This window comes from Kribbella deserti, assembly GCF_042434725.1.
GTDB lineage: Bacteria > Actinomycetota > Actinomycetes > Propionibacteriales > Kribbellaceae > Kribbella > Kribbella deserti.
In genome coordinates, this window is record NZ_JBHLTC010000040.1 from 220,948 (window position 1) to 277,499 (window position 56,552).

At 68.7% G+C, this 56,552-nt stretch carries 52 protein-coding genes (2 of these 52 only partly in view); 36 read left to right on the plus strand and 16 right to left on the minus strand.

Annotated features, from left to right (window positions below):
* Positions 1–261: the 5' portion of a hypothetical protein gene (locus ACFFGN_RS32345; RefSeq protein ID WP_380055731.1), read on the minus strand. The gene continues 135 nt to the left of window position 1, outside the view; 261 of the gene's 396 nt are visible here — the first part of the coding sequence; the start codon lies at positions 259–261; its stop codon lies off the left edge, out of view.
* Between the two features lie 345 nt (positions 262–606).
* Positions 607–1,560 (minus strand): type I pantothenate kinase, encoded by a 954-nt coding sequence (gene coaA, locus ACFFGN_RS32350; RefSeq protein ID WP_380055734.1) that lies wholly within the window; start codon positions 1,558–1,560, stop codon positions 607–609.
* A gap of 75 nt (positions 1,561–1,635) precedes the next feature.
* Between coaA and glmS the strand changes: the two genes are divergently transcribed.
* The 3 genes from glmS to ACFFGN_RS32365 are packed head-to-tail and all read left to right on the plus strand — an operon-like array spanning position 1,636 to position 5,242.
* Positions 1,636–3,498: a glutamine--fructose-6-phosphate transaminase (isomerizing) gene (glmS, locus tag ACFFGN_RS32355; RefSeq protein WP_380055736.1), complete on the plus strand. Its 1,863-nt coding sequence runs from the start codon at positions 1,636–1,638 to the stop codon at positions 3,496–3,498.
* A complete protein-coding gene (locus tag ACFFGN_RS32360) occupies positions 3,495–3,845 on the plus strand; it encodes a holo-ACP synthase (RefSeq protein WP_380055738.1) in 351 nt (116 codons plus the stop codon). The genes glmS and ACFFGN_RS32360 overlap by 4 nt, the downstream gene beginning before the upstream one ends.
* Positions 3,842–5,242 carry an NAD(P)H-hydrate dehydratase gene (locus tag ACFFGN_RS32365; protein ID WP_380055741.1) on the plus strand — a complete coding sequence of 467 codons (1,401 nt, stop codon included), beginning with the start codon at positions 3,842–3,844 and terminating at the stop codon, positions 5,240–5,242. The genes ACFFGN_RS32360 and ACFFGN_RS32365 overlap by 4 nt, the downstream gene beginning before the upstream one ends.
* Before the next feature lie 313 nt (positions 5,243–5,555).
* Here the strand turns inward: ACFFGN_RS32365 and ACFFGN_RS32370 are convergent, their stop codons facing one another.
* From ACFFGN_RS32370 to ACFFGN_RS32385, 4 genes are all read right to left on the minus strand, one after another.
* The gene (locus ACFFGN_RS32370; protein ID WP_380056128.1) at positions 5,556–6,812 is read right to left on the minus strand and encodes an IS256 family transposase; all 1,257 of its coding nucleotides are present in this window, start codon (positions 6,810–6,812) and stop codon (positions 5,556–5,558) included.
* A gap of 142 nt (positions 6,813–6,954) precedes the next feature.
* The gene (locus ACFFGN_RS32375; protein WP_380055744.1) at positions 6,955–8,325 is read right to left on the minus strand and encodes a family 43 glycosylhydrolase; all 1,371 of its coding nucleotides are present in this window, start codon (positions 8,323–8,325) and stop codon (positions 6,955–6,957) included.
* Positions 8,326–8,441: 116 nt separating this feature from the next.
* The gene (locus tag ACFFGN_RS32380; RefSeq protein WP_380055747.1) at positions 8,442–9,221 is read right to left on the minus strand and encodes an META domain-containing protein; all 780 of its coding nucleotides are present in this window, start codon (positions 9,219–9,221) and stop codon (positions 8,442–8,444) included.
* Between the two features lie 240 nt (positions 9,222–9,461).
* The gene (locus ACFFGN_RS32385) at positions 9,462–10,532 is read right to left on the minus strand and encodes an aminotransferase class V-fold PLP-dependent enzyme (RefSeq protein WP_380055749.1); all 1,071 of its coding nucleotides are present in this window, start codon (positions 10,530–10,532) and stop codon (positions 9,462–9,464) included.
* 81 nt (positions 10,533–10,613) lie between these two features.
* On the opposite strand from ACFFGN_RS32385, the gene ACFFGN_RS32390 reads away from it, so the two are divergent.
* The 10 genes from ACFFGN_RS32390 (at position 10,614) to ACFFGN_RS32435 (ending at position 18,972) form a co-directional block, all read left to right on the plus strand.
* On the plus strand, positions 10,614–11,501 hold the full coding sequence (locus ACFFGN_RS32390; protein ID WP_380055752.1) for a LysR family transcriptional regulator: 888 nt from the start codon (positions 10,614–10,616) through the stop codon (positions 11,499–11,501).
* A 19-nt stretch (positions 11,502–11,520) separates the two neighbouring features.
* Entirely contained in the window at positions 11,521–12,168 is a 648-nt protein-coding gene (locus tag ACFFGN_RS32395) for an HAD family hydrolase (protein ID WP_380055755.1), read from the plus strand.
* A gap of 15 nt (positions 12,169–12,183) precedes the next feature.
* Positions 12,184–13,353, plus strand: coding sequence for an alanine racemase (alr, locus tag ACFFGN_RS32400; RefSeq protein ID WP_380055759.1), 1,170 nt, complete (start codon positions 12,184–12,186; stop codon positions 13,351–13,353).
* Complete coding sequence (locus ACFFGN_RS32405; RefSeq protein ID WP_380055762.1) at positions 13,353–14,474, plus strand: alpha/beta fold hydrolase; 1,122 nt, start codon at positions 13,353–13,355, stop codon at positions 14,472–14,474. Before alr ends, ACFFGN_RS32405 begins: the two co-directional genes overlap by 1 nt.
* Entirely contained in the window at positions 14,471–15,400 is a 930-nt protein-coding gene (tsaE, locus tag ACFFGN_RS32410) for a tRNA (adenosine(37)-N6)-threonylcarbamoyltransferase complex ATPase subunit type 1 TsaE (protein WP_380055764.1), read from the plus strand. Before ACFFGN_RS32405 ends, tsaE begins: the two co-directional genes overlap by 4 nt.
* Positions 15,401–15,408: 8 nt before the next feature.
* Positions 15,409–16,071: a tRNA (adenosine(37)-N6)-threonylcarbamoyltransferase complex dimerization subunit type 1 TsaB gene (gene tsaB, locus ACFFGN_RS32415; protein ID WP_380055768.1), complete on the plus strand. Its 663-nt coding sequence runs from the start codon at positions 15,409–15,411 to the stop codon at positions 16,069–16,071.
* A 124-nt stretch (positions 16,072–16,195) separates the two neighbouring features.
* Positions 16,196–16,603: a GNAT family N-acetyltransferase gene (locus tag ACFFGN_RS32420; protein WP_380055771.1), complete on the plus strand. Its 408-nt coding sequence runs from the start codon at positions 16,196–16,198 to the stop codon at positions 16,601–16,603.
* On the plus strand, positions 16,600–17,655 hold the full coding sequence (gene tsaD / locus ACFFGN_RS32425) for a tRNA (adenosine(37)-N6)-threonylcarbamoyltransferase complex transferase subunit TsaD (protein WP_380055774.1): 1,056 nt from the start codon (positions 16,600–16,602) through the stop codon (positions 17,653–17,655). Before ACFFGN_RS32420 ends, tsaD begins: the two co-directional genes overlap by 4 nt.
* Positions 17,652–18,131 (plus strand): GNAT family N-acetyltransferase, encoded by a 480-nt coding sequence (locus ACFFGN_RS32430; protein WP_380055777.1) that lies wholly within the window; start codon positions 17,652–17,654, stop codon positions 18,129–18,131. Before tsaD ends, ACFFGN_RS32430 begins: the two co-directional genes overlap by 4 nt.
* Before the next feature lie 70 nt (positions 18,132–18,201).
* A complete protein-coding gene (locus tag ACFFGN_RS32435) occupies positions 18,202–18,972 on the plus strand; it encodes an alpha/beta hydrolase family protein (protein ID WP_380055780.1) in 771 nt (256 codons plus the stop codon).
* A gap of 1,613 nt (positions 18,973–20,585) precedes the next feature.
* On the opposite strand, the gene ACFFGN_RS32440 is transcribed toward ACFFGN_RS32435, so the two are convergent.
* From ACFFGN_RS32440 to ACFFGN_RS32450, 3 genes are all read right to left on the minus strand, one after another.
* Positions 20,586–21,758 carry a class I SAM-dependent methyltransferase gene (locus ACFFGN_RS32440; RefSeq protein ID WP_380055783.1) on the minus strand — a complete coding sequence of 391 codons (1,173 nt, stop codon included), beginning with the start codon at positions 21,756–21,758 and terminating at the stop codon, positions 20,586–20,588.
* 80 nt (positions 21,759–21,838) lie between these two features.
* On the minus strand, positions 21,839–22,300 hold the full coding sequence (locus ACFFGN_RS32445; RefSeq protein ID WP_380055786.1) for a peptidoglycan-binding domain-containing protein: 462 nt from the start codon (positions 22,298–22,300) through the stop codon (positions 21,839–21,841).
* Positions 22,301–22,382: 82 nt separating this feature from the next.
* Positions 22,383–22,877: a peptidoglycan-binding domain-containing protein gene (locus tag ACFFGN_RS32450; RefSeq protein WP_380055789.1), complete on the minus strand. Its 495-nt coding sequence runs from the start codon at positions 22,875–22,877 to the stop codon at positions 22,383–22,385.
* Positions 22,878–23,139: 262 nt separating this feature from the next.
* Here ACFFGN_RS32450 and groES point away from each other — a divergent pair, with 262 nt between their 5' ends.
* The 13 genes from groES to ACFFGN_RS32515 all read left to right on the plus strand — a co-directional run bounded on the left by groES (position 23,140) and on the right by ACFFGN_RS32515 (position 36,396).
* Entirely contained in the window at positions 23,140–23,436 is a 297-nt protein-coding gene (groES, locus tag ACFFGN_RS32455; protein ID WP_328990976.1) for a co-chaperone GroES, read from the plus strand.
* Positions 23,437–23,548: 112 nt separating this feature from the next.
* The gene (gene groL, locus ACFFGN_RS32460) at positions 23,549–25,168 is read left to right on the plus strand and encodes a chaperonin GroEL (protein WP_380055792.1); all 1,620 of its coding nucleotides are present in this window, start codon (positions 23,549–23,551) and stop codon (positions 25,166–25,168) included.
* A gap of 165 nt (positions 25,169–25,333) precedes the next feature.
* On the plus strand, positions 25,334–25,960 hold the full coding sequence (shbA, locus tag ACFFGN_RS32465) for an RNA polymerase sigma factor ShbA (protein ID WP_380055795.1): 627 nt from the start codon (positions 25,334–25,336) through the stop codon (positions 25,958–25,960).
* Complete coding sequence (locus ACFFGN_RS32470) at positions 25,953–27,398, plus strand: hypothetical protein (protein WP_380055798.1); 1,446 nt, start codon at positions 25,953–25,955, stop codon at positions 27,396–27,398. Before shbA ends, ACFFGN_RS32470 begins: the two co-directional genes overlap by 8 nt.
* Positions 27,399–27,527: 129 nt before the next feature.
* Positions 27,528–29,042, plus strand: a complete 1,515-nt coding sequence (guaB, locus tag ACFFGN_RS32475; RefSeq protein WP_380055800.1) for an IMP dehydrogenase — start codon at positions 27,528–27,530, stop codon at positions 29,040–29,042.
* 110 nt (positions 29,043–29,152) lie between these two features.
* Positions 29,153–30,268, plus strand: a complete 1,116-nt coding sequence (locus ACFFGN_RS32480; protein WP_380056130.1) for an AAA family ATPase — start codon at positions 29,153–29,155, stop codon at positions 30,266–30,268.
* A 223-nt stretch (positions 30,269–30,491) separates the two neighbouring features.
* The gene (locus ACFFGN_RS32485; protein WP_512700339.1) at positions 30,492–30,932 is read left to right on the plus strand and encodes a DUF4276 family protein; all 441 of its coding nucleotides are present in this window, start codon (positions 30,492–30,494) and stop codon (positions 30,930–30,932) included.
* Between the two features lie 37 nt (positions 30,933–30,969).
* Positions 30,970–32,076, plus strand: a complete 1,107-nt coding sequence (locus ACFFGN_RS32490; protein ID WP_380055803.1) for a GuaB3 family IMP dehydrogenase-related protein — start codon at positions 30,970–30,972, stop codon at positions 32,074–32,076.
* A 4-nt stretch (positions 32,077–32,080) separates the two neighbouring features.
* Positions 32,081–32,818: a hypothetical protein gene (locus ACFFGN_RS32495; protein ID WP_380055805.1), complete on the plus strand. Its 738-nt coding sequence runs from the start codon at positions 32,081–32,083 to the stop codon at positions 32,816–32,818.
* Between the two features lie 67 nt (positions 32,819–32,885).
* Positions 32,886–33,284: a hypothetical protein gene (locus tag ACFFGN_RS32500; RefSeq protein WP_380055808.1), complete on the plus strand. Its 399-nt coding sequence runs from the start codon at positions 32,886–32,888 to the stop codon at positions 33,282–33,284.
* 36 nt (positions 33,285–33,320) lie between these two features.
* Complete coding sequence (locus ACFFGN_RS32505) at positions 33,321–33,827, plus strand: PadR family transcriptional regulator (protein WP_380055811.1); 507 nt, start codon at positions 33,321–33,323, stop codon at positions 33,825–33,827.
* Entirely contained in the window at positions 33,824–34,534 is a 711-nt protein-coding gene (locus tag ACFFGN_RS32510; protein ID WP_380055814.1) for an ABC transporter ATP-binding protein, read from the plus strand. The genes ACFFGN_RS32505 and ACFFGN_RS32510 overlap by 4 nt, the downstream gene beginning before the upstream one ends.
* A complete protein-coding gene (locus tag ACFFGN_RS32515) occupies positions 34,534–36,396 on the plus strand; it encodes an FtsX-like permease family protein (RefSeq protein ID WP_380055817.1) in 1,863 nt (620 codons plus the stop codon). The genes ACFFGN_RS32510 and ACFFGN_RS32515 overlap by 1 nt, the downstream gene beginning before the upstream one ends.
* A 29-nt stretch (positions 36,397–36,425) precedes the next feature.
* On the opposite strand, the gene ACFFGN_RS32520 is transcribed toward ACFFGN_RS32515, so the two are convergent.
* On the minus strand, positions 36,426–37,886 hold the full coding sequence (locus ACFFGN_RS32520) for a tetratricopeptide repeat protein (RefSeq protein WP_380055820.1): 1,461 nt from the start codon (positions 37,884–37,886) through the stop codon (positions 36,426–36,428).
* A gap of 187 nt (positions 37,887–38,073) precedes the next feature.
* Between ACFFGN_RS32520 and ACFFGN_RS32525 the strand changes: the two genes are divergently transcribed.
* From ACFFGN_RS32525 to bioD, 7 genes are all read left to right on the plus strand, one after another.
* Complete coding sequence (locus ACFFGN_RS32525; protein ID WP_380055822.1) at positions 38,074–39,666, plus strand: succinic semialdehyde dehydrogenase; 1,593 nt, start codon at positions 38,074–38,076, stop codon at positions 39,664–39,666.
* Positions 39,663–41,501: an FAD-dependent oxidoreductase gene (locus ACFFGN_RS32530; protein ID WP_380055825.1), complete on the plus strand. Its 1,839-nt coding sequence runs from the start codon at positions 39,663–39,665 to the stop codon at positions 41,499–41,501. The genes ACFFGN_RS32525 and ACFFGN_RS32530 overlap by 4 nt, the downstream gene beginning before the upstream one ends.
* Before the next feature lie 1,201 nt (positions 41,502–42,702).
* Positions 42,703–43,698: a biotin synthase BioB gene (bioB, locus tag ACFFGN_RS32535; protein ID WP_380055828.1), complete on the plus strand. Its 996-nt coding sequence runs from the start codon at positions 42,703–42,705 to the stop codon at positions 43,696–43,698.
* Positions 43,699–43,703: 5 nt separating this feature from the next.
* Positions 43,704–43,919: a biotin synthase auxiliary protein BsaP gene (gene bsaP, locus ACFFGN_RS32540; RefSeq protein ID WP_380056132.1), complete on the plus strand. Its 216-nt coding sequence runs from the start codon at positions 43,704–43,706 to the stop codon at positions 43,917–43,919.
* A complete protein-coding gene (locus ACFFGN_RS32545) occupies positions 43,916–45,208 on the plus strand; it encodes an adenosylmethionine--8-amino-7-oxononanoate transaminase (protein WP_380055830.1) in 1,293 nt (430 codons plus the stop codon). Before bsaP ends, ACFFGN_RS32545 begins: the two co-directional genes overlap by 4 nt.
* Complete coding sequence (locus ACFFGN_RS32550) at positions 45,208–46,326, plus strand: 8-amino-7-oxononanoate synthase (protein WP_380055833.1); 1,119 nt, start codon at positions 45,208–45,210, stop codon at positions 46,324–46,326. The genes ACFFGN_RS32545 and ACFFGN_RS32550 overlap by 1 nt, the downstream gene beginning before the upstream one ends.
* Positions 46,323–46,991, plus strand: coding sequence for a dethiobiotin synthase (gene bioD / locus ACFFGN_RS32555; protein ID WP_380055836.1), 669 nt, complete (start codon positions 46,323–46,325; stop codon positions 46,989–46,991). Before ACFFGN_RS32550 ends, bioD begins: the two co-directional genes overlap by 4 nt.
* A 4-nt stretch (positions 46,992–46,995) precedes the next feature.
* On the opposite strand, the gene ACFFGN_RS32560 is transcribed toward bioD, so the two are convergent.
* Both ACFFGN_RS32560 and ACFFGN_RS32565 read right to left on the minus strand, forming a co-directional pair.
* Positions 46,996–47,538 (minus strand): hypothetical protein, encoded by a 543-nt coding sequence (locus ACFFGN_RS32560; protein ID WP_380055839.1) that lies wholly within the window; start codon positions 47,536–47,538, stop codon positions 46,996–46,998.
* A 45-nt stretch (positions 47,539–47,583) separates the two neighbouring features.
* The gene (locus ACFFGN_RS32565) at positions 47,584–48,021 is read right to left on the minus strand and encodes a hypothetical protein (RefSeq protein ID WP_380055841.1); all 438 of its coding nucleotides are present in this window, start codon (positions 48,019–48,021) and stop codon (positions 47,584–47,586) included.
* A 109-nt stretch (positions 48,022–48,130) separates the two neighbouring features.
* Here ACFFGN_RS32565 and ACFFGN_RS32570 point away from each other — a divergent pair, with 109 nt between their 5' ends.
* Together ACFFGN_RS32570 and guaA are read left to right on the plus strand one after the other, a co-directional pair.
* Complete coding sequence (locus ACFFGN_RS32570) at positions 48,131–49,213, plus strand: cytochrome P450 family protein (protein WP_380055844.1); 1,083 nt, start codon at positions 48,131–48,133, stop codon at positions 49,211–49,213.
* The gene (gene guaA / locus ACFFGN_RS32575) at positions 49,200–50,756 is read left to right on the plus strand and encodes a glutamine-hydrolyzing GMP synthase (protein ID WP_380055848.1); all 1,557 of its coding nucleotides are present in this window, start codon (positions 49,200–49,202) and stop codon (positions 50,754–50,756) included. The genes ACFFGN_RS32570 and guaA overlap by 14 nt, the downstream gene beginning before the upstream one ends.
* Before the next feature lie 62 nt (positions 50,757–50,818).
* Here the strand turns inward: guaA and ACFFGN_RS32580 are convergent, their stop codons facing one another.
* From ACFFGN_RS32580 to ACFFGN_RS32590, 3 genes are all read right to left on the minus strand, one after another.
* Entirely contained in the window at positions 50,819–51,076 is a 258-nt protein-coding gene (locus ACFFGN_RS32580) for a Txe/YoeB family addiction module toxin (protein ID WP_380055851.1), read from the minus strand.
* On the minus strand, positions 51,073–51,315 hold the full coding sequence (locus tag ACFFGN_RS32585; RefSeq protein ID WP_380055855.1) for a type II toxin-antitoxin system Phd/YefM family antitoxin: 243 nt from the start codon (positions 51,313–51,315) through the stop codon (positions 51,073–51,075). Before ACFFGN_RS32585 ends, ACFFGN_RS32580 begins: the two co-directional genes overlap by 4 nt.
* A gap of 108 nt (positions 51,316–51,423) precedes the next feature.
* Entirely contained in the window at positions 51,424–51,642 is a 219-nt protein-coding gene (locus ACFFGN_RS32590) for a helix-hairpin-helix domain-containing protein (RefSeq protein WP_380055857.1), read from the minus strand.
* Positions 51,643–51,879: 237 nt separating this feature from the next.
* Here ACFFGN_RS32590 and ACFFGN_RS32595 point away from each other — a divergent pair, with 237 nt between their 5' ends.
* Complete coding sequence (locus tag ACFFGN_RS32595) at positions 51,880–54,123, plus strand: flagellar hook assembly protein FlgD (protein ID WP_380055860.1); 2,244 nt, start codon at positions 51,880–51,882, stop codon at positions 54,121–54,123.
* Here the strand turns inward: ACFFGN_RS32595 and ACFFGN_RS32600 are convergent.
* A protein-coding gene (locus ACFFGN_RS32600; RefSeq protein WP_380055863.1) for a tetratricopeptide repeat protein crosses the window boundary here: on the minus strand, positions 54,110–56,552 show its 3' portion. It continues 290 nt past the right edge of the window; only the last 2,443 of its 2,733 coding nucleotides appear in the window; its start codon lies beyond the right edge, outside the window — the gene reads right to left on this strand; its stop codon occupies positions 54,110–54,112. The two genes, ACFFGN_RS32595 and ACFFGN_RS32600, sit on opposite strands and share 14 nt — an antisense overlap.

Sequence of the window (56,552 nt, forward strand, 5' to 3'; positions counted from 1 at the left end):
CCTGGGGCCGCCATCGCGGTCGTACACCCAGACGGTGTCTTCCTTACGGGGATTGATGACCTGTTCCCCGTCGAGCGCATTAAGTGGGAAGTAACCCAGGCCGGTGTCACGCAGGTTCTCCGCGATTTCGTTCAGGACCCACCGGCCTAGTTTGCGGTAGCCGAGCTCCTCTCTGAGCTCGCCAAGTGTGGCCTGAACCAGGCCGCCCTCAGCGCGGCAGCGTTCGGCGACGGTGTTCGCACCGACCTCAGCAGTCGTCATGTTGCCCCCTCTCTATGCACGATGCAAGCCCTCCCTGCAACATCACATACTCTACCAAGGCTGATATCATCTGTCAACGACGCCGCATATTATATTTGGTTTCTCGTCAATATGATTTCGCCCTGGGTGCGCGGGGGTGCTCCTGGCCGCCAGTGCGCCGGCGCCGTAGAGGGAACTCCGGAGATCGTTGTGGCAGCCTCGTTCCTGCGTGAACGTGCTGGGATTGCCACTGTCGAAACTTCTGTGTCCAACGGGCGCGTCCCTCGGGTAAGTAGAACGAGACACATGCGCGGAGGGATAACGGGCCACTCGCGGTCAGGAGTGGGGGCCGCTCAAGCGACGGGGTCAGAGTTTGCGGAGGCGGACCCATTTGACGGCGTGGTCGGCGCCTTTACGGAGGACCAGGGTGGCGCGCGAACGGGTGGGCAGGATGTTCTCCTGCAGGTTCGGGCCGTTGATGCCGTCCCAGAGTGACTCGGCCTTGGCGATGGCCTCTTCGCGGGACAACTCGCCATACCGGCGGAAGTAGGACTCGGGGTCGCGGAAGGCCGTTTCCCAGAGTTTCAGGAAGCGGTGCACGTACCAACTGCGGATGTCGTCCGCGGCGGCGTCGACGTACACCGAGAAGTCGAAGAAGTCGCTGACCGCCAGCCCACTCTTGCCGTCGCCCCGGCGCGGAGCGGGCTGGAGCACGTTGAGGCCTTCGAGCAGCAGGATGTCGGGCTGCTCGACGGTGGTGCGTACGTCCGGCAGGCGGTCGTAGTGCAGGTGCGAGTAGACCGGCGCCTCGGCGTTGTCGATACCCGACTTGACCTCGACGACAAAGCGCAACAGCGCCTTGCGGTCGTACGACTCGGGGAAGCCCTTGCGCTGCAGTAGGCCGCGCCGTTCGAGTTCGGCGTTCGGCCAGAGGAAGCCGTCGGTGGTGACCAGGGCGACGCGAGGGTGCTCGGGCCAACGGGCCAGCAGTTCGCGCAGCAGTCGGGCGGTGGTGGACTTGCCGACGGCAACGGATCCACCGATACCGATCACGAACGGCGTCCGGGTGGCGGCGGGTTTGCCGAGAAAGGCCTCGGTGTCCGCGTGCAGGGCCCGGGCGTGCCGGACGTACAGCGAGAGGATCCTCGACAACGGCAGATAGACCTCGCGGACCTCGTCGATGTCGATCTCGTCACCGAGGCCACGGAGCCGCTCGATCTCCTCGGGCGTCAGCGGTGACTCGGTGGTCTCCGCCAGCGCGGCCCAGGCGGCGCGATCCAGCTCGGTGTAGGGAGTCACCTCCCGGGGCGGCTGCAGCATGACCCCATTCTTCCCACACATCGCCCCCGAGCGCGCCGAGACCGACGTCACGTACCAGGCGTTAGTGTGGCCGACATGTGCGGAATCGTCGGATATGTCGGCGCGAAGTCGGCGCTGGAAGTGGTACTGGAAGGCCTGCGGCGGCTGGAGTACCGCGGCTACGACTCCGCGGGTGTGGCGGTTGTCACAGCAGGGCCCGACACGGCCCACGGCCTGATCATCGCGAAGAAGGCCGGAAAGATCGCGAATCTGGACAAGGAACTGGCGGCTCGTCCGCTGCCGCCGTCCACTACCGGCATCGGGCACACCCGCTGGGCCACCCACGGCCCGCCCAACGATCGCAACGCGCATCCGCACTCGAACAACGCCGGCCGGGTCGCGGTCGTGCACAACGGCATCATCGAGAACTTCGCGCTGCTGCGGGCCGAGCTCGAGGCCCGCGGCAACGAGCTGAGCTCCGATACCGACACCGAGGTGGTCGCGCACCTGCTGGGCGAGCTGCTGCCCGAGGCGGACGGTGATCTGGCCGAGGCGATGCGCCGGGTCTGCCGCCGGCTGGAAGGCGCGTTCACACTGGTCGCGGTGCACGCCGACGCGCCGGACGTGGTGGTCGGCGCTCGCCGGAACTCCCCATTGGTGGTCGGCGTCGGCGAAGGCGAGAACTTTCTCGCCTCGGACGTGTCCGCCTTCATCACGCACACCCGCGACGCCATCGAGCTCGGCCAGGACCAGGTCGTCGAGCTGCGCCGCGAAGGTGTCACGGTCACGAACTTCGACGGAACGCCGGCCGAGACCACGCCGTTCCACGTCGACTGGGACATCTCCGCCGCCGAGAAGGGCGGATACGACTACTTCATGCTCAAGGAGATCGCCGAGCAGCCGAAGGCGATCGCGGACACCCTGCTCGGCCGGTTCACGCCCGAGGGGCGGCTGCACCTGGACGAGATGCGGCTGTCCGACGACGACCTGCGCGAGGTCGACAAGATCATCATCATCGCCTGCGGTACGTCGTTCCACGTCGGGCTGATCGCCAAGTACGCGATCGAGCACTGGACCCGGATCCCGTGCGAGGTGGAACTGGCCAGCGAGTTCCGTTATCGCGACCCGATCGTGGACCGGTCCACGATGGTGATCGCGATCAGCCAGTCCGGCGAGACCATGGACACCCTGATGGCCTTGCGGCACGCCCGCGAGCAAAAGGCCAAGGTGCTGGCGATCTGCAACACCAACGGTTCGACCATTCCGCGCGAGTCCGACGCGGTGCTCTACACCTACGCCGGTCCGGAGATCGCCGTCGCGTCGACCAAGGCCTTCCTCACTCAGATCGTCGCGACGTACGTGATCGCGCTCTACCTGGCCCAGGTACGCGGCATCAAGTACGGCGACGAGATCACCGCCATTCTCGCGGACCTGGAGAAGACCCCCGCGGCCGTCGCGAAGGTGCTCGAGTCGGTCGAACCGGTGCGGCAGCTCGCGCGAGAGCTCAAGGACGCCAAGTCGGTGCTGTTCATCGGCCGGCACGTCGGTTATCCCGTTGCCCTGGAAGGCGCGCTGAAGCTGAAGGAACTCGCCTACATGCACGCCGAGGGCTTCGCCGCCGGTGAGCTGAAGCACGGCCCGATCGCGTTGATCGAGGAAGGCCTGCCCGTTTTTGTCGTCGTACCGCCCAAGGGCCGCGACGTACTGCACGACAAGATGGTCAGCAACATCCAGGAGATCCGGGCCCGCGGGGCGCGCACGATCGTGCTGGTCGAGGAGGGCGATCACTCCGTCGACCCGTATGCCGATCACGTGATCCGCCTGCCGAAGGTGCCAACCCTGCTGCAGCCGCTGGTCGCGACCGTGCCGCTGCAGGTGTTCTCCTGCGAGATGGCGACGGCCAAGGGCCACGACGTGGACCAGCCCCGCAACCTGGCGAAGTCGGTCACGGTCGAGTGATAGTCGGCGTGGGCATCGACGTGGTGGACGTGGCCCGATTCATGGAGACGCTGGAACGTACGCCCGGGCTTCGGACGCGGGTGTTCACCCCCGCCGAGGCATGCAAACCGCCCGCTTCACTGGCCGCGCGGTTCGCCGCCAAGGAGGCGCTGGCGAAGGCCCTCGGCGCTCCGGGCGGTATGCACTGGCACGACTGCGAGGTGCGCAGCGACGACGACGGCCGGCCCTGGCTGGAGATCACCGGTACGGTCGCCGATCAGGCCGCGCGCCTCGGCGTACAGAGCATGCACCTGTCGCTGAGCCACGACGCGGGTATCGCCTCCGCGGTCGTCGTACTGGAGGGATGAGAATGCGCCGCGCCCACTCCGTCGAACAGGTCCGCGCCGCCGAAGCCACCTTGCTGGCGCAACTGCCCGGCGGCACGTTGATGCAGCGCGCGGCGTACGGCCTGTCCGTTGCCATCGGCAACCTTATCGGTTTTGTGTACGGCGCTCGCGTGGTGCTGCTGGTCGGCTCGGGGGACAACGGCGGAGACGCCTTGTATGCGGGCGTTCTCCTGGCCCGGCGCGGTGCCTCGGTCACCGCCGTACTGCTGTCCGACAGGGCCCACGCCGAAGGCCTCGCCGCCCTGCGTCGCGCGGGTGGCCGGATCGGCGCGGCCGAGGACATTCCGGGCGCGGATGTGGTGGTGGACGGCATCGTCGGGATCGGCGGTCGTCCCGGGCTCAAGCCGGAGGCCCTCGCTCTCGTGCAGCTGGCGGCGCGGCATGGCGTGCCGATGGTGGCTGTCGATGTGCCTTCCGGGGTGGACGTCGATACGGGCGAAACCCCTGAGCCGCATGTGCGGGCGGATCTGACGGTCACGTTCGGGACGCACAAGGTCTGCCATCTGGTTGATCCCGCGGCGGCCGCTTGTGGCACGGTCCACCTCGTCGACATCGGGCTGGATCTTCCGCCGGCTACCGCGGAGGCGTTCCAGGCGGAGGATGTGCGCTCGCTTTACCCGGTTCCGGATGGGGAATCCGACAAGTACTCGCGCGGGGTGCTCGGGTTGATGGCCGGCTCGGCGCAATACCCGGGCGCCGCGGTGATCGCGACCTCGGGCGCCTTGGGTGGACCCGTCGGCATGATCCGGTACGTCGGGCCGGATTCGGTGGCGGCGGAGATCCGCGCGGTACATCCCGAGATGGTCCATGGTGAAGGCCGGGTTCAGGCCTGGGCGGTCGGTTCCGGTCTGGGCCAAGCGCTGGACAAGCAGGCTGTCGCGCGGTTGCTGGCTGGGCCGGAACCGGTCGTGGTTGATGCGGATGGCCTGACGGCGATCGACGGGCCGGTCGCGGCTCCGGCGTTGCTCACGCCGCATGCGGGTGAACTCGCCCGGCTGCTCGACGTACCGAGAGCCGAGGTGGAAGCCCGGGGGTTGGAGCACGCGCGTATGGCGGCGGAGCGGTTCCAGGCGACGGTTTTGCTGAAGGGGTCCACGACGGTCATCGCGGCACCGGATGGGCGGGTCCGGGTCAATACCAACGCCAGTGCCTGGCTCGCGACGGCCGGGTCAGGCGACGTACTCGCCGGCCTCTGCGGCTCCCTGCTCGCCTCCGGGTTGTCCCCGTTCGACGCCGGAGCCGTCGGCGCCTACCTCCACGCCGCTGCCGCCCACCTAGCCGCGGACGGCGCCCCTTTAACCGCCATGACCCTAGCCACCCACCTCCCCGCCGCCACCCGCCACACCCTCACCCCCTAACCGCCACCCACGCCAAGCCACCTCCGCCCCACCCTCACCCACGCCTCGCCACGTCCCACCGCGCCTCCTCGTCCGGCGGCACCTATCGCCGCCATGCCTCGGCCAGGCCGCCTCCCACTGCCGAGGCCTCCCACTGCCGAGGCCTCCCGCGTCTCGCCGGGACGGGCTTTCCGATTCCGACCGTCGGCGGTCGGAACGGGGGGTGGACCCGTCAGATTTCGCACGTCCACCCCCCATTCCGACGGCCGACGGTCGGAATCCGGGCGCCTCGGCGGGACTGTCAATTTTTCGGTGTAACTGGTTGGTTGGGTTTCTAGTTCTTGGTGGCGGACAGGCGTCCGTCGAAGGTGATGTCGAAGGCGTTGAGTGCTGCTTTCCAGCGGTTGGTCCAGCGTTTGCGGCCTTTGCCGGTGGGGTCGAGGCTCATGATGGCCAGGTAGACGCACTTGAGGGCGGCTTGGTCGTTGGGGAAGTGACCGCGGGCGTTCACGGCTCTGCGGATGCGGGCGTTGATGGACTCGATCGCGTTGGTGGTGCAGATGATCGTGCGGATCTCGGTGTCGAAGGCCAGGAACGGCACGAACTCGGCCCAGGCGTTGGTCCACAGCCGCACGATCGCCGGGTAGCGGGCTTCCCACTTGTCGCTGAAGTCGGCGAATAGGTCGAGTGCGGCCTGCTCGGTCGGTGCGGTGTAAATGGGTTTGAGGTCTTTGGCGATCGTGGCCCAGTCCTTGCGGGAGGCGTAGCGGAAGCTGTTGCGCAGCAGGTGCACGATGCAGGTCTGCACGATCGCCGGTGGCCACACGGTCGTGACCGCATCCGGCAGACCTTTAAGGCCGTCACACACCACGATGCACACATCGTTCACGCCGCGGTTCTTGATCTCGGTCAGCACCCGCAGCCAGTACTTCGCGCCTTCACCGTCGCCGTGCTCGCCGGCCCACAAGCCGAGGATGTCGCGGGTTCCGTCGACGGTGACCGCGAGCGCGATATAGATCGGCCGGTTCGCGACCTGCCCGTCGCGGATCTTCACGTTGATGCAGTCGATGAACACCACCGGATACACCCGGTCCAGCGGCCGGTTCTGCCATTCGGCCATTCCGTCCATGACCCGGTCGGTGATCGTGGAGATCGTCTGCTTCGACACCTGCGTCCCATAGATCTCGGCCAGATGCGCGCAGATCTCACCATGGGTCAACCCTTTGGCCGACAACGAGATCACCAGATCATCGATCCCCGACAACCTGCGCTGCCGCTTGGCCACGAGCTTGGGCTCGAACGAACCGTCCCTGTCCCGCGGCACCGCGATCTCCACCGGCCCGGCCTCGGTCAGCACCGTCTTCGAGCGCTTACCGTTGCGCGAGTTCGAGCCATTACGCCCAGCCGGATCATGCTTGGCATACCCCAAATGGTCATCCAACTCGCCCTCGAGCGCCGCCTCGGTCACCAACTTGGTCAACCGCCCCAGCAACCCACCTTCGCCGGTCAACTGCAAACCCTCGGCCCGCGCCCGCTCGGTCAACCCACGAATCAACTGCTCATCCACCACACCCGGCGCAGCAGATCCCATCGGTGTCACATCAGTCACAGAGGTCTCCTCAGTCCTCAGGAGTTACACCGAAATTCTTACAGTCCCGCCTCGGCCAAGGGGCCGGGCTGAGCTGCCTCGGCCGAGGGGGCGGGCTGAGGCGTCCGCGGCTGCCGGGCGGGAGCTAGGACAGGGTCCAGCGTTGGTTGGCGGCGTCGTGTTGGGTCCAGGTGATGACCTCGGCGCCGTCGGCGGTTGAGGCCCAGCTGACGTCGAGTGCGCGGGTGGTCGCCTTGCAGGTGACGCGGTAGGTGCCGGCGCGATCCGGATCGAGATACCAGCGTTGGTCGTCGCGTCCCGCCCAGGCCGTCTGCGACACCGGTTGGCCGGCGCAGGTCAAAGCGAGTCGGCTGGCCTCGTTCGTGATCCGGTACGAGCCGTCGGTCTGCCGCGCGAGCGCCCACCGTTGGGTGGGACTTTGGCTCGGCGTGCGCTGGAGTACGGAGTCGAGCGCCTTGCCGCTGTGCAACGCGGTCAGTCGATAGGTGCCGTCAGCAACGATCGGCGCGTCCGTGAGCACCGGTACGCCGTTGCGCCAGGCAACTTCGGTGACGTGCAGACCGCGACCACCCGAGGTGAGCGCGTGGAAGGCGAGGTGGTCGCCGATGACGTCCTGGCCGCCGGGATTGCGGATCGAACCAGGCCAAGTGGTGTTGTCGATCACCGTGCCCTGCTTGGCGAACGGTGCGGTCAGGCTGGTACCGACGGCGTACTTGACATGGTAGTTCGCGTCCCACGCATCGGCCGAGTAGAACAGTACGAACCGCCCGTCGCGGCGCACGATGATCGGGGCGTCGAGCACGGTCCGTTCGTCACCACCCGCGTCGGCGGTCAGCAGTTTGTGCCGTTCGCCGATCCAGTTGATGCCGTTCGCCGCGGTCTCGTGGATCCAGACCGACGCGGGCCGGCCGACGGAGTTCGCGTCGTCCTTGTAAACGAGATAGCGCCGGCCGTCGACGACGAGACTGGCCGGATCGATGTTGCCGTGGTCGAACGCGTTGCAGATCAGCGGTTCCACGCCCACCGGCGTGAACGGGCCCGTCGGCGTGCCGGCCGTCGCGGCGCCGATGCACTGGAGCCCGCTGGTGTGCCGGGCCGTGTAGTACATCAGGTAAACGCCGTCAGCCCGTTGCGAGACATCTGGCGCCCACACCCGATACGTGCCGCTGCCTGGGTCGAACGCGACCCACCCAGGCAGCCGCGGCAAAGCGTCCACGCCGTCGGTGGTCCACGGCCCGGTGATACTCGAGGCCTGGGCGATCGGGATGTTCACCAGCCGGCCGTCGTACGACGCGTTGGTGGAATAGGCGTAGTACGTCGTACCAGCCTGCAGGAGATCCGCATCGGGGAAGTCCCGGCTGATCAACGGCTGCGGCGCCTCGGTAGCCGCGGCCTCGGGGCTCTCTGCCGCGGCGGTTTCTGCGTTGGCGGGGGTGGTCAGGGCGGTAAGGGTGGCGAGCGTGAGCAGGGCGGCGGTGAACAGGCGGAGCGGCATCGGCGGCACCTCGACCTCAGCGGTTTCAGGGGGAGGCGGCGAGCCTAGATACGGGCGCCAGCCGGCGCAATGGCCTTCGATCCAGGTGGAAACCCTCAGGCTGTACGGCGGTGGGGTCAGGGCTTGCCGGTGAGTTCGAGGCCGGAGCCGCCCGCGCCGCGGAGGGTCAGCTGGGAGCCGTCGATGGTGAAGGTGACCGTGCCCTTGAGCACCTTGACCATGGCCTGTTCGAGCTTGGCGGCGTCACCGGCGCAGGCTCGGCGGGTCAGCCCGATGGGACCTACCTGCAGGTTGTTGCCGTTGACGGTCGCGGGCCCGGTCAGCGAGTTACACCCGGTCGAACCGGTCACCTTGCCGTCGGCGAACTCGAGGTACGCCTTCTCCATCCCGGCCTGATGCGAAACCGAGTCGCCCTGGATCAGGCTGTTCAGAGTCCAGCGCGTGCCGTCGAGGGGCAGGGTCGGCTCGGTCGCGTCGGTCAGTACGAGCGTGGTGGTCGCCGACGTCACCGTCAGCCGGTCGCCCTCGACCTGCCAGCTGGGCTTGGCACGAAGAACCTTGTGAAGCCATTCGTCCTGGGCATGGCGAGCCGCGTCGCAGCCCATCTCGGTGGTGGCGAGATCTTCGACCGTGAGCGTTCCGCCCGAGGTGGTAACCGGCGACTGCATCGAGTTGCAGCCCGCGTCCGCGATCAACCGGCCGTCGGCGGTGAACTGCAGCCGCACCTTGGTCCGCGGTGCCAGCGCCCTCGGTTTGCCGTTCTCGGTGATCGAGGTGGAGAGAAAGGTCCGGTCCCGCAGGCGGTCATCCGTACTGCCGCCACCCGGACTCGTCTCGTTGCCGCAGCCGGCCGCCGCGAGGGCAAGACCGGCGATCAGGAACACCACGCTGCGCATCTTCACAACGATAAGACGCCAACCAACCACGCCCGGTTGTCCCCCCACCGCCTCGGGTTCTTCCCTCCTCGGGTCGCCCGGCCGCGTCCGGTCGCCGTATTCCGACCGTCGACCGTCGGAACGGGGGGTGGACCCGTCAGATTTCCCACGTCCACCCCCTATTCCGACCGCCGACGGTCGGAATAGGCGACGGCCCGGAACGGCGGCTCAGCGCCGAGGGGGCGGGGCGGGTGGTTGGCGTTAGTCGCGGAGGTGGGGGTGAAGGAGTTCGGCGGCGCGGTCGGTGTCGGCTTGGCTGGTGGACAGGTGGAAGGAGAGGCGCAGGCGGCCGGCGCGGACGGCTCCGACGATGCGGGCCGCCTTCAGGAGTTCCGGTACCTCGGGATCCGCTACCGCCGACACGATGGCCGAGTTGGACGGACGCAGACCACACGCCGTACGGAATCGCGCGGCCAGACCAGTCGAATGCGCATGCAGGGTCTCCGCCCCGATGTCACGAAGCAGCTCCAGCGCCGGCGCCGCCGCGATCCACGAGTGCCACGCGGGGGAGAGGTCGAGCCGTCGTGCGTCCGGGGCCAGTCGCAGCGGGCTGCCGTAGATGCTGTCCCACGGGTCCTGCCCGGCGTACCAGTTGGCGTTTGCCGGGATGATCTGGTCGAGCAGATCGGCCCGGACGCTGAAGTACGCCGTGCCGCGAGGCGAGAGCAGCCACTTGTAGCCACTGGCCACGGTGAACGCGTACTGCGAGGCGTCGACCGGTAACCAGCCGGCGGCCTGGGTGAGGTCCACGAGCATCTCGGTGCCAGTAGCGGCGCAGGCGGTCCGGAGTACGTCCAGGTCGGTGACGTAGCCGTTGGACGACTGGACCGCCGACACCGCGACCAACGTGGTGCCTGGCCGTACCTCGTCCGCGAGGCGCTCCAGCGGGACCTCCCGCACCTTGATGCCACGCCCGGCCTGCGCGAGGAACGGGAAGAGCAGGCTGGTGAACTCGCCTTCGCCGATCAGCACCTCGGCACCGTCCGGCAGCCACCCCGCGATCAAACCGACGTACGGCGAGGCCTGGCTGCCGGTCGCCACCAGGTTCGGGTCGAGCCCGCACAGTTCGGCGTACGCCCGGCGCGCGCGGTTGACCGAGGCGTCGTACTTCGGCGGGTACGCCGTACCGCTGCGCCACTCGTACAGGGCGTCCTGCAGTTCGTGCCAGGCGTGCCGCGGCGGCAGGCCCAGCGTGGCGGTGTTCAGGTAGATCAGGTCCGAGTCGAACAGGGCGCGGGCTTCTTCCAGCCGGGTCGTTTGCTCAGGCGTCATGTAGTCCAGCCTGACCGCCGACCGGCTGGCGGAAAAGGCCGAACTGCTGAGCCCAACCCAAAGCTCTGCTTTGATAAGCCGGTGGACCCACGCCGGTTGCTCATCTTCCGTACGGTGGCCCGGCTCGGCTCGCTCTCAGCCGCCGCGGCCGACCTGGGCTGGACCCAACCGGCCGTCGGTCAGCACATGCAGCGGCTGGAACGCGAGCTGGGCCTGCCGTTGATGCTGCGCTCGGTGCGCGGAATCACCCTCACTCCAGCCGGTACGGCGTTGCTGGCGCACGCCGACGCGATGGCCGCCAGACTTACCGCGGCCGAGGAGGAACTTCGCGAACTGGCCACGCTGCAAGCCGGTTCGCTCCGGATCGCGGCGTTTCCCTCCGCCTGCGCGGTGCTGGTGCCGCCGCTGCTGCGTGAATTGGCCGATCGCGCGCCGCAACTCGACGTACGACTGACCGAGGTGGAACCGCCCGAGGCGCGGGCGCTCGTGCTGGCAGGTGATGCCGATGTGGCTCTCACGTTCGACTACGGGCCTGCGCCGGAGTCGGCGGAGCTGATAGCGGTCCAGCTGTTCTCCGATGAGCTGCGGGCGGTGGTCGCCGCGGACCACCCGTTGGCCGCGCGCAAGCGGGTAGCACTGACCGATCTGGCGGCGGAACGCTGGGTGGCGGGTTGTCCCAGGTGCGAGACCCATCTGCTGCAGCTGAGCGAGCAGGCCGGATTCGGCCCGGATATCCGGCATCGCAGCGACGACTACGTGGTGGTGCAACGCCTTGTCGCCGCGGGCCTTGCTGTCGCGCTGCTGTCCGATCTCGCCTTGGAGGCCGCGCCGACGGCCGGTGTGGTCGCCATTCCCATTCGCCCCCGGCCGGGTCGACGCGTTGAGGTGCTGTTCCGGCCGGAGCTGGCCGGCAGCGCCGCGGTCACCACGGCCCTGGACGTGCTGCATCGGCAATCGGCGGACCGCTGAACCCATGAGAGGCTCGGGTGTGGCTTATCCCGAGTTGGTGATCTTCGATAACGACGGCGTACTGGTGGATTCGGAGCGGCTGGCCAATACGATCCTGGCCGAGTTGCTCACCGATGCCGGACTGCCCTACACCTTCGAGGAGGCGGTCCGGGATTTCATGGGCGGCAGCATGGTCTCGATGCGGACGAAGGCCGAGGCACGACTTGGTTCGGCGCTGCCCGCGGATCTCGAGGATCGGTATCACCAGCGGCTCTTCGACGGCTTCGCCACCTTGCAGGCCGTGCCCGGGGTCGAGGCCGTTCTGGATGCGCTCGACGCCGCCGGTACGCCGTACTGCGTCGCCTCATCCGGAACGCACCAGCGGATCCGGACGGCTCTGACCGCGGTTGGCTTCTGGTCCCGGTTCGAGGGGCGCGTTTTCAGCGCGGAGGACGTCGCGCACGGCAAGCCCGCGCCGGACCTGTTCCTGCACGCGGCGGCCGCGCTGGACACCAAGCCGGACCGGTGTGCCGTGATCGAGGACAGCCCGCTCGGGGTGGCGGCGGCCAACGCGGCGGGCATGACCGTCTTCGGCTACGCGGCGATGACCCCGCCGGACCGCCTGGCCTCCGCCGACGCGACGTTCCACGAAATGGCCGCCCTGCCAACGCTGCTCGACCGCTCCTGAGACACTTGAGGAGCTATGAACTCCTCGAACCACCCGGCGCTGCGCGCGGAGGCGGTGGTCGACCTCGGTGCGATCCGGCACAACGTGGCGACCCTGCGGGCCGTGGCCGCCGGTGCCCAGTTGATGACCGTGGTGAAGGCCGATGCCTATGGCCACGGTCTGCTGCCGGTCGCCCGGGCGGCGCGCGAGGCCGGGGCGGACTGGATCGGGGCCGCGGTGATCGAGGAGGCCCTCGCGCTGCGTGCCGGTGGTGATACCGGCCGTATCTTCTGCTGGCTGACCGCGCCCGGTGAGGACCTGACCGCCGCGGTTGCCGCTGGCATCGACCTGTCGGCGTCCGCGCCCTGGGGTATCGACGAGCTCGGCGCGGCCGCCCGTACGACAGGGACCATCGCGCGGGTCCACCTCAAGATCGACACCGGGATGGGCCGAGCCGGCGCCACTCCGGAGGATTGGCCCGAGCTGGTCCGGGTGGCCCAGGCCGCCGAGGCCGCCGGACTGATCGAGATCGCGGGCATCTGGTCGCACCTCGCGATGGCCGACGACCCGAAGAACCGGGTGAACGACCAGCAGCTGGAGATCTTCCAGGCGGCGGTGGATGACGCCGGGGCGCTGGGAGTGCGTCCGCCGTTCCGGCACATCGCGAACTCCGGTGGAACGCTCCGCCTGCCCGCGAGCCACTTCGACCTCGTGCGGCCCGGCCTCGCGACGTACGGGCTGTCGCCGTTCGGCCGCGCCATCACCTCCGCCGAGCTGGGACTGCGCCCCGCGATGACCTTGCGTGCACGGCTTTCGGTCGTGAAACGCGTTCCAGCGGGTACCGGAATCTCCTATGGGCATACCTACGTCACGCCGGTGCCGACCACGATCGGCCTGTTGCCGCTCGGGTACGGCGACGGGGTACCGCGGCATGCGTCGGGCACCGGTCCGGTCTGGGTGGCGGGGGAGCGCCGCAGCATCGTCGGCCGGGTCTGCATGGACCAGAGCCTCATCGATCTCGGCGACGACCCCGTGCAGCCGGGCGAGGACGTCGTGCTGTTCGGCCCCGGCGATCGCGGCGAACCGACCGTCGACGACTGGGCCGACGCCGCCCAGACCATCAACTACGAGATCGTCACGCGTCTCGGCGCCCGTGTGCCCCGGACGTACGTTGAGCTGGACCGGACCGGAGGGGCAACCGGCTGATGGCAAATGTTGGACGCACCGCCGGCCTGATCGGGGCGGCGGTCGGGGTACTCGCGGCCGGAGCCGCCGCGGGTGTGGCCGTTGAGCGCGCGGTGATCGGGCGGCGGTCGGGCCAGCGGGCCCAGCTCGAGGCCGAGCCGTTCGGATCCCTGCGCGGTGACGCCCGGGTGTTCACCGCCGACGACGGCGTCGAGCTGTACGTCGAGGTGGACGCGCTCAAACGGTCGCGTCGGCAGCCGCCGGAGCCGGCCAAGCGCAGGCTGATGCGCAAGCCGGTCGAGCAGCCCGAGGACCTGACGCTGATCTTCGTACACGGCTACGGGCTGAACATGGACTGCTGGCACTTCGAGCGCCGGGACCTGGCCGGTATCGGCAAGATGGTGTTCTACGACCAGCGCTCGCACGGGCGGTCCGGCCGGTCCCCGCAGGAGAACGTCAGCATCGACCAGCTCGGCCGCGACCTGTTCGGCATCTTCGAGGAGTTCGCGCCGAGCGGCCCGGTGATCCTGATCGGCCACTCGATGGGCGGTATGTCGATCATGGCCCTGGCCGAGCAGCATCCCGAACTGTTCGGTGATCGCGTCATCGGCGTCGGCCTGTGCTCCACCAGCGCGGGCGGGCTGGACGAGACCTCGATCATCTTCCCGGGCTGGCCCGGCCGGTTGGCCCGCCGGTTCGCCACCCCGACCGTCGCGGCGCTGGCCCGCATTCCCGATGTGGTCGAGCGCAGCCGGAAGGCCGGTACCGACATCAGCTACATCCTGACCCGGAAGTACTCCTTCGGCTCCGAGGTACCGCCCGCCTTCACCGAGTTCGTGAACGAGATGATCGCGGCCACGCCGATCTCGGTGATCGCGGACTTCTATCCGATCTTTGCCCTGCACAACAAGTACGCAGCGCTCGAGCCCTTGCAGAAGGTGGAGTGCGTGGTGATCGGCGGCGACAACGATCACCTGACGCCCTTCGCGCATTCGGAGGAGATCGTGCGGCACGTGCCGGGCGCCGAACTCGTCGAGGTGAAGAACTGCGGTCACCTCGGCCTGATCGAGCACCACCGAGAGTTCACCGCGGCCCTGCTCGGCATGATCGAGCGGGCCGAACAATCCCTGGGACCGACATGACCGACCTGCACGTGGTGGACGCCACCGCGGCCCATACCGACCAGCTCGTGACCGTGATCCACCACGCGTTCGCGAACCGCCGGACCTTGAACCCGCCCTCGACCGCGCTGTCGGAAACGGCCGCCTCGGTCGGCGCCGCCATCGCGTCGTACGGCGGTCTGCTCGCCACGATCGACGGCGTACCGGCCGGGGGCATGCTGTTCGACCAGGACGGCGACGTGCTCGGCCTGCGCCGGGTCTCGGTCGATCCGCGCTTCCAGGGCAGGGGCGTCGCGTCCGCCCTGGTCGGCTGCGCGGAGGACGTCGCCCGTCGCCGCGGCCTGCGCCGGGTGCGGTTGTCGGCCCGAACGGAATTGCCCGAGACGATCGAGTTCTGGCGGCGCCGGGGCTATTCCGTGGTCGAGCAGCGCGAGGTCGACGTGGTGTTCGCTAAGGCGATGCCGCTGGAGCTGACCGTGCCGACGGCCGAGGAGATGCGCGAGATCGGTAGTTCGCTCGCCGGGCAGTTGCGGGCGGGCGATGTGCTGGTGCTGTCGGGTGATCTCGGCGCGGGTAAAACCACGTTCACGCAGGGACTCGGCGCCGGACTCAAGGTGCGCGGCAGCATCACCTCGCCGACGTTTGTGATCTCCCGGGTGCATCCGTCGCTGGCGGGTGGTCCCGCGCTGGTGCACGTGGACGCGTATCGCGTGGGTGGTGTGGCCGAGCTGGACGATCTCGACCTGGACGCGAGTCTGGACGAGGCCGTCACGGTGGTGGAATGGGGGCACGGCCTGGCCGAAACCCTCGCGCCGGACCGCCTCGACATCGTGCTGACCCGCGGCGATGACGACACGGACGAGACCCGCGAACTGCGGATCACCCCGGTCGGACCGCGCTGGGCCGGGGCCGGACTCAATGAACTCGTCGTCGTCGGACAGGGCTGAATCTCCTTATGTTGCTAGCTTTTGACACCTCCAGCGCGGCCGTCACGGTCGCCCTCGCCTCGCCCTCCGGCGAATTGCTGGCCTCGTCGTCTTCGGTCGACGCCTTGCGGCACGGGGAGCTGCTCGCGCCTGCGATCGCCGACGCCCTGGCAAAGGCCCGATGCGGGCCGCGGGATTTGACCCGCATTGCAGTCGGTACGGGTCCCGGGCCGTTCACCGGCCTGCGAGTGGGACTTGTGACGGCTCGGACGATGGCAGACGTGCTTGGCATCGAACTGGTCGGCGTGTGCAGTCTCGACATCATTGCCCGGGGTTCGACGGTTGACGGGCCGGTGGCGGTAGCGACGGACGCTAGGCGCAAGGAGATCTACTGGGCCCTGTACGACGCTCCTGCGGCTGACGGCAGTCGCAGGCGGCTCGAGGGGCCTGCCGTGGATAAGCCGGGCAACGTCGCGCATGTACTGGCCGGGCTGCCTGTAATCGGCCGAGGCGTCACGTTGTACTCCGAGTCCTTGCAGGTGGGGGCTTTGCTGGATGCCGCCGAATTCCCGTCTGCGGAGATGCTGGCTCGTGGGGTGGTCGACGGCACTCTGCCGGTTGGAGCCGCCGACCCGCTGTACCTGCGCCGCCCCGACGTCACCATGTCGAGCGGCCCAAAGAGCGTGCTGTGACGCCGGTGTCTCCCTTGGCCTTCCGTCGAATGAGCGCTAGTGCGTCGCGCGGTTGGCGTTTGCGGGTGCTGCTCTGATGCGGCCGGCTGTCCGTCCGGCGGTGTGGGACGACTTGGATGCCGTGGTGGCGTTGGACTCCGAGTGCTTCGGTACGGCGGCCTGGAGCCGGGCGTCCTGGGTGGACGAGTTCGACCGGGTCGGCGTGGATCGGCTGGTGCTGGTGGCCGACGAAGGCGCCGTCGTCGGGTACGTCGTACTGCTGGTGCCGCCGGTTGCCGAGGACCCGGTCGATTTGACCCGGATCGCGGTCGCGCCGGCGGAGCGCCGTACCGGCATCGGGGCGCAGTTGACCACCGCCGCGCTGGCCGCCGTACCGGGCCGGACCGTACTGCTGGAAGTTGCTGAAGGCAATGATCACGCCCGGCGCCTGTACGCGGTGCAGGGCTTTGTCGAGATCAGCCGGCGGCGCGGGTATTACCCCGGGCCGCAGGACGCGTTGATCCTTTCTCTGGAACCGAAGGCTGGAAGATGACGAAGACGCAGGAACCGCTGATCCTCGGGATCGAGACGTCGTGTGACGAAACCGGTGTGGGCATCGTGCGCGGCCAGACCCTGCTCGCCGACGCGGTGGCGTCGAGTGTGGAGGAACACGCCCGCTTCGGTGGCGTCGTACCCGAGGTGGCGAGCCGCGCGCACCTCGAGGCGATGGTGCCGACGATCCGCCGGGCCTGTGAGACGGCCGGGGTGAAACCGAGCGACCTGGACGCGATCGCCGTGACGAGCGGGCCGGGTCTGGCCGGCGCGCTGCTGGTCGGCGTGGCCGCCGCCAAGGGCCTGGCGCTTTCGCTCGACAAGCCCTTGTACGGCGTGAATCACCTCGCGGCGCACGTCGCGGTGGACACCTTGGAGCACGGCGACATTCCCAAGGGCTGCGTGGCGATGCTGGTCTCCGGCGGGCATTCGTCCCTGCTGGCGGTCGAGGACATCACCGTCGGGGTGGAACCGATGGGCGCCACCATCGACGACGCCGCGGGGGAGGCCTTCGACAAGGTGGCGCGCGTGCTCGGGCTGCCGTTCCCCGGTGGTCCATATGTCGACAAGGCGGCAAAGGAGGGCGACCGGCTGTACGTACGGTTCCCGCGTGGGCTCACCAGCACGAAGGACCTCGAGCGGCACCGGTTCGACTTCTCCTTCTCCGGTTTGAAGACCTCGGTGGCTCGTTGGGTCGAGGCCCGTCGGCGCGACGGTGAGGATGTGCCCGTGCATCACGTGGCGGCGGCCTTCCAGGAAGCGGTGTGCGACGTACTGACCCGCAAGGCGATCGACGCGTGTAAGGACCGGGGATACGAGCACCTGCTGATCGGTGGCGGTGTCGCGGCCAATTCGCGGCTGCGCGCAATGGCGGTCGAACGGTGCACGGAGGCCGGTATCGCTGTCCGCGTGCCGCGCCCGGGTCTGTGCACTGACAACGGTGCGATGGTCGCGGCTCTCGGTTCGGAACTGGTCCGCGCGGGGGTGGCGCCGTCGCCGCTCGGGTTGCCGGCCGATTCGTCGATGCCGATCACCGAGGTGCTCAACAAGTGACGATCCTGGCCAGCTTGGAGTCGCCGGCTGCCACGGCTGGGACTTATGTGGTGGACGATGATGCCGCGCGGCTCGATCTGGACGTGATCCACGGTTTCCTGCGTACGGCGTACTGGTCGCCGGGCGTACCGCGCGAGGTGGTCGAACGCGCCATCGCCAACAGTCTCTGCTTCGGTCTCTACGCGCCGGATTCCCGCCAGGTCGGCTTCGCCCGGCTCGTCACGGACCGGGCCACCTTCGCCTGGCTGGCGGACGTCTTCGTACTCGACTCCGAACGTGGCCGTGGCCTCGGGCGGTTCCTCGTCTCGACCACGTTGAACCACCCGGACGTGGCCGCCGTACGCCGCATCATGCTGGCTACGGCGGATGCGCACGACTTGTACCGCTCGTACGGCTTCTCCGACCTGGAGGTACCCAGCCGTTACCTGGCCGTCGTACGGTCGCCCGCCGAGCTCTACGGAAAGGCCGGCGAGTGAAATCGCTGTGCTGGCACACCCTGTGAGCGCTGAGGCCTCCGTGGCGTCCGGGCGACCCCGCATCGATCTGGTGGCCGCGCCGGCGAACGCGTCGGACCTGATCCTCTTCGCGCACGGTGGTGTCGTCGATTCGACGGACGATCCGCACGCGTGGCGACCGCCGATCCTGCGGATGTGGCCGTTCGCCGCGGCCGCCCGGCAGGCCGACCCCTCCGCGCTGGTAGGCCTGATGCGCTATCGCTACCGCGGCTGGAACGGAACCGCCGCGCATCCCGCCGCCGACCTGCGCACCGTGCTCGATCGCCTGCCCGACCGCATCACCCGCGTCCTGCTCATCGGCCACTCCATGGGCGGCCGCGCGGTTGTTGCCCTCGGCAATCACCCCAAGGTGTACGGCGTGCTGGCCCTGGCCCCATGGCTCCCAGCCGGCGAACCATCGGTATGGACGTCGCCCAGCGAGTCGGCGCGGACCCCGTCCGGCAGCGAATTCACCGGGGCCCCGATTGTGTTCGCCCACGGCGACCAGGACCGCATCACCGATCCGGACCTGACCGCCGCCTACGCGAATCGCCTGCGCCGCGCGGGCATCCCGGGTGGCTTGCTCAGCGTCGAGGGCGAATCCCACGCCATGCTCAACCGCGCCGCCGACTGGTCCGAGCTGGTCCGCCGATTCGTCCAGCACACCCTCGGCCCCGGCGATCCATTCCTCGCGGACACCCTGACCACCGAGTTGTCCGGCCCCACGCCGCTGCCCCGCTGGAACCGCCCCGGCGCCACCCCCGCCGGCGTCCTGCAAACCGCCCGCGCCCGCCTATCCCAACGCATCACCGCCCACCTCTAACACGCCACCGCCCACCTCTAACACGCCACCGCCCACCTCTAACACGCCACCGCCCAACCCGGCCACACCGGCCCGCCTTGGGGAGCCGGTGAACGCCTCCGTGCATGGGAACCTCCGCCCCGGCCAAGTGACAACTCCAGTCGTCAGTGGTCCCGTCCTGGCGGGGAACCGGTCTCCTGGCAGGGGGATCGGTGTCCTAGCCGGGGTTATTACCTCTGCTCGGAAACGGTTTGGGGTGCTCGGCTCCCACAAGGTGTCTCCGCTGCACCACAACCGCTAACCGCTGGCGGCCGGCTGGGATCGCCGGGGCATGGCCCTTGGGCGACCGGCGCCGAGGCCGAACTTCCGACTCAGGACACTAGCTACCGCCGCTGATTGGGACGCGATTGGCCGGTGCTGTAGCGCGGGGAAGAGCGCGACAGACGAACTGAAAACCTGCGACCGGACTACACCGCTCGGTCAACAGGAAACGGCCAGCGGCCGACCGGTTCGGTAAGAAGCCAACCAGTGCCACGTGAACGCCCGACAACACCACCATGACACCTTCAGGAACCGTGCCACCCCGCCTGTCCAGCGACCGCCGGCCGCCAGGTGAGCGACAGGGTGGGGGCGTTGAGGTGGTTGGGGTGCACCGAGGGGCAATGCGGGTGGTCGGGTCGGGCTGGAGCGGTATCGCTGCAACCTGCGATGTTGCCGGGGACTGTCAGAGCCGGTGCCGGTGGCGGAGCAGGCGGCATCTTGCCCGGGGTCTGTGCCAGTACTCGTTCGGCCATCGCAAGTCGCAGCCGCACCTAGACTCCAGCGCCGGCCCGACCACCCGCTCCACTCGAAAGTCTGGTCAAGGGATGCGGGTCTCGCGGGCTGCGAGCGCATAATCGGCCGCGATTGCCAAGGCCGCGATCGGCGGTCCGAAGCCGGGGAAACACACCCAGCCGAGCCGCTCCAGACCGCACACCCCAGGGCGACTCGGACCGCGGGGCCATCGTTGGGGGCGCTTGGGCCCAGCCCACCACCGGGCTCGGCGGCAACCCCACCGTCGAGTCCACTGCGCGAACGCCTGACCGCGATCGCGTTGCAGTGCCTGGGCCGTAGGCGGTGGATGGGCTGGGCAGCGCGCGGGCGGACACGGCCTTGGGCGCCACCAGGACCGTGTCCGCCGGCGCCTCGACGGCCGGGCGCACGAGCGGCTGCGCTGTTCCGGCCGAGGCGGGCGGAGGTATTAGTGGCGAGTGACCGCCCGGTCGCGGCAACGGACGCAGCACCTCGCCCATCGGCTGGTCGGACGGCCACTCGCTCATGACTCGAACATACATTCGAATAGAGTCGAAAGTCAACTGGGACGGCTTGCTGTTGAGCTTGGCGCGCCCGCTCGAGCAAATGACCTGGGTGAGGTCAGTGGCGGCACGTCCGCGCCCTTCGCTGGGTCATCGGGGATCGGCTGCAGGTCAGCATGCCTGTCACCACCGACAAAACGGATCGTCGCGAGTTGCCCGGTGCCGAGCGACCGCGCCGTAGCGCCTGGCCACGCGAAGCGCCGCCTGACCTCACCAGGTCGAGCGCGCCACTGGCCACGCGACCAGTGGCCCACGCGGCGGCAGACTCAACGGGAGGCGCTAGGGGAGGCGGTGGCAGGTGTAGGCGACGGCGTCTCGGCCTATGCGGGTGATGATGAGGGTGGCGGAGGCCGGACCCTTGGGGGTCAGTTTGCGGCGGAGCTGGGCTGGATCCACGTCGATGCCGCGCTTTTTGATCTCCAGCGTGCCGATTCCCTCGGCCCGGATCCACGCGCGCAGGGCCTTCTCCTTGTACGGGACCTCACCCAGGACTTCGTACGTGGAAGCCAGTGGCGTCGGGGCGTACGTATCGCCCGTCACGTAGGCGATCCGCGGATCCAGTAAGTGGCCACCAACTGCTTCGGCGACGGCGGTGACGAGGCCTGCCCGGATCACCGCGCCGTCCGGCTCGTAGATGTACCGCCCGACCGGGCCTACCTCCGCCTCCGGAGCCTCCGTCACCGTCACGACACCACTGGACAGGCCCAAGAGGGTGGCTCGGCGCGGAACGCCCGAGGACAGTCGACCCGACCAGAGGGCGGCTTCCTTGACCTCGCCCGCGTCACTCACCCACTCGGCCTCGACGCCTTCGGGAACCGCCTCGTGCGGGATACCCGGCGCGAGCTTCACGCAGGCCGTGCCTTCGAGCAGGGCCGTCACGAACGACCAAGGCGGCGAATACGCGTTCGGGTCGAACAGGCGTCGCCCTTCGGATCGGCGGGCCGGATCGGCGAAGACCGCGTCGTACGGCGTGAGGTCGGTCGCCTCCACCTCGCCGGTGATGACCGTGCCAGGCAGGCCGAGAGTGGTGAGGTTGGCCCGGGCGGCTTCGGCGGTGGCCTCGTCGCGTTCGACTCCGGTGACGAGCAGGCCCGCGCGGGCCATCGCGATCAAGTCGCCGCCGATGCCGCAGCCGAGGTCGACGACGCTTGCGCCGGGTAGTGCCGAGGCGAGCCGCTGAGCGCGGTGGACGCCCACGGTCGTACGGGTGGCCTGTTCGAGGCCGTCGGGCGTGAAGTACATCCGGGCGGCGTCGGCCGGCCCGAACTTGGCGGCGGCCCGATGGCGCAGCGACGCCTGCGTTACCGCGGCGGTCACCAGGGTGGCGTCGTACCGCTTGCGCAGCTTGGCGACGAGGGCCAGCTCTGAACCCGGCGAGAAGAGCGCGCAGGCCTCGGAAAGCACCTCGGCGCCGGGTGGCGCCTGCAGCGACAGGATCGACTCGGGGTTCACCCCGTCAGTCTGCCTGCCCTGCCGGCACCACCCAGCGCCGGTGTCACCCAGCCTCGACGCCCGCGGGCGCCGGGGCTGGATCAGCGAACCTTGTAGCAGAGCTCGCTGTACCGCTTGGTGTTCACGTTGTAGAGGCGCCACTGCATGGACTTGCGCGTGATCGGACCGTAGATACCGGTCTGCGGCGCGCCCCCGTGCCTCTGGACCGCCTTGACCTTGTCGCGCGTCAGCGGCCCGTAGATGCCGTCCTCGACGATGTCGCCGTCGTCGTAGCAATAGGCGATGGTCTTCTGCAGCCAGAGCACGGCGCCGTTGCGGTCGCCCAGTTCCAGGTAGCAGTTGAACGACGACGAGCCCTTGGGGGCGTCGTAGCCGGGCGTGTTCAGGAACCATCCGTTGCCGAGGTTCGTGGACTTCAGCTTGGTGCAGTTCGGCGTGGCCGCGGTGGGCGTGGCCGCGTTGGCGGGTGTGGCCACGGTGAGCGCGGTGCCGAGAGCGGCGAGCGCGAGAGCGGTGGCGCCGGCCTTACGTGTGATCCCCATGATGATGGTTCCTCCCCAAGTAGATGGCAGTACGACCTCTACGACGTCAGCGAGCGCCCAGAGGTTGGAACCCGGCCCGAAATCAGAACGGGCTGTAACACTTCTGGCTCCAGGTCTTGCTGTACGAGTTGTAGAGGCGCCAGTTCATTCCGGCGAGCGTGCGCGGGCCGTAAACGCCGTCGACGGTCAGGCCGTGGCGCCGCTGGGCCTCCTTCACGGCGGCGAACGTGCGCGCGCCGTACTTGCCGTCGATCGTCAGGCCGGCCCGGTAGCAGTAGTTGAGGTTGCGCTGCAGCGCCTTGATCGCGCCGGCCGGGTCACCGAACGGCGTGGAGGGGTCGCGCTGCGGGAGATCCCCGAGCTTGAGGTTGCAGTTGGTCTGGTTGTTGGTCTCCCACTGCACGGGAATGTGCCCGTACCAGTTGTTGGCCGTGTGCTTGAAGGCGGCCAGCCCGCATTGCTCGAGCGCGGCCTCGGCCTTCGGGCTGGGTGCCGCCGTGGCGGCGGTGCCGGTCGCGGCGAGCGCGGTGACGGCCAGTACGACGGTCGCGCAGGCGGAAGTGAGTCGGACGAACATGGTGGTCTCCCGAGGATGAACGGCCCGGTGGTCGGGTCTTTGGTTGTCAGACGCCGCCCGGGTACCACTTGGTTGTTGCGAATCGCGGCGAGTTTCTTGGCACTCGAGTTGACCGAGTGCTAATCGCGGCCTAGATTCGGTGTTGGCACTCTCTACCCGAGGGTGCCAGCGACCAGCTGTCTCCGACCCCCGCGACGGCGGTGACGACGGTCTAACCAAGACATAAAAGCCACACATAGAACTCGACCGTGGAGGTCAGCAAGTGTCGGTCACGATCAAGCCGCTCGAGGACCGTATCCTCGTTGCGCCGCTCGAAGCCGAGCAGACCACGAAGTCCGGCCTGGTGATCCCGGACACCGCCAAGGAGAAGCCGCAGGAGGGCGAGGTCCTCGCCATCGGTCCGGGTCGCATCGACGACAACGGCAACCGGGTTCCCCTGGACGTCGCCGTCGGCGACAAGGTCATCTACTCCAAGTACGGCGGCACCGAGGTCAAGTACGACGGCCAGGACTACCTGATCCTGGGCGCCCGCGACATCCTCGCCATCGTCTCCAAGTGACGATCCGCAGTTCCTGACTGACACCGCTCCGGCGGCCGTACGCCGGCCCCGGAGCGGAGTCGGTTAGGAACTGCGAACCGGAAAAAGAATTCAGAGAGGGACAGAGTTTCCTATGCCGAAGATCCTCGAGTTCGACGAGAACGCCCGGCGCGCGCTGGAGCGCGGCGTCGACGCGCTCGCGAACACGGTGAAGGTGACGCTGGGGCCGAAGGGCCGCTACGTCGTGCTGGACAAGAAGTGGGGTGCCCCGACCATCACCAACGACGGTGTCACCGTCGCGCGTGAGGTCGAGCTGGACAACCCGTTCGAGAACCTTGGTGCGCAGCTGTGCAAGGAGGTCGCCACCAAGACCAACGACATCGCCGGTGACGGCACCACCACGGCGACCGTGCTGGCGCAGGCGCTGGTGCACGAGGGCCTGCGGGTCGTCGCCGCCGGTGCGAACCCGATGGGCCTGAAGAAGGGCATCGAGGCCGCCGTCGAGGCCGTTTCGGCCAAGCTGGTCGAGACCGCCCGCGCCGTGGACGACAAGGCCGACATGGCCCACGTCGCCACCATCTCCGCCCGGGACGCCGAAATCGGCGGCCTGATCGCGGACGCCTTCGACAAGGTCGGCAAGGACGGTGTCATCACCGTCGAGGAGTCGAACACCTTCGGCACCGAGCTCGAGTTCACCGAGGGTATGCAGTTCGACAAGGGCTTCATCTCGCCCTACTTCATCACCGACGCCGAGGCCGGCGAAGCGGTGCTGGAGAACCCGTACATCCTGATCCACCAGGGCAAGATCTCCGCTGTCGCGGACCTGCTGCCGCTGCTGGAGAAGGTCGTGCAGTCCGGCAAGACGCTGCTGATCATCGCCGAGGACGTCGAGGGCGAAGCCCTGTCGACCCTGGTCGTGAACAAGATCCGCGGCAACTTCACCTCCGTCGCCGTCAAGGCGCCGGGCTTCGGTGACCGCCGCAAGGCGATGCTGGAGGACCTGGCCGCCCTCACCGGTGCCCAGGTGATCGCGCCCGAGGTCGGGCTCAAGCTGGACCAGGTCGACCTGGACGTGCTCGGTACCGCCCGTCGCATCGTGGTGAGCAAGGACAACACCACGGTCGTCGAGGGAGCCGGCTCGTCGGAGGCCGTCGAGGCCCGGGTGAACCAGATCAAGGCCGAGATCGAGCGCACGGACTCCGACTGGGACCGCGAGAAGCTGCAGGAGCGCCTGGCCAAGCTGGCCGGTGGCGTCTGCGTGATCAAGGTCGGCGCGGCCACTGAGGTCGAGCTGAAGGAGAAGAAGCACCGCATCGAGGACGCCGTCTCGGCGACCCGTGCGGCGATCGAAGAGGGCATCGTCGCCGGTGGTGGCTCCGCTCTCGTGCACGCCTCCCGCGTGCTGGCCGACGGCCTCGGCCTGGAGGGCGACGAGCTCTCCGGCGTCAAGATCGTCGCCAAGGCCGTTGTCGAGCCGCTGCGCTGGATCGCGGAGAACGGTGGCTACGAGGGTTACGTCGTCGTCGCCAAGGTTGCCGAGCTCGAGCCGGGCAGCGGTTTCAACGCCGCCACCGGTGAGTACGGCGACCTGCTCGGCTCCGGCGTGCTGGACCCGGTCAAGGTGACCCGGTCCGCGCTCGCCAACGCGGGCTCGATCGCGGCGCTGCTGCTGACGACCGAGACGCTGGTCGTGGACAAGCCCGAGGAAGAGGAGCCCGCGGGCGCCGGTCACGGGCACGGCCACGGTCACTGACCTTTGACCGGTTCCTGACCGGTTAAAGGGCCACTCAGCAGTACCTTCGGGCGCGGTCACGCGCAGTGAAAACTTGCGGCGGCCGATCACCGATTGCCACTGGTCAATCGGGATCGGCCGCCGTACCATTCTTCGAGCTGGGCCGGTCTGATACGAGGGGGCGATGTGACCGACGTTCACACCACGCCGCAATTGCAGGACCGGGTGGAGCTTCGCGACCTCGCCGCGCTGGCCAGCGCGGGCGACGGAACCGCATTGAACGATCTGCTCACTCGCGTCCGCGCGGTGGCCCATCGCTACGTGCGCTCCCGGTTGTGGACCTACCCGGGTGGTGCCGACATGGTCGACGATGTCGCCCAGGAGGTCTGCGTCGCCGTTTTCGGCGCGCTGAACCGGTACCGCGACGAAGGCCGGCCGTTCGAGGCGTTTGTGTACGGCATCGCGGCCCGCAAGGTCGCCGACGCGCAGCGCGCGTTCGCGGTGGCCGATCTGTCCACGTCCGATGTACCGGACGGGGCGGACGAGTCGCCGACGCCGGAGGAACACGCAGTACGGCACTCGGAGGTTCAGCACGCGGTCGCTTTGATGGACCGTCTGCCGGACAAGTTGCGGGAGATCCTGCTGCTCCGGGTTGTCGCGGGGATGTCAGCCGAAGAGACCGGCCGGGCACTGGGGATGACACCGGGGGCGGTGAGGGTCGCACAACATCGAGCGTTGAACACGCTCAGGGGGTTTGTGGGACATGAGGGGAAACAAGGCCAACGAGCAGCTGGGGAGGTGCGACATGGCTGAGAGCTTTGACCTGGACGCGATAGCGGCCGACGACGCACTGCTCGACTTGCTGGCAGCCGGGGGCGGTGCCGCCTTCGAGGCGCTGGAAGCGGGCGGCAGCGATCCAGCCGTGTTGCTGCTGGCCGATCTGAGACTTGCCGTGGAGGTGGAGGACGAACTTCCGGTCGAGCACATCGAGGACGCCGAGACGTTCCTGGCGCGCTGTGCCGCGCTGAACCCGGTTTCCGATCCGCTCGCCCGCAAGATCGCCACCCGCACGCTGGCACTGGGCGTGGCCGCCGTTGCCGCCCTGTCGGTGTCGGGTGTCGCCGCCGCGGTCACCGGCGATCCGCTGTCGCCGTACGAGAAGGTGATCGAGAAGGTGGTGCAGGGCTTCCTGCCCGAGATCAGCTTCCCGGCCGAGGACCTCGAGGGTCTGCCGGTCACCAACAAGGTGCGGATCAACAAGGTCGCCAAGGACTACAAGGCCAAGCGCGCCGAGGAACAGCGTCGCGAGCGGGAGCGGACGAACGAAGACGGCCACGAGGAGTCGGCCATCGACGTCCTGACGCCGTCGAAGGTGTCGAACCGGATCCCGCCGCTGCTGGGCGAAGAGGACATCAACGACAAGACCACCGGTGACAAGACGACGGGGGACAACACCGTCAAACCGCCGCTGGTCGACAAGACCGAGCCGGTGGTCCCGAAGCCGGAGCAGACGGTCAAGCCGAGCGCCAAGCCGAGCGCGAAGCCGACCGCCGTACCGCCGCCGGTGACCGAGACGACGCCGCCGGTCACCGAGACGACGCCGACGCCCACTCCGACGCCGCCGCCGACGACCGAAACGTCGCCGACGCCGCCGCCGACCACGGAGACGAGTCCCACGCCGCAGACGTCGGTGCCGCCCATTCAGACGGGCGACAACGGCGAAACCGGCCAGCCGGGCACGAGCGTGCCGAGTACGGCGCCCACGCAGAACAAGCCGACCGGAAAGCCCACCGACCAGCCGAACGGCCAGGTCGGCGAGGGCAACAACGGCCAGACCGGGAACGGCGAGACCGGCGGCCAAACCGGCAACGGTGAGACCGGCGGCCAGACGGGCGACGGTGACACCGGCAACGGTGAAACCGGCGGCGACAACGGTTCCGGCAACGGTGACAACGGTTCCGGGGACGACAACACCGGTGACAAGGGTTCTGGCGAGCAGGGTGGCGACAAGGACCCGGCCGGCCAGGACGGCAGCGGCACGGATCTCGGTGGCGAGCTCACCGGTCTGGTCGACGGCCTGCCGATCATCGGCAACAACGGTCACCACAACGCCAACGGCGGCGGCAAGGGACACGGCAAGGGTGGCGCCGGCGCGGCCCACCGGTCGGCCGAGGCCAAGACCGGTGGATTCACTCCCGCGGTGCTTCGCCAGTTCCTGGCCATGCTGAACGGTGTGATGGTCACCCGCTGACCAACCCGCGATGTCACGCGCTGCCACGAGCGCCGGGAGACCGGTCTCGTGGCAGCGCTGTCAGGACCGTCGGCGAGCGCGGCTAGGATGGTGTCCCGTTCTCGCTGTGTAAAGGTGCGCACAAGCCTCATGGACATCACGCCAGCCGGAGTTCCCGACAAGTTCGCCGTCCTCGGTCTCACTTTCGACGACGTGCTGCTGCAGCCCGTCGAATCCGACGTCATCCCGTCCGAGGTCAGCACCGCGACCAAGGTCAGCCGCAACATCGAGGTCAACATCCCGCTGCTGTCGAGCGCGATGGACACGGTGACCGAGGCCCGGATGGCCATCGCGATGGCCCGCCAGGGTGGTCTCGGTGTGCTGCACCGCAACCTCTCGATCGAGGACCAGGCCCAGCAGGTCGACCTGGTCAAGCGGTCCGAGTCCGGCATGATCGCGCAGCCGATCACCATCGGCCCGGACGCCACCATCGGCGAGGCCGACGCGCTCTGCGGGCAGTACCGGATCTCCGGTGTGCCGGTTGTGGACGCCGCCGGTGTGCTGGTCGGCATCGTCACCAACCGTGACATGCGGTTCGAGACCGACTTCTCCCGGCCGGTCCGCGAGGTGATGACCAAGCAGCCGCTGATCACCGGCAAGCAGGGCATCTCCGCGGATGACGCGATGGCGCTGCTCAGCCGGCACAAGGTGGAGAAGCTGCCGCTCGTCGACGAGTCGGGCAAGCTCACCGGCCTGATCACGCTGAAGGACTTCGTCAAGCGCGACCAGTTCCCGCTCGCCACCAAGGACGCCACCGGGCGGCTCGTGGTCGGCGCGGCCATCGGCTTCTACGGTGAGGCCTGGAAGCGGGCCATGTCGCTGATCGAGGCCGGCGCCGACGTGCTGGTGGTGGACACCGCCCACGGTCATTCCCAGGCGCAGCTCGAGATGATCCGCAAGCTCAAGGCCGACCCGGCCACCCGTGGCGTCGACATCATCGGCGGCAACATCGGTACTCGCGCCGGCGCCCAGGCCCTGGTCGACGCCGGCGCGGACGGCGTCAAGGTCGGCGTCGGACCGGGCTCGATCTGTACGACGCGCGTGGTGTCCGGCGTCGGCGTGCCGCAGGTGACGGCCATCTACGAGGCCTCCCTGGCCTGCAAGCCCGCGGGGGTGCCGGTCATCGGCGACGGCGGCCTGCAGTACTCGGGTGATATCGCGAAGGCCCTCGTGGCCGGCGCGGACACCGTCATGCTTGGCTCGTTGCTGGCCGGCTGTGAGGAGTCCCCGGGCGACCTGGTCTTCATCAACGGCAAGCAGTTCAAGGCCTACCGCGGCATGGGCTCGCTCGGCGCGATGCAGTCGGCCGGCGGCCTGCGCAAGTCCTACTCCAAGGACCGGTACTTCCAGGGCGATGTCGGCAGCGACGAGAAGCTGATCGCCGAGGGTGTCGAGGGCCAGGTGCCGTACCGCGGCCCGCTCGCCGCCGTCGCGCACCAGCTGATCGGCGGTCTGCGCCAGTCGATGTTCTACTGCGGTTCGCGGACCGTGCCCGAGCTGCAGGACAAGGGCCGTTTCGTCCGGATCACCTCGGCCGGCCTGCAGGAATCCCACCCCCACGACATCCAGATGACGGTCGAAGCCCCGAACTACTCCGGCCGCTGACAACACGGCGCCGCCGCTTCGAGGTTCCCTGACTTCGAAGCGGCGCGTTGTTACATTCGCCGTGACGAAGGGGTGTTCACGCCAATGGGAACGAGCCACCGCTGCGGCAGCTGAGGGTACGTGGCCTGACCTCACTGGCCTCGGTCGAGATCGACCTGTCGAGCGCGGTCACCTTGCTGGTCGGGCCGAACGGCGCGGGCAAGAGCAACGTCGTCGACGCGTTCGAGATGCTCGGGCGGATCGTCGACCAGCAGCTCAACGATCATCTGCTCCGCAATGGCGGCTTCTCCGGGCTTCGGCATCGTCCCTCCGATCCGGCGACGGCTTCGGACGCGATCGAGATCGAGGTGCTCGGCGAATGGCAGGGTGAGGTCTCGAACGGCTACTGGGTTCGGCTCGAGGGCGTTTCGGACGACACCGCGCTGGTTCGCGAGACCACTGTGTTCCACGATCGCTCGAGGTATCCCGATAGACCCCATACGACGCAGCTCGTCGCCGCACGCGAGAGCAAGCTCCGCGAGGTCGCGGCTACGGACGCGACGGCCTCGCATGTGCTCAGACTTGTCTCGGGCTGCCGGGTTTTCCACTTCGACGACACCAGCCCTGACGCTCCGCCGAAGCGACGAGTGGATCCAGCGAACAACCTCACGCTGGCGCCGGACGCGGGCAACATCGCAGCGGTTCTGCTCCGGCTACGCAGTGCGGACCCCGGGCGGTACCAGCGCATCGTCCGTACGATCCGGACCGTCGCGCCGTACTTCGACGACTTCGTGCTGGAGCCGGAACAGTCGTGGCTCCGGCTGCGCTGGCGCGAGCGAGGACTCGACGGCGTCTTTTCGGCTGAGAACCTCAGCGACGGGACCCTGCGTTTCATCTGTCTGACCGTCTTGCTGCTGCAGGATTCGGGACCTGGCACGATCGTTCTGGACGAGCCGGAACTGGGTCTGCACCCGTTCGCTATCCACCAGCTGGCTTCGCTGCTCCGCCGGGCCGCCAAGGACCGTCGCGTCGTCGCCGCCACACAGTCGGTCACGTTGCTCGAACAGTTCAGCGTCGAGGAAGTCGCCATCGTTGAGCGCACCACGAACGGAACCAGCATCCACCGTCCGGATCCGGGTGCGCTGACCCAATGGCTGGCGGATTACTCGGTGGGGGAACTCTGGGAGAAGAACCTGTTGGGTGGCCGGCCCCGTCCCGACGACAGCCCGAGCGCGGTGAGCGGGTGACCGAGCTGCACCAGGTCGCCGTACTCGTCGAAGGCCAGACCGAAGCTGCCTTTGTTGCCGAGATCCTGGCTCCGCATTTGATGGCGGCCAACGTCTATATCCAGCCGGTCATCGTCAAAACCTCCCGGGCAGCTGACGGCACCGCGTTCAAGGGCGGCGGGTCGGCCTGGAAGCACTACGAATCAGACCTCCATCACCTGCTCGCGGCAGCCACTTCCGCTGGGTGTCGATTCTGGTGGACTTCTACGCCTATCCGCTGGATGGCCCAGGCGCGCGCTGTTGTGAGGGCAGCCATCAGCCGCGGAGCTGTGCTGAGAAGCGTAACCAGGCGATGGTCGACCGGATCGCCCATCCGAAGTTCGTTCCGCACGTGGTGTTGCGCGAGTTCGAGACCTGGGTCTTCGCAGCGGCCGTCGGTGCGACCAGCGTGCTGGGTGACGCCGCGATCGCGCAGAGTCTGCAACGTGAGGCGAGCCAGGTCGGCGACGACGTTGAGCTTCTGAATGGCTCGCCGTCGACTGCGCCGTCCAAACGCGTTGAACGCTGCTGGCCCGACTACGGCAAGACGACGGACGGCATCGAGGTCATCCGGGAGGCGGGTCTGGCCGCGGTGATGAATCGGTGCCCGGGGCTGAGTGCCTGGATCGACCGCCTGCTCGCCTGATGGCGGTGATCAGTAGGCGCATCGGTAAGGTGGGGCCATGACCGAGATCGAGATCGGCCGCGCCAAGCGGGGCCGGCAGGCGTACGCGTTCGACCACATCGCGATCGTGCCATCGCGGCGTACGCGTGATCCCGAGGAGGTCTCGGTCGCCTGGCAGATCGACGCCTACCGGTTCGAGCTGCCGATCCTGGCCGCGCCGATGGACTCGGTGATGTCGCCGTCGACCGCGATCGCGATCGGCAAGGCCGGCGGGCTCGGGGTGCTGAACCTGGAAGGCCTCTGGACCCGGTACGACGACCCCACCTCGCTGCTGGAGGAGATCGTCACGCTGGACAAGCAGGCGGCGACGATCCGCTTGCAGGAGATCTACTCGGCGCCGATCAAGCCCGAGCTGATCGCCCAGCGCGTGCAGGAGATCCGCGAGGCCGGTGTCACCGTGGCCGGCGCGCTCTCGCCGCAGCGCACCAAGCAGTTCGCCAAGCACGTGGTGGATTCGGGCGTCGACCTGTTCGTCATTCGCGGTACGACGGTCTCGGCCGAGCACGTCTCCGGTCAGGCCGAGCCGCTGAACCTCAAGCAGTTCATCTACGACCTGGACGTTCCGGTGATCGTTGGTGGTTGCGCCACGCACCAGGCCGCTCTGCACCTGATGCGGACCGGTGCCGCGGGCGTGCTCGTCGGCTTCGGCGGCGGCGCGGCGCACACCACCCGTTCGGTGCTGGGTGTCGCGGTGCCGATGGCCTCGGCCGTCGCGGACGTGGCTGCGGCTCGGCGCGACTACATGGACGAGTCCGGTGGTCGCTACGTGCACGTCATCGCCGATGGGTCGGTCGGTCGTTCCGGTGACGTGGCCAAGGCCATCGCCTGCGGCGCGGACGCGGTCATGGTCGGTTCGCCGCTGGCTCGTGCCTCGGACGCGCCGGGTGGCGGGTTCCACTGGGGTGCCGAAGCCTGGCACGCGGATCTGCCGCGCGGCGAGCGGGTCGAGGTGGGTGTCACCGGCACGATGGAGCAGATCCTGTTCGGCCCCTCCTGGGTTCCCGACGGCACGATGAACCTGGTCGGCGCCCTCAAGCGTGCGATGGCGACGACCGGTTACACCGAGCTGAAGGAGTTCCAGCGCGTCGAGGTTGTTGTCGGCTGAGCCGATGACCACCGGCCTGCTGCTTCTGCACGGATCCAGCGGGGTGCCACATCTGGATCGAGCCGCCGTTTTCGAGGCGCTCGGTGTGGACGTGATCGCTCCGACCTGGTTCGGTCCGGAGGGCGTGCGGGAGATCGCGCTGGAGTCGTTCGGCGTCCACCTCGATGCCCTCGCGAGCCGGGTCGACCGGGTCGCCGTGATGGGTACGTCCAAAGGCGCCGAGGCCGCGCTCCTGCTCGGCACGATCGACCCGCGCATCGACGTGGTGATCGCGGCCGCGCCCACCTCGCACGTCTGGGCGGGCGTCGGCCCGGGTGATGCCGGCCGCCGTTCGTCCTGGACCTGGCAGAGCCGGCCGCTGCCGTTCGTCTCGTACGTCGACGGCTGGACGCCCGCCGATCCGTCGTACCCGAGCTTCACCGAGGTGTACGTCGAATCCCTGCGGGCCTGCGTTGATTCTGAAGCGGCGGAGATCCCGGCCGAGCGGTTCGCGGGCGAGCTGATCCTGATCGCGGGCGGCGACGACCACGTCTGGCCTGCGGCCGACTTCGCCCGCCACCTCGGCGTACGGCGTCCCAGTACGCGAACCGTGATCGGCGAGGACGCGGGCCACCGGGTCATCCTGCCGGGCGAAAAGCCTTCCGGCCTCGGCGCCAACCTCGACCGAGGCGGTACCCCGGAGGCCGACCGTGCCCTCGGCGAACTCGCCTGGCCAATCATCCGCACCGCCCTCCACATCTGACCCGAAAGCGGTTCGGACCTGGCCACTCGCGGCAGGAAACCAGGCAGACGCTGGCAGACTCGGCGGTATGGGACTTTTCGGGAAGCGTAAGGAAAAAGACCTCGCCGCGATCGCCGCCGGCCGGGCCAAGATCAGCAGCGCGGACGTCGAGCAGGTGCGATTCCTGCTCACCACCAGCAAGAACCTGATGGCGGTCAAGATCATCCGCGACCGCACCGGCCTCGACCTGGCCGACGCCAAGGCCGTCGTCGACGAGATCCGCTACGGCACCTTCGTCCTCCCCGCAACCCTCCCCGCAACCCGCCCGGTGGATAGGGCCGCAGGTCAAGGCCCTACCCTCGCCGACCGCGTCCGCGCCCTGAAGGCCAACGGCGACCTGCACCAGGCCACCGCCCTCGTCGTCGCCGAAACCGGCATGACCGACGCCGAAGCAGGCCTCTTCGTAGGAGCCCTGCACACTCGCTAGTCCCCAAGTGTACACACCGAGTGTATAGTTCTGCTCATGTCAGTCGGTCACCGGTTTCTCGGCCTGCTCGAAGCAGCGCCCTCCCACGGCTACACCCTCAAGCAGGAGTACGACGAGAGCTTCGGCCGCAACCAGCCGATGAAGATCGGCCAGGTGTATGCCACGCTCGCGCGGCTCCAGCGCGACGGCCTGGTCCAGCTCGCCGGGACCGAGGCGGGAGGTGGTCCCGACCGCAAGGTCTACGCGATCACCCCTGAGGGCGTGACCGAGCTGGAGGCCTGGCTGGCAACACCCGAGGTGGCGCAGATCCAGCCGGGCGTGCTGTTCGCCAAGGTGGTCGTCGCGCTCAGGTCCGGTCGCCCGGCGGCGGAAGTGCTCGACGCGCAGCGCCGGGTCCACATCGCCCGGATGCGCGAGATCATCGCGGCGAAGGCCGAGGCGGACGAGATCGGGCAGCTCGCCGGGGAGTACGAGATCGGTCATCTGCAAGCCGATCTCGACTGGATCGAGCGGGCCGGCCGTCTGCTCGAGGTGCGGGCATGACGACCGCGAGCACGCCGGACATCAAATCCACCCGCGCCGCGACGTCTGAGGGGGTCGTCGTCGGCGCGGGTCTGACCAAGCACTTCGGTACGACGAAGGCGCTCGACGAAGTCTCGATCAGCGTGCGGCCCGGTGAGGTCGTCGCGTTGATGGGACCGAGCGGATCCGGCAAGTCCACGCTGCTGCATGTGCTGGCCGGGATCATCCCGCCCGACGCCGGCAGCGTGCACGTCCGCGGGCGGCGCATCGACGACATGTCCGAGCGGCGGCGGAGTTCGGCCCGCCTGCGGGAGCTGGGGTTCGTCTTCCAGTTCGGCGACCTGGTGCCCGAGCTCAGCCTCGCCGAGAACGTGGCACTGCCCTTGCTGCTGACCGGTTCGTCGCGGCGCGCGGCGATGGCCCAGGCAACGGAACTGCTGGCCGAACTGGAGATCGCCGGAGTCGCGAGCCGTCGTCCGGCCGAGGTATCGGGCGGTCAGGCCCAGCGTGCCGCGGTGGCCCGGGCGCTGGTGCATCAGCCTGCCGCGATCTTCGCGGACGAGCCGACCGGCGCGCTCGACAGCGTCAACGGCGACATCGTGCTGACGGCGCTGCTCGACGCCGCGCGTGGCCGGGGGATCGGCCTGTTGCTGGTCACGCACGATGCCCGCGTCGCCGCTCATGCCGACCGGGAATGCATTCTGCGCGACGGCAAGTTGGCCGGCTGATGGCCGTTCTGCGGCTCGGCCTGCGGCTGGCCTGGGGCAGCGGCAAGGCCAGGGCGTTCGCGATGATCGTGGCCGGGCTCGTGAGTTCCGCGGTGCTGTGTTTCCTGGCCGGCTTCGCGTTCGCACGCGTCAGCCCGTACTACCCGATGCCGCGGGACGAGAAGCAGGTGCTGATCGTGATCAGCCTGGTCATCGTCATTCCCCTGCTGATCCTGGTCTCCACGGCCTCGCGATTGTCGGCCGCGAGCCGGGATCGCCGGCTGGCCTCGTTGCGCCTGCTCGGCCTCCCGCCGGAGCACACCCGGCTGGTCTCCGCCACCGAAAGCGCTGCCCTGACGGTGGTCGGCGCCGTACTCGGCCTGCTGGTCTTCCGAATCACCGCGGCGCCGATCGAGACGGCCGTCCGGGCAAGGGCGGACTGGCTGCGCCAACCGGTCGCCGTATCGCTTGGCTGGCAGGTGGCGCTGGTGGCCGGTCTGGTCGCCGTCACCGCCGTGGTCGCGGTACTACCCGCGCGCGCCGCGATCCGCACCCCGCTGGCCGAGCGGCAAGGCGTCGTACGACGTCCTTCCCGCGCGAGGCTTGTCCCGCTCTCGGTCGGCGTCACCATCCTGCTCGGCCTCGTGATCAGCCGTCCGGGCGACCTCGACACCGAACCGGGGCTCGGTGGCTTCGCCATATTCGTGATCGGGGCAGCCATGACCGGGGTGGGCCTCCCGCTAGCCATTCCGGTGCTGGTGCGCCTGATCGCCGATGGGCTCGGGCGACGATCGCGCCGGGCCGGGGTCCTGCTGGCGGCTCGTCGCCTGCAGTACGAGCCGTCCTCGACCACCCGGGTGGTCGCCGGTCTGGTGGCCGCGCTGTTCGTGGTCGCCGGTGGCCGGTGTGTGCTCGGCGCCTGGGAGGCCACTCCGCAGTACATCGAGGCCGTTCAAGCCGAGAGTCAGCCGCAGCTCGTACCGGTGTCCGCCCTGAGCGGCGATCCGCGTCCCGCGGCGGCCAAGGGCATCGCGGCGGTTCCCGGCGCGCGAGTCGCGGCTGAGCTGAGCGTCCTGCATCAGTCCGCTTGCAAGCCCGGTACGACGGCTTGTATCGAGGCCATCGTTGGCACGTGCGCAGATCTCGCCGTGGTGGTTCGTGGTCTGAGCGGTTGTACGGAAAGCCGCCCGATCTGGGTGGTTCCTCCCGCAGCGAAGGCGAAGCAGTACCGGTTCGACCAGCGCTTCGGGCGGCCCGTCGTCGTACCGGGCGCGTCGGACACCACCCGCGGCGTACTGCGCAACGATCTATGGCTCGACTCGGGAGCGCCGGTGCTGTTCGTACCGCAGGCCATCGCGAAGCTCGCCCATCCCGAGCAGGTCTACGTCGAACTGCCGCACGGCACCTGGAACACCTTCAACCAAGCGCTACCTCCCGGAACGCTGAAGAGCCTGTCGTCTCACGACAGCTACGCGGGTACGACCGCCGAGGTTCGCGGGTATCGCGCGATGCTCTGGTCGGTTGGTGGACTGGCGCTGGCCATCGGCCTGCTGGCGTTGCTGATCGGGGCGGTGGATCGCATAGCCGAACGGCGTCGCCAGCTCGCAACGCTCCGGGCGGTCGGCGTTCCGGTCGGTACGTTGCGGCTCGGCCAGGTCGGGCAGTTGGTGTTGCCGCTGCTCCTGGGCATCCCGCTCGCAGGCGGCCTCGGCCTGCTCGCCGGATCGGCCTATCTCGCTTTTGCTGGCGCCACCGACTTCGTGCCCTGGCGTTCGGTGGGCGGGGTGACCTTGGCGAGCTTGGTCCTGGTCCTGATCGCCGCGACGACAACACTCCCCGCGATCGGAGCGAAGGTCAGCGCCGCCGACCTCCGCCGCGAATAGCCCGGACCTCCGCGGCGACCAACTCAGGACTAGAGGTCGTTGGATTCCAATTGGCGGGCGGCGCCGTGGGCGTGTTCGGAGGCGGTGAAGTCGCCGTTCGCCGCCAGCAGGTCGCCGTTGTGGCGGAAACACGTAGCAGACAGGGAGCGGATGGCGGAATCGCCCGCGGTGAAGGGGATCAGCATGCCGCCGACGGTGGCGGCGGATCCGGCCAGGTCCTGGGCGAACTCCATCGCGCCGGCGGCTTGGTAGGCCTTCGAGATGTCGAGTAGTACCTGCGCCCAGGGCGGTCCGAACGTGCTCAGCTCGTACCGCATGTGCTGCGACTGTCGCTCCGACGACAACGCGAACAGGTAGTGCGCTTCCAGCCCGAGCGTGAGCGCCGCCTGGGTGTCCTTCGCGAACAACGGCCGAACCAGCGCGGCCAGTTCAACCCCGCGCAGGGCGGCGGTTTCCGGGTCGCAACGACCCGAGACGGTGGCCAGCGTCATGCCCTGGGCTGGTTCGGTCAGCGCGCGCAGGCGGCCGTACTCCTCGAAGGAGCCGAGGTGTTCGGCGGCGAGGTCCAGTGCCGAGGTCAACGTCGGCGGTAGCGGCTGGCTGATCTCGGTGACCACCTGCTCGGCCATCTCCTGATCAGTCGCGTACGCCGAGCGCAGGCAGGCCTCCGCCTCGTCTTCGCGGCCGACCTCGGCGAGGTGACGGCCCTTGCGGGTGAGCATGCCGACCAGCGTGCGAAGGTCCGCGGGGGAGTCGGAGTCGGCCAGCGTATCCGCCGTCGACAGGCCGATCTCGTCGGCCTGCAAGGCCACCTCGTACCGTCCGGCCTCGGCGTGAATATCCGCCGCGACCGCGCTCGCCGTACACAGGTAGCGCGCGTAGCTCGGCGCCTGCGGTGATTCGTTGATCTGCCCGGCCAGTTGCAGGAACAAGGTGATCGCGGCATCCGCGGAGGCCACCGCGAGATCCGCGTCGCCGTACCGCCGGAGGATCAGCGCGTTCATCGCGAGAACCCGGGCGAAATCCGGCTGGAGGCTCTGCCCCGCCTCGCCCGCCGTGAGTGCGCCGTACGTGATGACGGCGCTGTCGATCTCCAGTACGGCGGTGGCGCCGTAGCCGCGATGGGCCTGGGTCATCGCCCGGCGGGCCTGGACGTCGGCAAGTTGCGGGGCAACGTCGACCTGGCCGGAGGCGGCCAGCTCGATGTAACCGCTTTCGGCGTTGTCGAGGGCAACCAGGGCATCGTCATACCGCTCGAGGGCGTTGAGCGAGGCGGCCAGCTCGTAACTCGTGCCGGCCAGTAGGTGCCGGCCGCGGGAGTCGTTCGGATAGCTGTCGATCAGCTCGTACGCCAGCTGGACGGCCTTCTGCTGATACGGCTCGGCCTCGTCGACACGGCCTTGCTCGACCAGCGCCTGGGCAGCCTCCAGTACCTGCTCGACCTCGTCCTCGGCGCGCCCGGGCCGCCAGATTCCCCCGCTGTCCACCATTGCCTGATGCCTTTCTCGCCCCACGATGCCGGCGGCTGTGTGGGGACCGGAGTGCCCATTTTCACCCCGGGAATCCGGGTGCCACAGTGCCTGTGCCGCTCAGATTAGCGGGTGATCGCAGTCACGACTCGGGTAGCTGAAACGGTGAACTACTGACATGACGGTTACCCACAGGTAGCCTGGCGAGATGAGCGAGCAGACTTCGATTCCTGCTGACCCCGAGCTCGACCCCAGGGCGTCGTACGCGACCGATCAGTCGGTCATTCGCCGCCTGGCCGGCCTGCTGCACGCGACGGCCGGCACCAAGACGACGTACGCGCCCGCGACCGGCCAGCCGATCGCGGAGCTGCCGATCTCCGGTGTGCCCGACGTCCGGGCCGCGGTCCGCTCGGCCCGCAAGGCCCAGCGTGCCTGGAAGGGTACGGCACTCGCGGATCGCGCCGCCATCCTGCTGCGTTATCACGATCTCGTGCTGGACCACCGGCACGAGCTGAGCGACCTGGTCCAGCGGGAATCCGGCAAGGCCCGGAAGCAGGCCTTCGAGGAGATCGCGCACGTCGCGATGACCGCGCGGTACTACGGGCGCAAGGCAACCGAACTGCTCTCGCCACAGCGCAAACTCGGCATGTTCCCGGTGCTGACCCGGGCCGAACAGCGGTTCGTGCCGAAGGGGCTTGTCGGCATCATCTCGCCGTGGAACTACCCGCTCAGCATGGCCGTGTCCGACGGCATTCCGGCGGTGCTCGCGGGCAACACCGTGGTGCACAAGCCGGACAGCCAGACCCCGCTGTCGGCATTGCGCGCGGTCGAGCTGCTCTACGAGGCCGGCCTGCCGCGTGACGTCTGGCAGGTCGTCAACGGTGAAGGCTCGGTCGTCGGCAGCGAGATCATCCAGAACGTCGACTACGTCTGTTTCACCGGTTCGACCAAAACGGGCCGGATCGTCGCCAAGCAGGCGGGTGATCGGCTGATCGGCTGTTCGCTCGAACTCGGTGGCAAGAACCCGATGCTGGTGCTGCGTGACGCCGACGTGCAACGCGCGGCCGAGGGCGCCGTACGGGCCTGCTTCGCCAGCGCGGGCCAGCTCTGCGTCTCGATGGAACGCCTGTACGTCGCCGACCAGGTGTACGACGCGTTCGTGGCGGCGTTCGTCGGCCGGGTCAAGCGGATGCGCGTATCCGCCGGGACCGGCTGGGACGTCGACATGGGCTCGCTGATCTCGCAGGCCCAGCTGGAGACGGTCTCGCGGCATGTCGACGACGCCGTCGCGAAGGGCGCGAAGGTGCTCGCCGGGGGCAAGGCCCGTGCCGATCTGGGCGCCCTGTTCTACGAGCCGACCGTGCTCGAAGGGGTCACGCCGGAGATGGAGTGCTTCGACGCCGAGACCTTCGGCCCGGTGGTTTCGCTGTACCGGTTCGCCGACGAGTCCGAGGCGATCCAGCGCGCGAACGAAGGCGAGTACGGCCTGAACGCGAGCGTCTGGACCCGGGACACCCGCCGCGGCCGGATCGTCGCCGCCCAGCTCATCGCCGGCACGGTCAACGTCAACGAGGGCTACGCCGCCACCTTCGGCTCGGTCGACACCCCGATGGGCGGTATGCGCTCATCCGGCCTCGGCCGTCGCCAGGGTGTCGAAGGCATCCGCCGGTACGTCGACCCGCAGGCCATCGCGACCCAGCGCCTGCTGCCGATCGCGGCCAGCCACGGGGTGAGCGACGAGGCCTACGCGGAGCTGATGACAACGGCCCTGCGGGTGCTGAAGAAGCTGGGCCGCGCATGAACTTCGACTACGACGTCCTGGTCATCGGTTCGGGCTTCGGCGGCAGCGTCAGCGCGCTACGCCTGACCGAGAAGGGCTACCGCGTCGGCGTACTGGAGGCCGGCGCGCGGTTCGACGACGCGGGCATGGCGAAGACCTCGTGGGACAGCAAGCGGTTCTTCTTCGCCCCGGCTCTCGGCATGTACGGCATTCAGCGCATCTCCGCGCTGCGCGACGTGATCATCCTGTCCGGCGCGGGCGTCGGCGGCGGCAGCCTGGTCTACGCGAACACCCTGTACGAACCGTTGCCCGCGTTCTACGCCGATCGCCAGTGGGCCCACATCACCGACTGGCGAGACGAGCTCGCGCCGTACTACGACCAGGCCAAGCGCATGCTCGGCGTCACGACATACCCGGGTATGACCCCGGCGGACGAGGTGATGAAGCAGGTCGCCGACGACATGGGCGTGGGCGATACGTACCACCCGACGCCGGTCGGCGTGTTCTTCGGTGAACCCGGCGTGGAGGTCGACGACCCGTACTTCGGTGGCGTCGGCCCGCGTCGTACCGGCTGTATCAACTGCGGCGAGTGCATGACCGGGTGCCGGCACAACGCCAAGAACAGCCTGACGAAGAACTACCTCTACCTGGCCGAGAAGGCCGGCGCCGAGGTCTACCCGCTGACCACCGTGACCTCGGTCGAACCCCTGCCGGGCGGCGGCTACGCGATCGACACCCGCCGTACGACGAACCGCCGGCGGACGAAGCGGTTCACCGCCCGCGAGGTCATCTTCGCGGCCTCGGCCCTCGGTACCGCCAAGCTGCTGCACCGCCTTCGCGACGAGGGGAAACTCCCGCGGTTGTCGGACCGCCTCGGCGTACTGACCCGCACGAACTCGGAATCCCTGCTCGGCGTCATCGCGGGTGACCGGGACGTCGACTACACGCGCGGGGTCGCGATCACCTCGTCGTTCCACCCGGACGAGATCACCCACATCGAGCCCGTCAGGTACGGCAAGGGCAGCAACGCGATGTCCTTGCTGCAAACGGTATTGACCGACGGAGATGGGCCGGATCCGCGCTGGCGGGTCTGGATGCGCGAGATGGTGAAACAGCGGCGGAGCCTGCGCCGGTTGTACGACCTGAAGCACTGGTCGGAGCGCACGATCATCGCCCTGGTGATGCAGACGGCCGACAACTCGATCACCACCTACGGCAAGCGGGACCGCTTCGGCCGATGGCGGCTCACCTCGAAACAGGGCCACGGCGCGCCCAACCCATCGTGGATCCCGGTGGCCAACGAGGTCGTACGCCGGATGGCCAAGCTGATGAACGGCACCCCCGGTGGAACCATCGGCGAGCCGTTCAACGTACCGATGACGGCGCACTTCATCGGCGGCTGCGCGATCGGCGACTCCGCCGAAACCGGCGTGGTGGATCCGTACCACCGCATCTACGGCTACGAAGGCCTGCACATCCTGGACGGCTCCACCATCTCGGCCAACCTAGGCGTCAACCCGTCCCTGACGATCACCGCCCAAGCCGAACGCGCGATGTCCTTCTGGCCCAACCAAGGCGCCGAAGATCCCCGCCCACCCCTAGGAACGCCGTACGAGCGCATCGCCCCAGTGGCCCCCGCCAACCCCGTCGTGCCCGTAACCGCCCCCGCCGCCCTCCGCCTCCCCCTCATCGAAATCCGCACCCCCACCACCCCCACCACCCCCACCACCCCCGCAGCCACCTCCGCAGCCACCTCCGGCCCCACCCCCGCAGTCCCCGCGGTGGCCTCCGCCAAGGCGACCCCGGCCAAGGCCCCGGCTCCGGCCGACGCCGAACCGAACCCAGCCGACGCCTGACGCCGTCGCCCCAGCGCCCCATCCCGCTCCCACGGGCGTCTTGGTGAGTCCACCAGCCATTTCCGAGCCCGGAAAACGTCCAGTGGACTCACCAAGACGTCGCCCACCCCTGCCCGCGAACCCGCACCGTCGCTCAAGCGGCCGCTTGCGGATCAGATGACCGCCCTCGGGAGCCCCGGCGCAGGCGAAGACGGCGCGGGTCGGGATTGCCTGGCCGGAGCACCAAGACCGCCCGAGGCGAGGGGGTGCGGTTGGTCATATGTGGCGGATGTCTCGTCCGCGGGCGGGGACGGCGGCGACGGCAGGAAGGGGCGGCTGGAGGGGGCGGGATTCGGGAGGCGGAGTGACCCCGGAGGGTTATGGGCGGCGTTGTCGCGGCAATCAGGGAATGACCCGGGAACATAGGGGCCTGCGGCAACAGTGCGTAACGGGCAATTGAGACATGGTTGTAACGATGTGTTCGTGTCGGAATGCCCCAATTCGGGCCGGATTCACCCCTCGGTGGCAATCCGGCCCGAGGCGCGGCTATTTCCAAGAGGCTTTACGGAATGCAGTGACGTGGCAACGGAAAGCCGTAACGAGGCAACCATCCGGCCGAGCCGTCAACCGCCGCTCGCACGGCACCGACCGACTCCAAGGCCACGACGGTGCCAACCGTTGGATCCCCGCGGGAAACCCTTGCCCAGGCGGGAAATCAGCTGAAAGTGCGCTCAACTGCGCGAATCAGGCCGGATGTGGGCAGGGAGTGAGCAGAAGTGCTGAGCAGACCTGCAAGTTGACCGGGGTGGCAGCTCAGACCGCGAAAAGGTCGCGGGAGCAAGTGCCGGAAAAGGGAATGAGCCCCTCGGGAACGTTTCCGCCCAAATCGTTTCCCGAGGGGCCCACTCAAGCCGGGGTGAGGCGCCCGGCGTCTGGAATCGGGTCGCCAACCATGGCCAGCGACCCGAGCTCTCTATTACTCACTGTACAGCGCGGAGCAACCGCGTTGGAGTGTTTTGACCTCCTCACGCATCTGTTGCTCCTTGTCACTGTCTGGCGACTACCTGTAGTAACCGCCTCTGTACACATCAACGAGGCGGCGAGAGGGGGGTTACGAGGTTCCGGAAAAAAACCCAGAAAACTTTTCGCGGCCCCCATCGCTTACTGTGGGCCGACCGTTCGAGCAGGCCGTGAGGCGGCCGCTGAGCACGCAGGGAGACCCATGAGCGAGATCCTCGTCAAGGCGCGCGAGCAGGTTCTGGAGCGGGGCGAGGGCCTCAGCGAGTCAGATCTGGTCGAGGTGCTGAAGTTGCCGGACGCATCGATCGACGAACTGCTGGCGCTGGCGCACGAGGTCCGGGTCAAGTGGTGCGGTGAAGAGGTCGAGGTCGAGGGCATCATCAGCCTGAAGACCGGCGGCTGCCCGGAGGACTGCCACTTCTGTTCCCAGTCCGGTCAGTTCACCTCCCCGGTGCGGGCCGTCTGGCTGAACATCCCCGAGCTGGTCGAGGCCGCGAAGGAGACCGCCAAGACCGGCGCGACCGAGTTCTGCATCGTCGCGGCCGTGCGCGGGCCGGACGAGCGGCTGATGTCGCAGGTCAAGGCCGGCATCGAGGCGATCCAGGCCGAGGTCGAGATCAACATCGCCTGCTCGCTCGGCATGCTCACCCAGGAGCAGGTGGACGAGCTGGCCGCGATGGGCGTCCACCGCTACAACCACAACCTGGAGTCCGCCCGCTCCTACTTCAGCGACGTCGTCACCACGCACTCGTTCGAGGAGCGGTGGGCGACCTGCGAGATGGTCAAGGCCGCCGGTATGGAGCTGTGCTGCGGTGGTCTGGTCGGTATGGGCGAGACCCTGGAGCAGCGGGCCGAGCTGGCCGCGCAGCTGGCGGAGCTCGAGCCGCACGAGGTGCCGCTGAACTTCCTCAACCCGCGGCCGGGGACGCCGTTCGGGGACATGGAGATCATGGACGGCAAGGACGCGCTGCGTACGATCGCCGCGTTCCGGCTGGCGATGCCGAAGACGATCCTGCGGTACGCCGGTGGGCGCGAGCTGACCCTGGGCGACCTGGGTACGCGCGAGGGCCTGCTCGGTGGCATCAACGCGGTCATCGTGGGCAACTACCTGACCACGCTGGGCCGTCCGGCCACGGCCGACCTCGACCTGCTGGCCGACCTCAAGATGCCGGTCAAGGAACTCCAGAAGACGCTGTGAGCACGATGACGGTTCTCTACTGCGGCCATTGCGGCGAGAGTGCGGCGCAGGGATCGCACGATGCTTGCGCGCGGGCGCTCGCGATGGAGCCGCCGCGCTACTGCGCTCAGTGCCGGCGCCGGATGATCGTCCAGGTGCACCCGATGGGCTGGTCCGCCCGCTGCTCCCAGCACGGCGACCTCAGCTCCGACCAACTCCCCACGGAGCAGTACGAGGTATGAACGAGCTACTCCGGCAGGACGCGGAGCTGCTTTGGCATCCGTACTCCTCGATGAGCGAACCGTCGCCGATGCGGCTGGTCCAGGGCGCGGACGGCGTCCGGCTGCGGCTGGACGACGGCGCGGGTGGCACGGTCGAGGCGATCGACGCGATGTCGTCGTGGTGGTGCATGATCCACGGCTATCGCAACCCGGTGCTGGATGAGGCCCTGCGGACGCAGATCGACTCGTTCAGCCATGTCATGTTCGGCGGGCTGACGCACGAACCGGCCATCCGGCTGGCCGAGCGGCTGGTCGAGATCACCCCGGCGCCGCTGCGGCATGTCTTCCTCTGCGATTCCGGCTCGGTCTCGATCGAGGTCGCGATCAAGCTGGCCCTGCAGTACCAGGTGGCCCGCGGTCATCAGGGCCGGACCAGGATGCTGACCGTGCGCGGCGGGTATCACGGCGACACCTTCGCGCCGATGAGCGTGTGCGACCCGGTGAACGGCATGCACTCGCTCTTCACCGGCGCCCTCGCCCAGCAGGTCTTCGGCCCGCGCCCACCCGCCGGGTACGACGGCGACGAGGCGGCGATCGCGGCCTGGGCGGCCGAGATGAGCGAGCTCGCCGAGCGCCATGCGACGGAGATCGCGGCGATCGTGGTCGAGCCGATCCTGCAGGGCGCGGGCGGGATGTACGCGTACAGCCCGGGCTGCCTGCGGATCCTGCGCGAACTGGCCGACCGGCACGGGTTCTTGCTGATCCTCGACGAGATCGCGACGGGCTTCGGCCGGACCGGCACCATGTTCGCCTCGGAGCACGCCGGGATCGATCCCGACATCCTCTGCGTGGGCAAGGCGCTGACCGGCGGCTACCTCTCGCTCGCGGCCATGCTCTGTACGACGGACGTGGCGCACACCGTGTCGAGTGGTCCCGGCGGAGCGCTGATGCACGGGCCGACCTTCATGGGTAACCCGCTGGCCTGCGCCGTCGCCCTCGCGAGCATCGACCTGCTACTCGCGGACGACTGGCGAACCACGGTCGGGCGGATCTCCACGGGTCTCAGCAAGGGCCTCGCGGGCGCGGTCGGCCTGTCCGGCGTACGGGATGTGCGGGTCGTCGGCGCGGTCGGGGTGGTCCAGCTCGACGGGCCGGTCGACGTACCGCGGATGACCGAGGCCGTCCTGCGTCGCGGGGTTTGGGTCCGGCCGTTCCGGGACCTCGTCTACACCATGCCGCCGTACATCAGTACCGACGAGGAGATCGCCCAGATCGGCCTGGCCATCACCGAGGCCGTGGGAGAACGCTGATGGGCCTCGCGGACTGGCTCGAGCCGAAGGCGGCGGCGCTGGAGTCGCGCGGACTGACCCGGCGGTTGCGCCCGCGCGCGGCGGGGGAGGACCTGATCGACCTCGCCGGGAACGACTACCTCGGCCTCGCGACGGACCCACGAGTGGTCGAGGCCACCGTGGCCGCCGTACGGACCTGGGGCGCGGGTTCGACCGCTTCCCGGCTGGTCACCGGTACGACGGCCTTGCACGCCGAGCTCGAACAAGCGCTCGCGTCGTACGTCGGCCAGGAGGCGGGCCTCGTTTTCTCCTCCGGGTATCTGGCCAATCTCGGGGTGGTGACTGCCCTCGGTGGTCCCGGCACGCTGCTGGTCTCGGACGAACACGTGCACGCGTCGATCGTTGATGCCACCCGGTTGTCCCGTTCGCGGGTCGAGGTGGTTCCGCACAACGACGTGGACGCGGTCACGAAAGCCCTTGCCGAGCGCAACGAACCACACGCGCTGGTACTGACCGAATCGGTGTTCAGCGTGCTCGGAGACGCCGCGCCATTGACCGAACTGGCCGCGGTCGCGTTGGCCCAGGATGCCGTACTGCTGGTGGATGAGGCCCACGGAATAGGTGTCACCGGCAACGGTCATGGTTCCGTCGCGGCCGCGGGACTGGCCGGTGCGGAGCATGTGATCGTGACGATGACGTTGTCGAAGGCCCTTGGTAGCCAAGGTGGTGCCGTACTCGGGCCCGCCGTTCTGCGCGAGCACCTGGTGAACCGGGCCCGGTCGTTCATCTTCGACACCGGGCTGGCTCCGGCCGCCTGCGCAGCCGCCCTGGCCGCGCTCGACGTACTCCGGCAAGAGCCCGATCGCCCAGAGGCCATCCACACGACGGCCGCGCGGTTGGCCGCGGCGGCAGGGGTGAAGGCGGCCGCCGGGGCAGTGGTGTCGATCCCGATGGCGGGACCGCGTGAGGCGGTCGCGGCGGCCGAACGGTGTCTCGCGCAGGGCGTTGCGGTCGGTACGTTCCGGCCGCCCTCGGTGCCGGACGGCATCAGCCGCCTGCGGCTTACCGCCCGGGCCGGGTTGTCGCCGGCACAGCTGGACCATGCTTGCGCAGTGATCGAAGGAGTGGTGGCGGGATGAGCGTTCTGCTGGTGACAGGGACGGACACCGGCGTCGGTAAGACCGTGGCCACCGCGGCCCTCGCGGCGTACCTCTCCCGCAGTACGACGGTCATCGTCAGCAAGCCGCTTCAGACGGGCGTCGACGCGGTCGAGCCGGGCGACGCCGACGAGGTACGGCGGCTCGCGGGCGTCGAGGCGCACGAAGGTGTACGGCTTCGCGATCCGCTGGCGCCGACCACCGCCGCGCGTCGCGAAGGAGTCGATCTGCCTTCGGTCAAGGAGCAGGCCGCCGCGATCGACGCACTGCGACCGCCCTCCGGCTGGACCCTGGTCGAAGGCGCGGGTGGTCTCCTGGTCGGCCTCGACGGCGAAGGCCGCAACCTGGCCGATCTCGCCGTCCACCTGCCGCACAGCGCCTTCGTTGTGGTGGTCCGGGCCGGCCTGGGCACGCTGAACCACACCATGCTCACGGTCGAGGCCCTTCGCGCCCGCAAGCTGCCGATCGCCGGCCTGGTCGTCGGCGCCTGGCCGGAAGACCCGGACCTGGCCGAGCGCTGCAACCTCGAGGAACTCCCAGGCCTCGCCGGTCTCCCGCTGCTCGGCAAGCTTCCGGCGAACGCGGCCGCCCTCCCACCGGAGACCTTCCGCGCCCAGGCTCCGACCTGGTTCAACTTCCCCGCCTGAGGTCCTACCTGGACGGCACCTTCTCGCGAGACTTGGTGCCACCGAAGACGTAGAGGGCGGCGGAGCCGAGGAGTACGACGCCGGAGCCGAAACCGGCGATCAGGTCGACCAGGGACTCGTCGTGCTGGGTGAAGGCGATCACGAGACCGATCACGGCGAGCACCGTCATGAGTACGCCGATGACGAACATCTCCCGGTTGCCCCGCAGCCACCAGACGGAGAACGCGACGAAGTGCATACCGACGACCAAGGCGATCCACGCCGCGGCGGCGGCCGGCTCGACATCGTTGATGACCCGCAGCCCGCCGAACAGGAACACCACCTCGATCGCCACGATGACGAAGTAGCCCTGGGTGGACTGGTTCTCGGGCCTTGCCGGCTTGCCGCCACGGATGAACGCGAACAACACGACGGCGGCCAGCAGGGCGGCCAGCACGATCGCGATCGTCCGGCCAGGTGAGCCGAGCCCGGTGCTGTTGAGCAGAACGAAGACGAAACCGAAGGCGGCTCCGACCAGATGGCCGGGCTGGGCGGGGATGAGTTTCACGGCGACAACCTACTCGTCGCACGGTCCCCACCAAGCCCGGTCTGTTCAGCGCCGGAACACGGCCACCGAGTTGGTGCCGTAGGTCTTTCCGTAGATGCCGTCCTGCACGATGATCGTGTCGATCGCGCCGGTCGGCACCGTCAGGGTGACGCTGTCGTAGCCGCCGAACAACATGTAGTAACCGCGGTAGAACATCCACTGCCGGGTGTTCTTGTCCCAGCCGCGGACCCGGAAAGCGGCCTTGTTGTTGTCGTACGGGTTCTGGTCGTAGAGGTGGACGGTGAGGTAGTAGAGCTGCCGGGCGACATCGCGCCGCCCGACGATCTTCACGTGGGAGCCGGGCACATTGCCCCGATAGCTCGTATCCCCGTAGAAGTAGCCGTTTCGCCAGTAGGCGTAGGCGTTGGCGGCCGGCGCGTTCACGATTCCCAGCCCTGCCACCGCGATGGCGGCAGTGCTGACGGCGATGGTTCTGCGCAACATCGTCTCTCCCGAAGATCGACGTCAGTACCTTCCACGGTAGGCAGCCAGTCGCCACGCGGTTCCGGAGCGGCCGGAACCTGCCATTCGCTGACGAGTTAGGGTCTTCGCCATGACCACCTGCCCGGCCCGGTACGACGAGGAGCTCGGGCTCTGGGTCATCACCGAACCGGCCGTGGTCCGCGAGGTGCTGCTGGATCCGGACACCTTCCGGCCGGACAACGCCGTACTCGCGCACACTCCGCTCGGCGTACCGGCGCTGCGCATCCTCTCCGCCGTCGGGTTCGCCCTGCCACCCACGCTGGCGAACAACGCCGGGCCGTCGCACCGCCCGATCCGCCAGGCCGTCGCCCGGTTCTTCAGCCCGGCCCGGGTGGCCGCGGTCGAACCACTGACCCGCCGTCTGCTGACCGAGCGCCTGACCGCGGTCGGTGCCCGGTTGGCCGAGGGCGGTACGGCGGACCTGGTCGAGGCCGTCGCGGCCGAACCACCCGCGCTGGTGTTGCTCGACATGCTCGGATTGACCGAGGTCGACGTACCGGCGTTGAAGAGGTGGAGCCGGGATTCGCTGGAGTTGTTCTGGGGCCGGCCGTCGCCGGAGCGGCAGGTTGAGCTCGCGCACAGTGCGGCGGCCTTCTACTGGTGGTTGCGCCAGCGGGTGATCGAGGCTCGCAAGGATCCGGGCGAGGACCTGTTCGGCGTACTCACCGGGCTGGAACTGGCCGACGAGGAGATCTGCGCGGTCGCGTACTTCCTGCTGATCGCCGGGCAGGAAACCACCGGTCAGCTGATCTCGGCCGCCTTCCACCGGTACCTCGGCACCACCGTCGCGGATCCGGCCGAGGCCGTCGAAGAGGTACTGCGCGAGGTTTCGTCCGTTCCGACCTGGCGCCGCGTGACCGCGGCTCCGACGTCGGCCGGCGCCACGCAGCTTCCGGAAGGTGCCGGGGTGTTGCTTGGCCTGACCGGCCATGGTGGACCCGCGGATCTGGCCTTCGGAGTCGGGATTCACCGGTGTCTCGGCGCTGGGCTGGCCCGGTTGGAGGCCCGTGTCGCGCTGGAGGCGGCCGCCGGGTTGTTACCGCTCATCCGGCTGACGGAAACCCCTGAGCTGATCGACCTGTTGTCGTTCCGGGCACCGGCCCGGCTGGAAGTCGAGGTGGCACCGATACGCTTGGCCGGTGACCGCACTTGAGCATGACCTGGTACTCGTCGTCGACTTCGGGGCGCAGTACGCGCAGTTGATCGCCCGCCGCGTGCGCGAGGCCAAGGTTTACTCCGAGATCGTGCCCTCCTCGATGCCGGTCGAGCAGATGCTCGCCCGCAATCCGAAGGCGATCATCCTGTCGGGTGGTCCCCAGTCGGTGTACGCCGAGGGCGCGCCGCGGGTCGACTCGGCCCTGTTCGAGGCAGGCGTACCGGCGTTCGGTATCTGCTACGGCTTCCAGGCGATGGCGCAGACCCTCGGTGGCGAGGTCCGCCGGACCGGGCTGCGCGAGTTCGGCCGTACCGGCGTGACGGTCTCCAACGGCGGCACGTTGCTGAGCGGTATCCCGCTCGACCTGAACGTCTGGATGTCCCACGGCGACGCGGTTCACTCCGCCCCGGCCGGTTTCGACGTACTGGCCGCCTCCGAGGGTGCGCCCGTCGCCGCGTTCGAGAACCTCGACCGCCGGTTGGCCGGCGTCCAGTGGCACCCCGAGGTCCTGCACTCCCAGGCCGGGCAGCAGGTGCTCGAGCACTTCCTGTACGACATCGCGGGCTGCACCGGCGACTGGACCACCGCGAACGTGGTCGACGAGCAGGTCGAGCTGATCCGCCAGCAGGTCGGCGACAAGCAGGTCCTCTGCGCCCTCTCGGGTGGCGTCGACTCCGCGGTCGCGGCGGCCCTCGTGCACAAGGCCATCGGTGACCAGCTCACCTGCGTGTACGTCGACCACGGTCTGCAGCGCGCGGGAGAATCCGAGCAGGTCGAGAAGGACTACGTCGCCGCCACCGGCATCCGGCTCGAGGTCGTGGACGCGGAGGACCAGTTCCTCGGCGCGCTCGACGGCGTGACCGACCCGGAGCAGAAGCGCAAGATCGTCGGCCGCGAGTTCATCCGCACCTTCGAGGCGACCGCCCGCAAGCTCGACGCCGAACGGCACATCGAGTTCCTGGTCCAGGGCACGCTCTACCCGGACGTGGTCGAGTCCGGTGGCGGTACCGGCACCGCCAACATCAAGTCGCACCACAACGTCGGCGGGCTGCCGGACGATCTGCAGTTCGCGCTGATCGAGCCGCTGCGCACGCTGTTCAAGGACGAGGTTCGCGAACTCGGTCTGGCCCTGGGACTGCCCGAGGCGATGGTCTACCGCCACCCGTTCCCGGGGCCCGGCCTGAGCATCCGCATCGTCGGCGCCGTCAGCAAGGAGCGGCTGGACATCCTGCGCGCCGCCGACCTGATCGTGCGCAACGAGATCACCGCGGCCGGCCTGGACCGCGACATCTGGCAGTTCCCGGTCGTACTGCTGGCCGACGTCCGCTCGGTCGGCGTCCAGGGCGACGGCCGTACCTACGGCCACCCGATCGTGCTCCGCCCGGTCACCAGCGAAGACGCCATGACCGCCGACTGGGCCCGCCTCCCGTACGACGTACTCGAGAAGATCTCCACCCGCATCACCAACGAGGTCGACGAGGTCAACCGGGTAACCCTCGACATCACCAGCAAGCCCCCAGGCACCATCGAGTGGGAGTAACCCCCACCCGCTAGCAACTTCGCCGAAGGCCTCACGCTCCCGTGAGGCCTTCGGTGGTTGACCTACTGGTAGTGGAACCGTGCTTGCAGGATCACGAGGTCGTCACCGTCGACCAGATAGACCAGGCGGTGTTCTTGATCGATTCGGCGTGACCAGGTGCCCTGCAGCATGTGCTTCAGCGGCTCCGGCTTACCGATGCCTTCCTTCGGGTTCCGTAGAGCATCTTCGATAAGCTTGTTGATCCGCTTGACCTGCTGGCGATCGGCTGTTTGCCAGTAGGTGTAGTCCTCCCAGCCATGCGGGGTGAAGACCAGTCTCACGACAGTTCGTGCACCTCACGTTCGCCTCGCTGAGCCTGGGCCAGGCTCTCCAGGAGGCGGGTAGCGTTCGCAGGGGTACGCAGCAGGTAGGCCGTCTCCTCCAGCGCACGGTAGTCGTCAAGGGCCAGCAGGACAGCGCCGCCCGCCTTTGAGGTGATCTCGACCGGAGTGTGATCGGCGTTGACCTGCTCGATCAGCGGGAACAGGTCCTTGCGCGCGGCAGATGCCGTGATCGCCATAGGTCTCCCTTCTTGAGGCCGTGCAGCAACAGAGTGGTACAAGAAATGGTACCACTCTGGCCAACGGGCCATCCAAGCCTGAAGCCTCAGCGGCTCGGTGACGGTCGCCTAGGGGTCATCGGTGAAGGTGAGGCCGGTTTCTTGGAGGGCGGCCTCGAGGATGCGGATCGCCTTTGGGCCGATGCCGTGCATGGCCAGGAGGTCGCGGCGGGTGTGTTCGGCGATCTCGGCCAGGGAGGTGATGCCCGCCGCCAGCAATGCGCTGTTCGCGGGACGCCCGATCGGTGGCAGGTCCCCGATCTGTGCGGGGACATCGCGTGTACTCATGCCGAAACGGTAGCGAGCGGCACCGACAATCCGGGTAGCCACATTCGTGCGCCCGGATACGTAACCTTCTGGACGGTAGCTCCATCGAGCTGAGTAGGCGTATCTCGCGCCTGAACCAGCATTGGGGGAGTCATGCTTCCAGGCAGATGCGGACCGGTACGGACGTGCGCGGCTGTAGGACTGGCCATCGCACTGACAGCGGCAAGCCTCCTCCCGGCGGGAGCCGGCCGCGCAGATATGGCCCGCGCCGAAGCGGCGACGGCGGATGCCCCAGGGACGGTGGACGTCAACCGGATTCCGTCGCGACCGCCGGAGATCACGGTGCTGGGGGCTTCGCCGGCCGGGATGTTGTACCGGGTTCTACGGACCGGGCAACCGCTGGAGGCCGGGCCCGGGACGTACCTGAAGCCGACCGGCAAGCCGGCGTACAGGGTGCCCTACGAATACCAGACCCTGGTGGGCGACAAGATCTATGCCCAGGGCGCCGACGTCACGAAGTACATGATGATCGGCACAGCCACCGAGCGGACCTGCCCCGCCGCGCTGCGAGCGGCCTACCCGTACGTGAGTGCCGGGGCGCCGTTCACGTCGTTCGGTTGGCTCTCACACGGCAATCAGCGGGTGATCGCCGACGCGAGCGGCTGCCGAGTCGCGGGCGCCATCGCGCCGATCGGCAAGCACAAGATCGCGGCCGCGGACGAGTCCGGCTACGTCACGATCGACAGCGCGGACATCAACGGCTACATGACGCTGGGCTATCGCTCCTACGCAACGCCGGCTACCAGTCAGCGGATCCAGACCGGCGGCTACAACCGGCACGTGTACGGCGTGGACCTCGATGGTTCCGTTGTCACCTGGGCACACCACGACTACGCCGACGCCAACGGCCGCCACTCCTACGTCATCCGCTCCTCGACAACCGGAGGCGCGGCCCGGGTGACCGACGTACCGCGCCACGTCGACAGCACCGCGATCAACGGTTCGGCCGTCGGCTGGGCGGCGTGCAACTGGAGCGAGATCACGCGCTGTGTCACCGGCTCGATCAGCTCCACCGGCGTGATCTCCGAGGTGCTGGACAGCCGGTCCGCCGTCAGCGACGGCAGCCGGTTCTACTTCGACACGTACGGCGCGAGCCCTGGCATCGACTCGGCCACGGTCATCGACGGCAAGAACCGGACTCGCGTGGTGACGATCGGCCTGCTTCCGCCGTACACGTACAGCGTCGACTTGGCGGCGGGCAACGTCGGTTACGTCGACGAGCAGGCAGCCGACGGCGGGGATACGCTGGCCCGCCGGTCGTTCACCCAGTCCGGCGGCACGCTGACCCTTGGCGCGCAGCGGGTCTCCGGCCCGATCGGCGACCGCCGGCTCACCCGCGACGGCGACCGTACGGCGTATCTGGATGACGCCCGGGACCTTTGGATCAGCACCGACGGCGGCCACAAGACCCGGGTCTTCGATTCGAACGAGAAGACCTCCGTCGCGTGGACCGGATGGGGCGCGCCGTTCGTGCTGTCCGGCCACCGGCTGCTGTGGATCCGCGGCAACTACGCCGGGGAGCAGTGCTCGACCTGGGGTTGCTTTCCGATCTACGCCGGGCGGTTGATGGTGTTCGACATCCGCACGGGCAAGAACCTCGATTTCGGCGCCACCACGCTGACCCGGCCGGCCGCGTTGTGGGGCAACTACCTGGTCACCACCGACTCGGCCAACCGAATCCTGCGCAAGGACCTTTCGACCGGTGCCGTCGTCCAAGTGAAGGCGGCCGGCCCCCGGGTCACCGGCCTGGACGTCAACGGCTCGATCGTCGGCTGGTCCACCTGTACGCAGACGGCCGGTGCCGACTGCGCTGTTTCCAAGATCGGCTACAAGATCGTGTCGAGTACGGCGCCCGCCGTCGAACTGACCAGCCTGAACTCGGCGAAGGTCGCGTTGTCCGGCGGACAGCTGGCCTACACCCTGAAGTCGAACGACCAGTACACGCTGAAGACCTGGCGTCTCGGCACCACGGCCACGACCGTGATCGGCACCGCCCACGGCTTCTCACTGGCCCCGGACTGGGTGTCCACGGTGCCGTTCGACCTGCATGACGAGACGCTGGCCTGGATCGGTCTTGACCGGACGGCCCGGCTGACTCCGCTCGCGCCGTTCGTCGCCCGGCCGCGATACCTCGGGAACGCCAGCGGTGCCGCGTCGTTCAGGCCGTCGGCCGGTCAGCGGTGGTCGCCGTCGTTCCCGATCAGCAAGGCCTTGCCGACCTGCGCGATCACCATCAGGCTGGGCGCGGTCGTGAAGCGGTCATTGCCGTGCGCCACCAGTACTGGGATCGCTCGCGCTTCGTGGGACGGCAAGGACGCGGCAGGTCAACCGGTTGCCAAGGGCAAATACGGCTGGACGTTGACCGGGGCCGACGCCGACGGCGGCCTGCTCTGGTGGAACGGCTCGGCCAATCCGATCAGCGGCAGCGTCACGGTTGGGTGAGGGTGGACTCCAGGCGGTCGGCTTCAGGGCCACGGTTGGAGGCGCGGAGCTGGTCGACCAGGAGCCAGCCCGCGCGGTACCAGGCGTCGGAGCCTTCCTCGGCCTCGGCGTGCACCGAGCGGAGCCAGGTCTCGTCGACCGAACCACCCCAGGCGGCCACGATCAGGCGGGCGTCGATCGACTGGTCCTCGTGGCCGGCCTGCTCGTACGTATCGGCCGCGCGGTTCATCTGGGTGATCGCGCCTCCGCTGTCGCCGCAGCGCATCGCGACCTCGGCCAGGTTGTACCAGAGGCCGCCGTCGTGGAAGCTCGTCTGCGGATCGCCGCCGGGTAGTACGTCGAGCACCTGGCGGGCCCGGCCGAAGATGGCCCGGGCGGCCGCGAAGTCCTCGCTGAACATGGCCGAACGCCCCGCCCGGCGCAACGCCACGATCTGGTCGTACGGCCGCTCAGCCTGCGCGTAGAAGGCAGCGGCTTGTTCCAGCGGTGCCACGGCCTCGTTGTCGCGGTTGAGCTGTTCGAGCAGTTTGCCCTCTTCCTGGCGCAGATCGGCCAGCCAGTTCGGGTCCTCGTCGGGCTCGACCGTGTCGATCAGGACCCGGATCTGCGCCAGCGCGGAGTCCAGTTCGCCCAGGGCGTTGTAGGCGTTTGTCAGGATCTCGCGGGCCCGGGCCGCCAGGGGAGCGACGGCCGGATCGTCGAGAGCCGTCAGGGCCTCTTCGGCCGTCTCGGCGGCATCGAGCGGCCGGTCCACCTCCAAGTACGCGTCGGCGAGGTCGAGCCTCGTCATCGCGGCGACCAGCCGATGGGCGGGATCGGACAGCAGCGCGACGGCCTCGGCCAGATCGCCGACGGCCTCGTCCGGGTTCTCCATCGCGTTGCGGATCAGGGCGCGCTGCCGGTACGCCGCCGAGCGCTGCGCGTCGTGCGACGCCTCCGGACCGAGGGCGTCGATCGCTTCGCTGGTGGCCGCCTCCGCCTCGGGCAACCGCCCGTGCATCGCGAGCAGATCGCCGTGCAGCAGCGCCGCGATGACCTTCAGCGTCGGGTCGCCGCTGAGCTCGGTCCGGGTCTGCGCGACCTCCTTGAGGGCCTCTTGGTGCCGCCCGCCGGAGTAGAACATCAGCGCCAGCGAGAACCGCCAGCCCGGTCGGCGCCGCGGTTCGTCGTCCGCCATCAGCCGGCGCAACGGCTCCTCGCCGGTCGCCATGCCTTCGTCGTACTGGCCGATGTCGCACAGCAACCGGCCGATCCGGGCCCGGGTCCGCGTCATGCGCAGCTCGTCCCCGGCCTTCGCGTGCAGCTCGAGGGCTTCGCGCCAGTAGGCCAGCGCCTGCTCGGGTTCACTCGACGCGATGTGCAGGCCACGCAGGTCGAGTACCCGGGCCGTCTGGGCGGGCGTCTGCATCGACGGCGGCACCTCGGCCTGGAAAGCGGAGCAGGCGGACACGGAAAGCCCGTCGTCATCGTTGAACCACGCCTCTTCGGCCTGATCCAGCAGTTCGGGCCCACTCGCCAGGGCTGGTTCGGGCGGTGCACTCAACGCGTCCAGGCCCTTGGCCGCCTCGTGCAGGCTGAGCGCGGCTGGTTCGCGGACGATCCGGCGCTCGTGCGCACGCTGGGCCGTTTCCGACAGCGGCAGGTACGACGTCCAGGGCTGTTCGGTCAGCAGCCCGGCGATGCGGCGGCTCTGGTGGTCCGTGCCGTTGCGCTCGTCGAACCGCGCGGCCAGCGCCGTCGCCCGCTCGGCGAACTCCGCCGCCAGGTCACTCGCCGCCACCTCGGGATTGACCGCGCTCGGGCGCCGTACGGCCAGCTCGGGACCGGCCAGGTCGGCCAGCCGGCGCAGGGCGGTCGAGGCCGTCGCGAGGAAGTTCATCTCGGCGAACGTGCTGGGCGGATCGTCCAGTTCCGCGAGGTGGCTCTCGATCAGTTCGACGGCCCGGACCTCGTTACCGGTCATCGCACAGAAGCGGACGTGGTCCGCCAGGCTCTCCAGCTGCCCGGGCTGGCCGCGCAGCAGGCGGTAGGCCTTGCGATGCGCGTCGACGGCCTCGACGGTCATGCCCTCGGCGACGTACGCGGGCAGCATGCTGGTGAGGATCTTCTGCGGCTGGGTGATGCAGTCGAGTTGCTCGCTGAGCACCCGGTGGCCCAGTGCGACGGCCTCGTCGGTGCGGCCGGTGTTGATCAGGTGCTGGACCTTGTCGTTCGGGTCGCAGCCGGCGCAGTCCGACAAGTCGTCGCGCGGCGCGGTCGACCAGAGCCGGAACTGTTCCTCGGCCGTTTCGGCGTCACCGATGTGATCCGCGACGAGCCAGCGGTGCTGGTGCACGGCGTGCAGGCTGTGACCGCCTTGTTTCCAACGGCGTTCCATGTCGTCGAGAACGGAGTAGGCACGTTCCAGCGGGACCTCGGGGAAATCGCTC

Coding starts and splice junctions, on each gene's coding strand:
- ACFFGN_RS32450 (WP_380055789.1), bottom strand. CDS start 22,877: ATGTTCGTCCGACTCACTTCCGCCTGCGCGACCGTCGTACTGGCCGTC.
- ACFFGN_RS32525 (WP_380055822.1), top strand. CDS start 38,074: ATGAGCGAGCAGACTTCGATTCCTGCTGACCCCGAGCTCGACCCCAGG.
- ACFFGN_RS32470 (WP_380055798.1), top strand. CDS start 25,953: ATGGCTGAGAGCTTTGACCTGGACGCGATAGCGGCCGACGACGCACTG.
- guaB (WP_380055800.1), top strand. CDS start 27,528: ATGGACATCACGCCAGCCGGAGTTCCCGACAAGTTCGCCGTCCTCGGT.
- ACFFGN_RS32365 (WP_380055741.1), top strand. CDS start 3,842: ATGAGAATGCGCCGCGCCCACTCCGTCGAACAGGTCCGCGCCGCCGAA.
- bsaP (WP_380056132.1), top strand. CDS start 43,704: ATGACGGTTCTCTACTGCGGCCATTGCGGCGAGAGTGCGGCGCAGGGA.
- ACFFGN_RS32530 (WP_380055825.1), top strand. CDS start 39,663: ATGAACTTCGACTACGACGTCCTGGTCATCGGTTCGGGCTTCGGCGGC.
- ACFFGN_RS32510 (WP_380055814.1), top strand. CDS start 33,824: ATGACGACCGCGAGCACGCCGGACATCAAATCCACCCGCGCCGCGACG.
- ACFFGN_RS32550 (WP_380055833.1), top strand. CDS start 45,208: ATGGGCCTCGCGGACTGGCTCGAGCCGAAGGCGGCGGCGCTGGAGTCG.
- ACFFGN_RS32375 (WP_380055744.1), bottom strand. CDS start 8,325: ATGCCGCTCCGCCTGTTCACCGCCGCCCTGCTCACGCTCGCCACCCTT.
- coaA (WP_380055734.1), bottom strand. CDS start 1,560: ATGCTGCAGCCGCCCCGGGAGGTGACTCCCTACACCGAGCTGGATCGC.
- ACFFGN_RS32565 (WP_380055841.1), bottom strand. CDS start 48,021: ATGTTGCGCAGAACCATCGCCGTCAGCACTGCCGCCATCGCGGTGGCA.
- ACFFGN_RS32515 (WP_380055817.1), top strand. CDS start 34,534: ATGGCCGTTCTGCGGCTCGGCCTGCGGCTGGCCTGGGGCAGCGGCAAG.
- ACFFGN_RS32590 (WP_380055857.1), bottom strand. CDS start 51,642: ATGAGTACACGCGATGTCCCCGCACAGATCGGGGACCTGCCACCGATC.
- bioD (WP_380055836.1), top strand. CDS start 46,323: ATGAGCGTTCTGCTGGTGACAGGGACGGACACCGGCGTCGGTAAGACC.
- alr (WP_380055759.1), top strand. CDS start 12,184: ATGAACTCCTCGAACCACCCGGCGCTGCGCGCGGAGGCGGTGGTCGAC.
- ACFFGN_RS32595 (WP_380055860.1), top strand. CDS start 51,880: ATGGCCCGCGCCGAAGCGGCGACGGCGGATGCCCCAGGGACGGTGGAC.
- ACFFGN_RS32490 (WP_380055803.1), top strand. CDS start 30,970: ATGACCGAGATCGAGATCGGCCGCGCCAAGCGGGGCCGGCAGGCGTAC.
- glmS (WP_380055736.1), top strand. CDS start 1,636: ATGTGCGGAATCGTCGGATATGTCGGCGCGAAGTCGGCGCTGGAAGTG.
- tsaE (WP_380055764.1), top strand. CDS start 14,471: ATGACCGACCTGCACGTGGTGGACGCCACCGCGGCCCATACCGACCAG.
- ACFFGN_RS32405 (WP_380055762.1), top strand. CDS start 13,353: ATGGCAAATGTTGGACGCACCGCCGGCCTGATCGGGGCGGCGGTCGGG.
- ACFFGN_RS32545 (WP_380055830.1), top strand. CDS start 43,916: ATGAACGAGCTACTCCGGCAGGACGCGGAGCTGCTTTGGCATCCGTAC.
- ACFFGN_RS32505 (WP_380055811.1), top strand. CDS start 33,321: ATGTCAGTCGGTCACCGGTTTCTCGGCCTGCTCGAAGCAGCGCCCTCC.
- bioB (WP_380055828.1), top strand. CDS start 42,703: ATGAGCGAGATCCTCGTCAAGGCGCGCGAGCAGGTTCTGGAGCGGGGC.
- ACFFGN_RS32495 (WP_380055805.1), top strand. CDS start 32,081: ATGACCACCGGCCTGCTGCTTCTGCACGGATCCAGCGGGGTGCCACAT.
- ACFFGN_RS32370 (WP_380056128.1), bottom strand. CDS start 6,812: ATGGGATCTGCTGCGCCGGGTGTGGTGGATGAGCAGTTGATTCGTGGG.
- ACFFGN_RS32500 (WP_380055808.1), top strand. CDS start 32,886: ATGGGACTTTTCGGGAAGCGTAAGGAAAAAGACCTCGCCGCGATCGCC.
- ACFFGN_RS32380 (WP_380055747.1), bottom strand. CDS start 9,221: ATGCGCAGCGTGGTGTTCCTGATCGCCGGTCTTGCCCTCGCGGCGGCC.
- tsaB (WP_380055768.1), top strand. CDS start 15,409: ATGTTGCTAGCTTTTGACACCTCCAGCGCGGCCGTCACGGTCGCCCTC.
- tsaD (WP_380055774.1), top strand. CDS start 16,600: ATGACGAAGACGCAGGAACCGCTGATCCTCGGGATCGAGACGTCGTGT.
- ACFFGN_RS32520 (WP_380055820.1), bottom strand. CDS start 37,886: ATGGTGGACAGCGGGGGAATCTGGCGGCCCGGGCGCGCCGAGGACGAG.
- groL (WP_380055792.1), top strand. CDS start 23,549: ATGCCGAAGATCCTCGAGTTCGACGAGAACGCCCGGCGCGCGCTGGAG.
- ACFFGN_RS32385 (WP_380055749.1), bottom strand. CDS start 10,532: ATGACGCCTGAGCAAACGACCCGGCTGGAAGAAGCCCGCGCCCTGTTC.
- ACFFGN_RS32445 (WP_380055786.1), bottom strand. CDS start 22,300: ATGGGGATCACACGTAAGGCCGGCGCCACCGCTCTCGCGCTCGCCGCT.
- ACFFGN_RS32585 (WP_380055855.1), bottom strand. CDS start 51,315: ATGGCGATCACGGCATCTGCCGCGCGCAAGGACCTGTTCCCGCTGATC.
- ACFFGN_RS32570 (WP_380055844.1), top strand. CDS start 48,131: ATGACCACCTGCCCGGCCCGGTACGACGAGGAGCTCGGGCTCTGGGTC.